Below are 55,740 nucleotides of genomic sequence, written 5' to 3' on the forward strand. Positions count from 1 at the left end.
GCTCAACCCACCCATGCTCACCAGCTTCTGGGCAAAGAACGGCGCCGCCGAGGCCCCGACGATGCCGCCCAGGTTATACGCCGCCGAAGCACCGGTATAACGCACGTGCGTGGGGAACAACTCCGGCAGCAATGCGCCCATCGGGGCAAAGGTCACCCCCATCAGGAACAGTTCGATGGCCAGGAACAGCGCCACGCCGGTGGTCGAGCCCGAGGTCAGCAGCGGCTCCATGGTAAAGCCCGAAGCCACCGCCAGCAGGCCGCCGACGATCAGCACCGGCTTGCGCCCGTAGCGGTCGCTGAGCCACGCCGACAGCGGTGTGGCCAGGGCCATGAAGACCACGGCAAAGCACAGCAGGCCGAGGAAGGTTTCGCGGCTGTAGCCCAGGGTGGTCACGCCGTAGCTCAGCGAAAACACCGTGGAAATGTAGAACAGCGCATAGCACACCACCATCGCCGCCGCGCCCAGCAGGGTCGGCATCCAGTATTTGGCGAACAAGTCCACCACCGGCATCTTCACCCGCTCGTGGCGCGCCACGGCCTTGGCGAACACCGGGCTTTCCTCGAGTTTCAGGCGCACATACAGGCCCACCAGCACCAGCGCGGCGCTGAGCAGGAACGGAATGCGCCAGCCCCAGTCGCGGAACTGCTCGTCGCTGAGCACCAGGGCCAGGGTCAGGAACAGGCCGTTGGCCGCCAGAAAACCGATCGAAGGGCCTAGCTGCGGGAACATGCCGAACCAGGCGCGCTTGCCTGCTGGCGCGTTCTCGGTGGCCAGCAACGCCGCGCCGCCCCATTCGCCTCCCAGCCCCAGGCCTTGGCCGAAACGCAGCAGGCAGAGCAGGATGGGTGCCCACACGCCGATGCTGTCATAGCCAGGCAGCACACCGATCAGGGTGGTCGACACGCCCATCAGCAGCAGTGAGGCAACCAGGGTCGACTTGCGCCCGATGCGGTCGCCGAAGTGGCCGAACAGGGCCGAGCCCAGTGGCCGGGCGAGGAAGGCGATGCCGAAGGTGAGGAAGGCCGCCAGCATCTGCGCGGTGCCTGAACCTGACGGGAAGAACACCGGGCCGATCACCAGGGCGGCGGCGGTGGCATAGACGTAGAAATCGTAGAACTCGATGGCGGTGCCGATGAAGCTGGCGTTGGCCACCCGCGCGGGCGAGTTGACCGGCGCGGCGGGCGCCTGGGCATAAGTGCTGCTGGTGGTCATTAAGTAGGTCCCTAACAGTCTGGTCGTGCTCCATGGGCTTTGCCCGCGCGTACCCAGGCAGGCACGGTGTCGCGGACGCCGGAGCGTATTGTTGTGGTCGCGCGACTGACGATAGCCCAAGGCGGGTAGGGGCGGGGGCGGGCACTGTTCGGGGTGCTGAAGCAGGACCGCGGGGCGCGTCAGTGGAGCGGACTGGCCGTGTGGCGCCGGGTGCGGGTAGCAGGCGGGACGGCGGGGCTGGGTAAGCGTGGCCCGAGTATAGCTAGCGGGTCACGGTCCACACCAGTACCTTGCTGGCGCAATTGTCCTCTGTTTCGAGGATTTCCAGGCGATAACGGCCGATCTTCAGGCAAACGGCGCTTTCCGGGATGCTTTCCAGCGCTTCGGTGACCAGCCCGTTGAGGGTTTTCGGGCCGCCGTCGCAGGGCAGGTGCCAGCCCAGGGTGCGGTTGATCTCGCGCAGCGAGGCAGTGCCTTCGATGACGAAGGTGCCGTCGGCCTGGGGGTGGACGTGGGGGTTGTCCAGGCTCTGCTCGTCCTCGAACTCGCCGACGATCTCCTCGAGGATGTCCTCCAGGGTGACGATGCCCAGCACCTCGCCGTATTCGTCCACCACCACGCCCAGGCGCCGCTGCTGCTTGTGGAAGTTCAGCAATTGCAGCTGCAGGGGCGTGCTTTCCGGGACGAAGTAGGGCTCGTAGCAGGCACCGCGCAGCGCCTGGAGGGTCAGCTCGCCCCTGGGCAGCAGGTGGCTGATGAGCTTGGTGTTGAGGATCGCTTCGACCTGGTTGATGTCGTTGTGGTAGACCGGCAGGCGCGTGTGCCGGCTGACGATGAGCTGTTCGATGATGCGCTCGATCGGCTCGTCCAGGTTGATGCCGTCGACCTCGTTGCGCGGCACCAGGATGTCGTTGACGGTGATCTTGTCCAGCGCCTGCAGGCCGTCCAGCAGGCCGTGGCGAGGCGCTTCGGGCTCGTCGTCCTGGTCGTAGTCGTCATCTTGCTGGGGGTGCAGCGCAACCGCCGTGGGTTGCACGCGCAAGGGGCGCAACAAGAGCTTGGCGCAACCATCGAGCAGGCAGGCCAGCGGTTGCAGCAGCGCCAGGAGCGGCTTGAGCAGGCTGACGCCGAGGCTGACGAACGCTTGCGGGTTACGCCGAGCCAGGCGCCGTGGCAGGTATTCGGCAAGCACCAGCAGGGCCAGGGCCGCGCCCAGGCCGGCCAGCCAGAAGCCGTGTTCGCCGTGGTGGCGCTGGCCGATCAGGCAGGCCAGGCCCAGCACCAGCAGCTTGCCCAGGCTGGCGCACAGCACCAGGGCCTGGGCCGGCAGCGGCGGCTGGCCATCTTCGCCATTGCGCAGCGAACCGTTGAGTTGCACACGGGCGGCATCCACTGCCGTGCACAGCGCCGACCACAGCAGCGCCAGTGCCAGAGTGCCGAGTAGCGGAGCGTACGGCAGGGTGTCCATGGGCGACCGTCAGATATGCAGGATGAATTCGCGGACCAGCTTGCTGCCGAAATAGGCCAGCATCAGCAGGCAGAAACCGGCCAGGGTCCAGCGGATTGCCTTGTGGCCGCGCCAGCCCAGGCGCGTGCGGCCCCACAGCAGCACGCTGAACACCACCCAGGCCACGCAGGCCAGCAGGGTTTTATGCACCAGGTGCTGGGCGAACAGGTTGTCGAGGAACAGCCAGCCGGAAATCAGCGACAGCGACAACAGGCACCAGCCTGCCCAGAGGAAGCCGAACAGCAGGCTTTCCATGGTCTGCAGCGGCGGGAAGTTGCGGATCAGCCCGGACGGGTGCTTGTTCTTCAGCTGGCGGTCCTGCAGCAGCAACAACAGCGACTGGAACACGGCGATGGTGAACAGCCCATAGGCCAGGATCGACAGCAGGATATGCGCGAGGATGCCGGGTTCTTCGTTGATCAGCGGCACCGTGCCGGGCGGGGCGAACTGCGCCAGCAGCGCGGTCACCGCGCCCAGCGGGAACAGCAGCACCAGCAGGTTTTCCACCGGGATGCGAAGGCACGCCAGCAGGGTCAGGGCGATGACCGCCACGGCGATCAGGCTGGCGGCACTGAAGAAATCGAGGCTCAGGCCCAACGGGGTGATGAGCTGGAAGAACAGCGCGCCGGCCTGGGCGAGCACGGCGAGGGCGCCAAGCAGGCCGAGCAGGCGTTTGTCGGCCTTGTTCGACTGGGCCAGGCGCGAACCTTGATAGACGGTCGCTGCTATATAAAGGCCGGCGGCGATCAGGTTGGGGATGAGGCTGGGTGAGGAGAACATAAGTCCTGGTTGGCGAGCCTTAAAGAGACGGAGTTTGGCATAGATCGTCAGTACCAAGGAAGTCTGCTGGGGCCCTATCGCCGGCAAGCCGGCTCCCACAGGGAGGGGGCGCTGCGCTTGCAGGCGCCGGCTTGGCGGCGACAGGGCCACCGAATATCCCTCCAGGGGTCAGCAAGGTGTGCGTCGCCGCCGCTCTTCGCTATAATCGCCGCCTTGCTGTGCCCAGCGCGTGTGCATTTTCACCTGGGCGCCTGACAAACCTCGGCTTTTACTGGGCCAGAAAGGATCACCATGTTCGAAAACCTGACCGACCGCCTGTCACAGACGCTGCGCCATGTCACCGGCAAGGCCAAGCTGACTGAAGACAATATCAAGGACACGTTGCGCGAAGTGCGCATGGCCCTGCTCGAGGCCGACGTTGCCCTGCCGGTGGTCAAGGATTTCGTCAACAGCGTCAAGGAACGTGCGGTCGGCACCGAAGTGTCGCGCAGCCTGACCCCGGGCCAGGCCTTCGTGAAGATCGTCCAGGCCGAGCTGGAAAGCCTGATGGGCGCGGCCAACGAAGACCTCGCGCTGAACGCGGCGCCACCTGCCGTGGTGCTGATGGCCGGCCTGCAGGGCGCCGGTAAGACCACCACCGCCGGCAAGCTCGCGCGCTTCCTCAAGGAGCGCAAGAAAAAGAGCGTGATGGTGGTGTCGGCCGACGTCTACCGCCCGGCGGCGATCAAGCAGCTGGAAACCCTGGCCAACGACATCGGCGTGACCTTCTTCCCGTCCGACATCAGCCAGAAGCCGGTCGCCATCGCCGAGGCGGCGATCCGCGAGGCCAAGCTCAAGTTCATCGACGTGGTCATCGTCGACACCGCCGGCCGCCTGCACATCGACGCCGACATGATGGACGAGATCAAGGCGCTGCATGCCGCGGTCAAGCCGATCGAGACCCTGTTCGTGGTCGACGCCATGACCGGCCAGGACGCCGCCAACACCGCCAAGGCGTTTGGCGAGGCCCTGCCGCTGACCGGCGTGGTGCTGACCAAGGTCGACGGTGACGCCCGTGGCGGTGCCGCGCTGTCGGTACGCGCCATCACCGGCAAGCCGATCAAGTTCATCGGTATGGGCGAGAAGACCGAGGCCCTCGAGCCCTTCCACCCGGACCGTGTCGCCTCGCGCATCCTCGGCATGGGCGATGTGCTCAGCCTGATCGAGCAGGCCGAGCAGACCATCGACAAGGCCAAGGCCGACAAGCTGGCCAAGAAGCTGAAGAAGGGCAAGGGCTTCGACCTCGAAGACTTCCGCGACCAGCTGCAGCAGATGAAGAACATGGGCGGCCTGGGCGGCCTGATGGACAAGCTGCCGAGCATCGGCGGGGTCAACCTGTCGCAGATGGGCAACGCCCAGGGCGCGGCCGAGAAGCAGTTCAAGCAGATGGAAGCGATCATCAACTCGATGACCCCGGCCGAGCGTCGCGACCCTGACCTGATCAGCGGTTCGCGCAAGCGCCGTATCGCCCTCGGCTCCGGCACCCAGGTGCAGGACATCGGCCGCTTGATCAAGCAGCACAAGCAGATGCAGAAGATGATGAAGAAATTCTCCGCCAAGGGCGGCATGGCCAAGATGATGCGCGGCCTGGGCGGGATGCTGCCGGGTGGCGGCATGCCGAAGCTGTAACCCTATTCCGTGGGGGCCGTTCGTCATCGAACGCTCCCTCAGAACCCCCGCTGCGGCGGGGCAACGGCCGCGAAATCGCGGCGCAACCGGCAAATCTGGACGCGAGGGCATGGCCCTGGCGAAAAAGTCATTTGCAAATGTCCGTGTATTCCCCGAGAATATGCGGCCTTTTGGGCACCCGTGTGCCTATTTGGCATTCAGATTTGCAGTACAAACTGCAACACCGACTATAGGAACGATGTTCACATGGTAACCATTCGTCTGGCCCGTGGCGGCTCGAAAAAGCGCCCATTCTACCACCTGACCGTGACCAACTCGCGTAACGCCCGTGACGGCCGTTTCGTTGAGCGCGTTGGCTTCTTCAACCCGATCGCATCGGGCGCCGAAGTCAAGCTGTCGGTCAACCAAGAGCGCGTCACCTACTGGCTGAGCCAGGGCGCACAGCCGTCTGAGCGCGTTGCTCAGCTGCTGAAGGACGCTGCCAAGGCCGCTGCCTGAACAGTATGAACGCGACGCCAGAAAAGGCTGACGACCTCATCGTTGTCGGCAAGATTTTTTCGGTTCACGGCGTTCGCGGCGAGGTGAAGGTGTATTCCTTTACCGATCCGATTGAAAACCTGTTGGATTATCCGCGCTGGACGCTTCGGCACGAAGGCAAGGTAAAGCAGGTCGAGCTGGTCAGCGGTCGTGGCTCCCAAAAGGGCCTGGTCGTGAAATTGAAAGGCCTCGATGATCGCGATGAAGCCCGTCTTCTGAGCGGCTTCGAAATCTGCATCCCGCGGAGCCTTTTGCCCAACCTGGCCGCAGACGAGTACTACTGGTACCAGCTGCAGGGCCTGAAGGTCATCAACCAGGACGAACACCTGTTCGGCAAGGTCGATCACCTGTTGGAGACCGGTGCGAACGATGTAATGGTGGTCAAACCCTGCGCAGGCAGCCTGGATGATCGCGAGCGTCTGTTGCCCTATACGGCGCAATGCGTGCTCAACGTCGACCTGGAAGCAGGCGTGATGCGGGTTGAATGGGACGCGGACTTCTAGACGATGGGTAACCTTCGCGTAGACGTCATCACGTTGTTCCCCGAGATGTTCTCGGCCATCACGGAGTACGGCATTACCAGCCGCGCGGTGAAACAGGGGTTGCTTCAAGTGACTTGCTGGAACCCGCGGGACTACACCACAGATCGTCACCACACGGTGGATGATCGGCCGTTTGGCGGTGGCCCGGGCATGGTGATGAAAATCAAGCCTCTGGAAGACGCCCTGGTTAGCGCCAGGCAAGCGACCGGAGCATCGGCAAAGGTGATCTACCTTTCGCCGCAAGGCCGCAAGCTGACCCAGCAGGCGGTCAAAGGCCTGGCAGAGCAGGAATCGTTGATCCTGATCGCCGGTCGTTATGAAGGCATCGACGAGCGCTTTATCGAGGCTCATGTCGATGAGGAGTGGTCGATTGGCGACTATGTGCTTTCCGGTGGCGAGCTGCCGGCCATGGTACTGATCGATGCGGTTACGCGGCTGCTGCCCGGAGCTTTAGGGCATGTGGACTCGGCGGAAGAAGATTCCTTCACCGACGGTCTGCTCGATTGCCCGCACTACACCCGACCTGAGGTGTATGCGGATCAGCGCGTTCCCGACGTGTTGCTAAGTGGCAACCATGCACACATCCGGCGTTGGAGAATGAAGCAGTCCCTTGGTAGGACCTTCGAACGACGCGCCGATCTTCTGGAAAGTCGCTCGCTTTCTGGAGAAGAGAAGAAGCTGCTCGAGGAATACCTCCGCGAGCGGGACGATAGTTAAACGTATCGATGGTGGATCACGTATCCATCTTAGGAGCACAGCATGACCAACAAGATCATCCAGCAGCTCGAAGCCGAGCAGATGAGCAAGGAAATCCCGACCTTCGCACCAGGCGACACCGTTGTCGTCCAGGTTAAAGTGAAGGAAGGTGAGCGTTCCCGTCTGCAGGCGTTCGAAGGCGTCGTTATCGCCAAGCGTAACCGCGGTCTGAACAGCGCCTTCACCGTGCGCAAGATCTCCAGCGGCGTTGGCGTAGAGCGTACCTTCCAGACCTACAGCCCGCAGATCGACAGCCTGGCCGTGAAACGTCGTGGTGACGTGCGTAAAGCCAAGCTGTACTACCTGCGCGACCTGTCCGGCAAAGCCGCTCGCATCAAGGAAAAACTGTCCTGAGTACAGTTTGCCTGGTGGCCTAGGCCACCTTGCGAGAAAAAAGCAGCCTTCGGGCTGCTTTTTTGCTTTTTGAACCCCATGCGATGTAACGGACATGACCGCCCGAGACCAGGAAATCCAGCGCCGCACCGAGCTGTCGGTGACGCGCGTGACCAAAGCCGTATTCCCCAATACCACCAACCACCACAACACCCTGTTCGGCGGCACCGCGCTGGCCTGGATGGACGAAGTGTCGTTCATCGCCGCCACGCGCTTCTGCCGCCTGCCGCTGGTGACCGTGTCCACCGACCGCATCGACTTCAAGCACCCGATCCCGGCGGGCTCGATCGTCGAGTTGGTCGGCACGGTGATCAAGGTCGGCAACACCAGCTTGCAGGTGCAGGTCGACGTGTTCGTCGAGAACATGTACCTGGACGGCCGCGAGCGGGCGATCCATGGCGTGTTCAGCTTCGTGGCCATCGACGAGGACAAGCGCCCGGTGCCGGTGCTGCCCGAGGCCTGATTTCACTCAGGCGCGGCAGGCTCGATCAACGCCACCAGGGTCCAGCCCGGTTGCGGCTGCAGCGGTTCGTCGGGGCTGGCGACATGTACCCAGCCGTGTTCATCGCGGGCGAACAGCAAGTGCGCCCGCTCGCCATGTAAGGCCCGATACGCCTCCCAGCCGAAGCCTTCGGTGAGCGTGGTGCTGTAGAGCTCCGCGCCCTGGTGCAGGCGGTTGGCCAGTTGCAGGTAGGTCATCGGGTTGGCGCCCAGCAAATGCCCGCGGTGCTCTTCGGCGGCCCGGTGCTTGTCGCTGCGTTGCTTCTCCAGGCCGCTGGCCAGCACGAACAGCCGCCCATGGCCGAAGTCGTGGCGAAAGCGGGCGCAGGCCAAGGCATTGATCTCGCCGGCAGGCGACAAGCCCAGCAGGTGGCCCAGGCCGACCAGGTCCAGGTGCGCATCGGCGTGCTGCGAAGCCGGGTTGCCAAAATAGGTGGGCAGCCCCTCCATGCGCGCCGCGCGAATGTTCTCCCAGCTCGAATCGGTCAGCAGCACCCGACAGCCCAGTTGCTGCAGAGCCTTGGCGATGGCTCGCGCCGGCTCGTTGGCGCCGACGATGAGAAACCCGCTGGGCGCAGGCTCCGCGACCTTGAGCAGGCGCGCCAGGGGCCTGGCCGTGGCGCTCTGGATCACCACCGTGCCGATGATCACGGCGAAGGTCAGCGGCACCAGCAGCAAGGCGCCCTGGTGGCCGGCCTCGTGCAGGCGGATGGCAAAGATCGCCGACACCGCCGCGGCCACGATGCCGCGCGGCGCGACCCAGGCGAGCAGGGCGCGCTCGCGCCAGTTCAGCGCCGAGCCCAGCGTCGACAGCAGCACATTGAGCGGCCGCGCCAGCAGCTGGATCACCAGCAGCAGCGCCAGCACCGCCGGCCCCAGGCCGATCATGGCGTGCAGGTCGAGGCGCGCGGCCAGCAGGATGAACAGGCCGGAGATCAGCAGCACGCTGAGGTTTTCCTTGAAGTGCAGGATCTGCCGCACATCGACCCCGCGCATGTTGGCCAGCCACATGCCCATCACCGTGACCGCCAGCAGCCCGGACTCGTGGACGATCTGGTTGGCGGCGATGAATATGCCCAGCACCGCCGCCAGCGAGGCCAGGTTGTGCAGGTATTCGGGCAGCCACTGCTCGCGCATGATCTGCCCGAGCAACCAGCCGCCCGCAGCGCCCAAGGCCGTGCCGCAGAAGATCACCCCGGCGAAGGTCACCAGGCTGTGGGCCAGGCCCTCGCCGGCGCCGCTGGCGATGATGAAGCTGTACACCACCACGGCCAGCAAGGCACCGATCGGGTCGATCATGATGCCTTCCCAGCGCAGGATATTGGCGATCGCCGCCTTGGGCCGCACCACCCGCAGCATGGGCACGATCACCGTGGGGCCGGTGACCAGGGTCAAGGTGCCGAACAGGATTGCCAGGGGCCAGTCGAAGTCCAGCAGCCAGTGGGTGGCCAGGGCGATCAACAGCCAGGTCGACAGCGCGCCCACGGTGACCAGCCGATGCACCACGCTGCCGATTTCGCGCCATTGCGACAGGTGCAGGGTGAGGCTGCCCTCGAACAGGATCAGCGCCACCGCCAGCGACACCAGCGGCATCAGCAGCGGGCCGAACAACGCTTGCGGGTCGAGCCAGCCAAGGATCGGGCCGGCGAGAATGCCGGCCAGCAGCAGAAACAGGATGGCGGGTAATTTCAGGCGCCAGGCCAGCCATTGGCAAGCCAGGGCGGCAGCGCCGATACCGCCGACGCTGAGAAGGATCTGCTGTTCGTTCATGCGGGCTCCCTATGCCGGCGTGGTTATGAAAGACTAAGCGCCATTTCGTCGTTTGCCACCGAGTTTTCATGCCCGCCCTCGACCACCCCCTGATCGACCAGTTCCTCGATGCCCTGTGGCTGGAAAAAGGCCTGTCGGACAACACCCGCGTTTCCTATCGCAGCGACCTGGCGCTGTTCAACGGCTGGTTGCAGGAACATGCCGTGAGCCTGCCCGATGCCGGCCGCGAGTTGATCCTCGATCACCTGGCCTGGCGCCTCGACCAGGGCTACAAGCCACGTTCCACGGCGCGCTTTCTCTCCGGGCTGCGTGGCTTCTTTCGTTATCTGCTGCGGGAAAAGCTGGTAGCCGTCGACCCGACCTTGCAGGTCGAGATGCCGCAACTGGGCAAGCCCTTGCCCAAGTCGTTGTCCGAAGCCGATGTCGAAGCCCTGTTGCAGGCCCCGGACCTCGGCGAGGCGATCGGCCAGCGCGACCGCGCCATGCTCGAAGTGCTGTACGCCTGCGGCCTGCGGGTGACCGAGCTGGTCAGCCTGACCCTCGACCAGGTTAACCTGCGCCAGGGCGTGCTGCGGGTGATGGGCAAGGGCAGCAAGGAGCGCCTGGTGCCGATGGGCGAGGAGGCGGTGCTGTGGCTGGAGCGCTACCTGCGCGATGGCCGCGCCGAGCTGCTCAACGGGCGCCCCAGCGATGTGCTGTTCCCCAGCCTGCGCGGCGAGCAGATGACCCGCCAGACCTTCTGGCACCGGATCAAGCACCATGCGCGGGTGGCCGGCATCGACAAGCCCTTGTCGCCGCATACCCTGCGCCACGCCTTCGCCACCCACTTGCTCAACCACGGCGCCGACCTGCGCGTGGTGCAGATGCTGCTGGGCCACAGCGACCTGTCGACCACGCAGATCTACACCCACGTGGCCAAGGCACGCCTGCAGCAGCTGCACGCCCAGCACCATCCACGTGGATGAATGATTTTCATGTTCCGCCCGCCGGTACCCGCAGACCCCTTCATTGGCGGTGTGATGTGGTAGTCTTGGGCGGTTTGCACCAAGGGCCGCACGGTCGCCGCGTTTTTCCCGCAGGTGACGCCCTCCGGCCCCTGTCCGCCTTCAGGAGTTCCCCATGCGCGTGACCCAGATCTTCGCCGCCGCCGCGTTGGCGCTGGCCAGTACTTTCGCCGTTGCCGCGGCGACCGATAGCAATGCCACGGCCGAACAGGCCATCCGCAAATCGCTGCAGAACCTCGAGCTGGAAGTGCCCGTGGAAAGCGTGGCCAGCAGCCCGCTGAACGGCCTCTACGAAGTCAAGCTGCAGGGCGGCCGCGTGCTTTACGCCAGCGCCGACGGCCAGTTCGTCATGCAGGGCTACCTGTTCCAGATCCAGGACGGCAAGCCGGTCAACCTGACCGAAAAGACCGAGCGCCAGGGCGTCGCCAAGCTCATCAACGGCATTCCAGCCGCCGAGATGGTGGTTTATCCTGCCAAGGGCGAAACCAAGTCGCACATCACCGTCTTCACCGACACCACCTGCCCGTACTGCCACAAGCTGCACGCCGAAGTGCCCGAACTCAACCGCCGCGGTATCGAAGTGCGCTACGTCGCCTTCCCGCGCCAGGGCCTGGGTTCGCCGGGCGATGAGCAGCTGCAGGCGGTGTGGTGCTCCAGCGACCGCCGCGCGGCGCTGGACAAGATGGTCGACGGCAAGGAAATCAAGGCTGCCAAGTGCGCCAACCCGGTGGGCAAGCAGTTCCAGCTCGGCCAGTCGATCGGGGTCAATGGCACCCCGGCCATCGTGCTGGAAAGCGGCCAGGTGATCCCGGGCTACCAGCCGGCGCCACAGGTGGCCAAGCTGGCCCTGGCGGGCCAGCAGCAGGCCGCCAAGTAATCATTCAGTACGCCGTCGTCATGGGGTGACGGCATGTTTCACGGTCGGCGCAGGTGCCGGCCGTTCAATGGGGAGTTCACAGTGAAACCGGTCAAAGTAGGCATCTGTGGGTTGGGGACCGTCGGTGGCGGTACCTTCAATGTACTTCAGCGCAACGCCGAGGAGATTGCCCGCCGTGCCGGGCGCGGTATTGAAGTGGCACAGATCGCCATGCGCTCGCCCAACCCGAACTGCCAGATTACCGGTACCCCCATTACCGCTGATGTGTTCGACGTTGCGAGCAACCCTGAGATCGACATCGTCATCGAGCTGATCGGTGGCTACACCGTGGCCCGCGACCTGGTGCTCAAGGCCATCGAAAACGGCAAGCACGTGGTCACCGCCAACAAGGCGCTGATCGCCGTGCACGGCAACGAAATCTTCGCCAAGGCCCGCGAGAAGGGCGTCATCGTTGCCTTCGAAGCCGCAGTGGCCGGTGGCATCCCGGTGATCAAGGCGATCCGCGAAGGCCTGTCGGCCAACCGCATCAACTGGCTGGCCGGCATCATCAACGGCACCGGCAACTTCATCCTCACCGAAATGCGCGAGAAAGGGCGTGCCTTCCCCGACGTGCTGGCCGAAGCCCAGGCGCTGGGTTATGCCGAAGCCGACCCGACCTTCGACGTCGAGGGCATCGATGCCGCGCACAAGCTGACCATCCTGGCCTCCATCGCCTTTGGTATTCCGCTGCAGTTCGAAAAGGCCTACACCGAGGGCATCACCCAGCTGACCACCGCTGACGTGAACTACGCCGAAGCCCTGGGCTACCGCATCAAGCACCTGGGCGTGGCCCGCAGCACCGCCGCTGGCATCGAGCTGCGCGTGCACCCGACGCTGATCCCGGCCGACCGCCTGATCGCCAACGTCAATGGCGTGATGAACGCCGTGATGGTCAACGGTGACGCTGCCGGTTCCACCCTGTACTACGGCGCCGGGGCCGGCATGGAACCGACCGCTTCGTCGGTGGTTGCCGACCTGGTGGATGTGGTCCGTGCCATGACTTCCGACCCGGAAAACCGCGTACCGCACCTGGCCTTCCAGCCCGATTCGCTGTCGGACCACCCGATCCTGCCGATCGAAGCCTGCGAAAGCGCCTACTACCTGCGCATCCAGGCCAAGGACCATCCGGGCGTACTGGCCCAGGTGGCGAGCATCCTCTCCGAGCGTGGCATCAACATCGAGTCGATCATGCAGAAGGAAGCCGAGGAACAGGACGGCCTGGTGCCGATGATCCTGCTCACCCACGGTGTGGTCGAGCAGCGCATCAACGACGCCATCGTCGCCCTGGAAGCCCTGCAGGACGTGGTCGGCAAGGTTGTGCGCATCCGCGTCGAACAGCTCAACTAAATTCCCCCACGGGCCGCGACGGCGGCCCGTGCCCAGTATCGAAGGTTAGTAGCCATGCGTTATATCAGCACCCGCGGCCAGGCACCGGCCCTGAATTTCGAAGACGTCCTGCTGGCCGGCCTTGCCAGCGATGGCGGCCTGTACGTACCCGAGAACCTGCCGCGCTTCACCCAGGAAGAGATCGCCTCCTGGGCCGGCCTGCCGTACCACGAGCTGGCCTTCCGGGTGATGCGCCCGTTCGTCACCGGCAGCATCGCCGATGCCGACTTCAAGAAGATCCTCGAGGAAACCTACGGCGCCTTCGCCCACGCTGCGGTCGCGCCGCTGCGTCAGCTGAACGGCAACGAGTGGGTCATGGAGCTGTTCCACGGCCCGACCCTAGCGTTCAAGGATTTCGCCCTGCAACTGCTCGGCCGCCTGCTCGACCACGTGCTGGCCAAGCGCGGCGAGCGCGTGGTGATCATCGGCGCCACCAGCGGTGACACCGGTTCGGCCGCCATCGAAGGCTGCCGCCGCTGCGACAACGTCGACATCTTCATCCTGCACCCGCACCAGCGTGTGTCGGAAGTTCAGCGCCGGCAGATGACCACCATCTTCGGCGAGAACATCCACAACATCGCCATCGAAGGCAACTTCGACGACTGCCAGGAGATGGTCAAGGCCAGCTTCGCCGACCAGTCCTTCCTCAAGGGCACGCGCCTGGTGGCGGTCAACTCGATCAACTGGGCGCGGATCATGGCCCAGATTGTCTACTACTTCCACGCGGCCCTGCAGCTGGGCGGCCCGGCCCGTTCGGTGGCGTTCTCGGTGCCGACCGGCAACTTCGGCGACATCTTCGCCGGCTACCTGGCGCGCAACATGGGCCTGCCGATCAGCCAGCTGGTGGTGGCCACCAACCGCAACGACATCCTGCACCGCTTCATGAGCGGCAACCAGTACGTCAAGGAAACCCTGCACGCGACCCTGTCGCCGTCGATGGACATCATGGTCTCGTCCAACTTCGAGCGCCTGCTGTTCGACCTGCACGGTCGCAATGGCGCCGCGATTGCCGAGCTGATGGCCAACTTCAAGCAGGGCGGCGGCTTCAGCGTCGACCAGGACCGCTGGACCGAAGCGCGCAAGCTGTTCGATTCGCTGGCCGTGAGCGACGAGCAGACCTGCGAGACCATCGCCGAGGTGTTCGCCAGCACCGGCGAGGTGCTTGACCCGCACACCGCGATCGGCGTCAAGGCCGCCCGCGAATGCCGCCGCAGCCTGGACACGCCGATGGTGGTGCTGGGCACTGCGCACCCGGTCAAGTTCCCGGATGCGGTGGAGAAGGCCGGCGTTGGCAAGGCGCTGGAGCTGCCTGCTCACCTGAGCGACCTGTTCGCCCGCGAAGAGCGCTGCACGGTACTGGCCAACGACCTGAAGGCGGTGCAGGCCTTCGTCAGCCAGCACGGCAACCGCGGCAAGCCGCTGTAAGCGTGTGAAGTTCAGGGCCGCAATGCGGCCCTGAACCCTTCTTTTCCGCTGTTACTTTCAGAATTGTCCTATACAAGTCGCTTGGCGACTTACCTAGAGTGACCGGTCCTTCAAACAGGAGCGGCTCATGCACCAGCCCTACGTGTTGATTCATCAGGCACGCCCTTCCCACCAGATTCTTCTGCACCAGGCCTGCAATGTGCTGGGCCTCTTCGACGTGCGCGTTACCGAGAGCCTGACCGATCTCAAGACCTGCCTGGTGCGCGATCGCGGGGCCGACCTGCTGATCCTCGACCACGGCATGCGCGATGGCCTGGCCGTGCTCGAACAGTTCAGGCGCGAGCGCCCGCCACGGGCGCTGCTGTTCGTCGGCCAGCTGGGGGATGGCCTGCCAGACCTCGCCCACGAGGCCCGGCGCCAAGGCCTGTGGGTGCTCGACGAGCTGCCCTGGCCATTGCCCATGCCGCGCTGGCACAAGGCCCTGCGACGTATTCAAACGGTCACATCGCCGACGCATGCTCACTGAACCAGCCGCAGCCGGGCGAACTTTCCGCTGCGCCTGTTGGTCAGTTGCTGTATGTCCCACTACCTGCGCGAGTGATCCGGATGGAAAGAATCTGCAGACTGCTCAACGACACCCTGGCCCCTTACCAGGCCCACCTTGACGCCGCGGATGCCAGCGGCAACCGCCAATTGACCATTTACGACAGCCTCGGTGGCACGGCGCTGCGGCGCACCGTCAGCCTGCGCCAATTGCAGGAGCAGAGCCTGCTGATCGACCTGGTGGATGGCTTGCACCGAGACCTGCAGATTGTCGAGGGGCGCTTGCAGCCCTGTGTGATTGCAGCCTTGCAACAGCGTCAGCAACCCCAGGGAACCTTTGCCTGATTGGCGTATCAGACGCAGTAGGGCAGCTAGCCTGCACACAGCTCCGGTGCAGGAGGGTTGTCACGGGAAGCCCGCATGGGCTTTCGATTGGCCCCGGGCGTCTTCCCCAGCGCTCCGGGGTTTCTTTTTAATGGGCCTCGAAAAACTGCTTGCTGTGCGCCAGGTAGTCGGCGCGCAGTTCAGGGTCGAGCCAGCGGGCATACAGCGCCGGCAGGGTATCGCGGCGTAACGCTGGCAGCAGCTGGTCGATATGCTCGATGGCCGCACGCCCCAGCGGCGAATCCGAACAGCCCACGTGCAGGAACTGGTAGCGGTTGACCCCCTGGATCGGGTGGAAGTGATACGCGTCCAGGTCGCCACCTTGCTGCTGGATCAGGTAGCGCATCTCCGGCCAATAGCCGAGCACCAGTTGCAGGCGCCCGAGCTGCTGCATCTGCAGCAGGCTGGCGGTGGCGTCGTTGCCGTAATGGCGGCTGAATGCGGTGTCGGGCAACTGGCGCAGGATGTCGTCGATCTGCGTGCTGTAGCTGCGCTCGGCGACGATGCCCAGCTTCAGCTGCGTGCTGTCGAGCAAGCCTTTCAGGTCGACCTGCTGGCCATCGAGATAGGGCGCCAACAGCGCTTCGCCTTCAGTGCGGACCATCACGCCACTGCTCATCACCGCAAGCGTTGGCATGGAGAATTTCACGTACTTGGCGCGCTCCGGCGTCCACAGCAGGGTCGGGTCACAGGTGAAGCTGCTGGCGTCTTGCAGCATCTGGATGCCGCGAGCGCGGTTGACCCGAACGATAGCGTGGTCGTACTCGGGCATCTGTTCGATCAGCAGCGGCAGCATCTGGTCGACCACCCCCTGGCCCTTTTCCGACCCCTCGAAAATGGTGAACGGCGGCAGGTCGCGAACCAGCCACAGCAAACGCTCCTTGGCCTGCAAGGGGGCAGCGGCCAGCGCGAGCAGCATGCAGCAGAGCAGGGCGCACAGGCGCATGGGCAATCTCAGACCGTGCCGGCGGTACGCAGCCGGGTGATGGCTGCGGTGTCGTATCCCAGCTTGGCCAGCAGCGCGTCGGTGTGCTCGCCCAGGGCCGGGCCGACCCACTCGGTGGAGCCTGGCGTTTCCGAAAGCTTGGGCACGATGCCGGGCATCTTGAAGGGCTTGCCGTCCGGGAGGCGGGCCTGCAGGAACATCTCCCGCGCCAGGTATTGCGGGTCGTTGAACATGTCCTCGGCCGAGTAGATGCGGCTTGCGGGTACCTCGGCGTCGTTGAGTGCGCGCATCACCTGCTCCAGCGGCAGGCCGTTGGCCCAGCGGTCGATCACCCCGTACAGCTCGTCACGCCGCGCGTCGCGGCCATCGTTGCTGGCCAGCGCGGGGTCATCGGCCAGGTCGTGGCGGCCGATGGCCTGCATGAAGCGCTTGAAGATCGCATCGCCGTTGGCGCCGATCTGCACATGCTTGCCGTCGGCCGTGGTGTGGATGGAGGAGGGGGTGATGCCCGGCATGATGTTGCCGGTACGCTCGCGAATGAAACCGAACACATCGAATTCCGGCACCATGCTTTCCATCATCGCGAAGATCGCCTCGTACAGGGCCACGTCCACCACCTGGCCCTGGCCGCCGTTGACCTCGCGGTGACGCAGTGCCATCAGCGCGCCGATCACGCCCCACAATGCGGCGATCGAATCGCCGATGGAAATGCCGGTGCGCACCGGTGGGCGGTCGTCGAAACCGGTGATGTAGCGCAGGCCGCCCATCGACTCGCCCACCGCACCGAAGCCCGGCTGGTCCTTCATCGGCCCGGTCTGACCGAAACCCGACAAACGCACCATTACCAGGCGTGGGTTCAACGCATGCAGCACATCCCAGCCCAGGCCGAGCTTTTCCAGCACGCCAGGGCGGAAGTTCTCGATCAGGATATCGGCGTCGGCCAGCAGGCGCTTGAGGATATCGCGCCCGTCCGGGTGCTTGAGGTTGAGCGTCAGCGATTGCTTGTTGCGTGCCTGGACGAACCACCACAGAGACGTGCCCTCGTACAGCTTGCGCCATTTGCGCAGCGGGTCGCCGCCGTCCGGGGACTCGACCTTGACCACCTCGGCGCCGAATTCGGCGCAGATACGCGAGGCGAACGGGCCGGCGATCAGGGTGCCGAGTTCGATGACTTTCAGGCCGGCGAGGGGTTTGCTGGGCGTAGACATGTGGCATCCGTGGCAACTGGGCAGAGCCGTGGTTTTATCATAGGTCCACGACGGCAGATACTGCTGCGGCGCAAGGTGGGGCCGGATCGGGTAGACTAGGTGCCTTTTCTCTCTGCACGAAGCCCCCTCGACCATGGCCCAGCCGTCCACCACCTACAAATTCGAACTGAACCTGACCGATCTCGATCGCGGCGTGTACGAAAACGTCCGGCAGACCATTGCCCGCCACCCTTCGGAAACCGAAGAGCGCATGGCCGTGCGGCTGCTGGCCTACGCCCTGTGGTACAACGAGAACCTGTCGTTCGGCCGTGGTCTGTCGGATGTGGATGAAGCAGCGCTGTGGGAAAAGAGCCTGGACGACCGCATCCTGCACTGGATCGAAGTCGGCCAGCCCGACGCCGATCGCCTGACCTGGTGCTCGCGCCGCACCGAGCGCACCAGCCTTCTGGCCTATGGCAGCCTGCGCGTCTGGCAGAACAAGGTGGTGGACGCCGTCAAAGGCCTGAAGAACCTGAGCATCGCCGCCGTGCCGCAGGAGGTCCTGGAAACCCTGGCCACCGACATGCCGCGCACCATCAAGTGGGACGTGATGATCAGCGAAGGCACGGTGTTTGTCACCGATGACCGCGGCCAGCACGAAGTGCAGCTCGAGTGGCTGCTCGGCGAGCGTGGCTGAGCCGACCCCCCATGCGTATCGAACCTCGCCCATTGCCGACGACCCTGCCATTTCTGGGTAACCTGCCGCCTTTGCTGACCCGCCTGTACGCCGCACGCGGCGTAGAGTGCGAAGCCGAACTGGACAAGAGCCTGGCGCGCCTGTTGCCGTACCAGCAGCTCAAGGGCATCGAGGCTGCCGTGGACCTGCTGGTCGAAGCCCTCGACCAGCGCCAGCGCATCCTCATTGTCGGCGACTTCGATGCCGATGGCGCCACGGCCAGTACCGTTGGCGTGCTGGGCCTGCGCCTGCTGGGCGCGGCCCATGTCGACTACCTGGTGCCCAACCGCTTCGAGTACGGCTATGGCCTGACCCCGGAAATCGTCGAGGTGGCGCTGCAGCGCCAGCCGCAACTGCTGATTACCGTGGACAACGGCATCTCCAGCGTTGAGGGCGTCGCGGCGGCCAAGGCGGCCGGGCTCAAGGTGCTGGTCACCGACCACCACCTGCCGGGCGAGCAACTGCCCGCGGCCGATGCCATCGTCAACCCGAACCAGCCGGGCTGCACCTTCCCCAGCAAATCGCTGGCGGGCGTGGGCGTGATCTTCTACGTGCTCATGGCCCTGCGCGCGCGTTTGCGCAGCCTGGGGCGCTACGAGGCGCAGCCCCAGCCGAACATCGGCGAGCTGCTGGACCTGGTTGCCCTGGGCAGCGTGGCCGACGTGGTGCCGCTGGATGCCAACAACCGCATCCTGGTGCACCAGGGCCTCGAACGCATTCGTGCCGGCCGTGCGCGGCCGGGCCTGAAGGCGATTCTCGAGGTGGCGCGCCGCGATCATCGGCGCATTACCTCCACCGACCTCGGCTTCATCCTCGGCCCACGGCTGAACGCCGCCGGGCGCCTGGACGACATGAGCCTGGGCATCGAATGCCTGCTGTGCGAAGACGCAGCGCTGGCCCAGGACATGGCCCAGCAGCTGGATGACCTGAACCAGGACCGCAAGTCGATCGAGCAGGGCATGCAGCGCGAGGCCCTGGCCCAGCTCAAGGACCTGCCGGTCGAGTCCATGCCCTATGGCCTGTGCCTGTTCGATGCCGACTGGCACCAGGGCGTGATCGGCATTCTTGCCTCGCGTCTGAAGGAGCGTTACCACCGCCCGACCATCGCCTTCGCCGATGCCGGCGATGGCATGCTCAAGGGCTCGGCCCGTTCGGTGCCGGGGTTCCACATTCGTGATGCGCTGGATGCCGTGGCGGCGCGCCATCCGCAGCTGATCAGTAAGTTCGGCGGCCATGCCATGGCTGCCGGTTTGTCCTTGCCCGAAGGCAACTTCCCCGCGTTCGCCGAGGCGTTCGACGAAGAAGTGCGCCGCCAGCTGCGCGAAGAAGACCTGACCGGGCGCCTGCTGTCGGACGGCAGCCTGGCCGTGGAGGAATTCCACCTCGACCTGGCCAAGGCCCTGCGCCACGCCGGCCCCTGGGGCCAGCACTTCCCTGAGCCGCTGTTCCATGGCGTGTTCCAGTTGGTGGAGCAGCGCGTGGTCGGCGAACGGCACCTGAAGGTGGTGCTCAAGAGCGAATGCGGGTCGGTGCGCCTGGATGGCATCGCCTTTGGCATCGACCGCGAGGTATGGCCGAACCCGACCGTGCGTTGGGTGGAGTTGGCGTACAAGCTGGATGTGAACGAGTTTCGGGGCAATGAAAGCGTGCAGTTGATGATTGCCCACATGGAGCCGCGCTGATTTTTGCGGGCTTGTGGAAATAGAGCGCCGCTTGAGCGGCGCTCTGTCTGTTAGACGCTGCAAGCCTACTGACGAACTCTTGGTCGCTCTGCGGTTCACTGCAGCCCAAACACCCATCCGCCGTTGGCCACTGGCGTAGCGAAGCGGGAAATGTGGCTATGTTTCGATCGTGCGCTGTAGCTTCTTATTGCGCAGGCTCTGCCAGTGAATCACTGCAGCCCCTGAAAATGAGAGTAGGCTGAGCGTGCAGACGAACATCATTCCTGTTGCAGCTTTCCGATCACTCGTTTCGTTGACACGTTGTCTGAGTGAGGGGTCGGATAATATTTCATCCTCCGTCGATAATGTCCTTACGATAGGGCCTGAAAGGGTATCTTCGACTTCTACGAATAGAGGTGTTGCTTTACTGATATTGGCGTTGTCGTAGCGGGATCTGTCCACGTATATCCATGCTTTAAGCTTTTGGCCGTTGGGCGCATTGTAGCGAACACCTATCCCGTATATGGATTTGTCGTACTCCCAAATTTCGGGTTTTGAACTCAATAACGCAGGCATGCGAACCCATGGAGCGGTAACTGGCTTAATTTTCTCTCCAAAGCCATAGAGAAAAATGGGTAGTAAACAGAGCAATGCGCAACCGTTCAAAACCAGGCACTTCACACGGTCCTGCGCAGGTAGGCTGCGCATCAGTTTGATCCAAGCTCCCCACGTTAGCATCGGTGCCTCTTTCCTAAAAGTGATGAGTGGTCAGTGATATTTATCTTGGTCTGCTGCAGCGCAACACGCATATTTATCTTGGCCTGCGCCAAAGCCAACGGTAACTGACGGCATCGGCCCCACGGGCGCCTGCCCATTTAAGCTTTCAATCCCTATAGTCAGAGTTGCATCTCCTGGGTGCTCGGGAGCAGATATTGTATCGGTTAGGTTAGTTCCGCCAATGGGAATAGGTGGAATACCTGGGTTGGATTTAAGCTCCTCAAGCATGCGGGTATCTAGCTTGATGTCGTGAGTAGTTGGGTTCCATGTGATTACCGTAATCAATCCGCCAAAATGCGAGGCTATCGAAGCTGGGTCTGTTACTGCTAGGTTTGGCGCTATGAGCGGGGTAGAAGGTTCCTGTGCAATGTCATGAGTTTTCAATAAATTTATTATGGAGTCTGTGGCGGTTGTGTGGATTTTCTCGGCGAGGTCTGAATTGTATGCCCCTATTAAACTTGCCCCCAGTGATACCGCGGTGAAAATGCCGGCGGTCACAGGTCCTCCTAGTAGTATTGCAAAACCTGCGACGACGCCGGCAACGTTACCCACAAGACTGACAACGTCACCATGGTTTAGCTTTTGATCACTTCGGTATTCGGCAACAATTTTTAAGAAAGTAACCGTCGCGGCGAGGGAGTTGGTGGCAATGTTGATGAACGGTACGGCCCCGGCCGTCATCTGGTTTACAGAAAGTACAGAAGCGATTGCGGTATCTGGTTTGAGCGCTTTGTACAACTAGTGCAAATCCCTCTTTGTCGGTATTAAACTGGTCATGTACGGCTGATGCTGCCCCAGCCTGGAATCCAGGTTTACCCACGCGGTCTACCATGGCGACAAATATTTCGACACGATTAGTCATGTGGCTTGCTTCTGATTGTTTTAAATGCAAGTGTCACTCGTAAACGATCACATTCAATTGCTGGCGATTTTGCCCTGTGTGGGATTTCGCCGTTGAACACAACAATGCGTTTAGGCTTGGGAAGCACCGCAGCGATAATGTCGTTCTTCACGTCATTGCAATACATAAGTTCGCCTCCCCAGGTCGTAGCCCAAAAGTCGTTACAGAAAATCACTGCGGTTTGGCCTGGTTCGCTGGGTAGATTGTCTCGATGTATCGGGCTGTCCTGCCCTGTCGTCTGTCCGTTTGCGTAGACGCCAATTAGTTTCGAGTTTGTAATGTGCGTTACTTTCAAACGTTGCCAAATTTTAAGCAGAAATCCCCAGCGTTTATCGTTTGCCATCTCCGCTTCGCAGCATTCGAGCGATTCGCGGCGGCTTCCTGCAACGAAGAAATGCCAGCAGGGACGTGAGAAGGGTGTCGAGTTCACCGGCCAGTCATATCTCCATAAAGCATCAGAAAATGCCTTGGTGAGCAGAAGTTGTTCGTGGTCGGTAATGGCGTTATCGAGCGTGCTTATATCTTGTGTGGAGAAAATTTTGCTCATTGTCATGATCGTCGAGTCGATGGATGTTTTCCTTGATTTACGCGGATTTTTCGCAATTCGATGGCGACAACGACGATAGTTTTTTTGTTTTTTAGCGGCGATAGGACGGAGGTGTTACTTATTGAAAAGAACTTCCTGCGCAGTCGTAGGATTATTGAAATTACTTTGTAGGCTCTTTCTAGATAGCCAAGCCTGCTGGCGTCAAATCGCGGTGAAGGGTGGTATCACCCAGGGCGTCGGAGCAGTCAGCAATCCCAGGGAACCTTCCCCCCCACCAATCTGGTCTAGTCTGATTAATGACCGATACCGGACCAGCGTCGTGCATGAGTGTCCGGGCCGGATCACCATTGGAGTCCTTGGGAGGTGCCCTCATGAGCCTGCTGCTCGAGCCTTACACCCTGCGTCAGCTAACGCTGCCCAACCGTATCGCGGTTTCGCCAATGTGCCAGTATTCCGCCGTCGATGGCCTGGCCAACGACTGGCACCTCGTTCACCTGGGCAGCCGCGCCGTGGGTGGCGCCGGGCTGGTCATCACCGAAGCGGTGGCGGTCACTGCCGATGGGCGGATCACCGCCGAAGACCTTGGCCTGTGGGACGACGCGCAAATTGCGCCACTGCAGCGCATCACCCGTTTCATCACTGCCCAAGGCGCCGTGCCGGGCATTCAACTGGCCCACGCCGGGCGCAAGGCCAGCACCCATCGCCCATGGCTGGGCAAGCAGGGCAGCGTGAAGATCGAAGACGGCGGCTGGCAGCCAGTGGGCCCGTCGAAGATTGCCTTCGACCCACAGCACACCCCACCGCGTGAGTTGACCCAGGATGAAATCCAGGGCGTGATCGCGGCCTTCGTGGCCGCGACCGAACGGGCGCTGGAGGCCGGTTTCAAGGTGGTCGAGATTCATGCCGCCCACGGCTACCTGCTGCACCAGTTCCTCTCGCCCCTGAGCAACCAGCGCCGCGACGAATATGGCAGCAGCTTCGAAAACCGCATCCGCCTGACCCTTCAGGTTACCGAAGCGGTGCGCAAGGCCTGGCCCCAGGAGTTGCCGCTGTTCGTCCGGGTGTCGGCGACCGATTGGGTGGAAGATGGCTGGAACCCGGACGAGACCGTCGAGCTGGCCCGGCGCCTGCGCGTGCTCGGTGTCGACCTGATCGATGTGTCCTCGGGCGGTACCTCGGTCAACGCCGAAATCCCCACCGGCCCCGGCTACCAGACCCGCTTCGCCGAGCGTGTGCGCAAGGAGTCGGAAATTGCCACCGGCACGGTAGGCATGATCACCGAACCGGCCCAGGCCGAGCACATCCTGCGCACCGGGCAGGCCGATGTCATCTTCCTGGCCCGTGAGCTACTGCGCGACCCGTACTGGCCCCTGCATGCCGATGATGACTTGGGCGGCAACAAGGCGACCTGGCCTGCGCAATATCAGCGCGCTACAAGCCGGGCGAACCCGATTCACGAGTCCGATTTGCGCGATTGATCGCAAGGCTCAGTTGTAGGCAGCCTGGCTGAGGATGTCGCTCACCCATTGATTGATGCTCTTGTGCGCCAGCTCGGCCTTGGTTGCCACGCTGGCGTGCAGAGCAGGTTCCAGGCGCAGGCTCAATTTCCCGGAGTAAGCCTTTTGCGGCTCTTTGCCTAGCCGCTCGCAGGTTTCGATGTAGTCGTCCACCGCCTCCTGAAACGCTTGCCGTAGTTCGCTTATCGACTCTGCATGAAAGCCGATGACGTCACGTATCCCGGCCACGTGGCCGATCAGCAGCTGGTCTTCATCGCTGTATTCGATTCGTGCGGCATAGCCGCGGTAAGTCATTACATTCATGGTGTCACTCCTGCCTGCTCAAGGAACTGGCGGGCGCCGTGCAATTGATAAGGCTTGGCATGCTTGTCTGGATGTGGCCGGTGAAACGTGGCGATCACGCCATTGAGTTCAAAGCGCACGCGCGACCCCCTCCCTTCAATGACCTTGGCTCCGATCGAAATCAGCAACGATTCCACGCGCACCCATTCCAGGGCCTTGGGCACCGGTTTTTTGAAGATGGCCAGAAGGGTCGATCTTTGATGACTGTTCCTGGTATCAGAATATGATACCAAGTCATTAGTTGGCTGTAGGGCGCTCGGCTGAGCTTTGAATGAAAGGTCGCAAAATAATGAAGCCAAATTGCCCACAGGTACCCAGCAGCATCAAGGCTTGCAGAGTACCTGTGGGAGCCGGCTTGCCGGCGATAGCGTCAGTGATGCCTCCCCAGGTTCAATGCTTGATCATCACATGCCGCACACAGGTGTAATCCTCCAGCCCATACATCGACATGTCCTTGCCATACCCCGAGTGCTTCTGCCCGCCATGGGGCATCTCGCTGACCAGCATGAAGTGGGTGTTGACCCAGGTGCAGCCATATTGCAACCGCGCCGCCAGGCGATGGGCGCGGCCGGTGTCGCGGGTCCACACCGACGAGGCCAGGCCGTATTCGGAGTCGTTGGCCCACTCCAGCGCCTGGGCTTCATCGGTGAAGCGGGTCACCGACACCACCGGGCCGAACACTTCGTTGCGCACGATCTCATCGTCCTGCAAGGCATCGGCCAGCACCGTGGGTGCGAAGAAAAAACCATCCCCAGGCAGTGCCTTGCCGCCGGTGACCAGGCGAATGTGCGGCTGGGCAATGGCGCGGTTCACCAGGCCCGCCACCTTGTCACGGTGCTGGGCGCTGATCAGCGGCCCCAGCTCGGTGTCCTCGGCGTCCTGCACGCCGGCTTTGAGGCTCGCAACCGCCTGGCCCAGGCGCTCGACAAAACGCTCGTAGATGCCGCTTTGCACATACAGGCGGCAGGCCGCCGTGCAGTCCTGGCCTGCGTTGTAGAAGCCGAAGGTGCGAATGCCCTCGATGGCGGCATCGATGTCGGCATCGTCGAACACCAGCACCGGCGCCTTGCCGCCCAGCTCCATGTGCATGCGCTTCACGCTGTCGGCCGTGGCGCCGATGATGTGCGCGCCGGTGGGGATCGAGCCGGTCAGCGACACCATGCGCACCTTGGGGTGGGTGACCAGCGGGTTGCCGACCGTTTGCCCACGGCCGAAAAGGATATTGAGCACGCCGGCAGGCAGCAGGTCCTTGGCCAGCTCGCCCACCCGCAGGGCGGTCAGCGGGGTCAGCTCGGACGGCTTGATGACCACGGTATTGCCGGCGGCCAGGGCCGGGGCGATCTTCCACGCCAGCATCATCAGCGGGTAGTTCCACGGCGCGATCGAGGCCACCACGCCCAGTGGGTCGCGGCGGATCATCGAGGTGTGCCCCGGCAGGTATTCGCCGGCCGCCGAGCCGCCCGGGCAGCGGGCGGCACCGGCAAAGTAGCGGAACACATCGACGATGGCCGGTATCTCGTCGTTCAGCGCGGCGGCGAAGGGTTTGCCGCAGTTGTGCGACTCCAGCCTGGCCAGCTCGTCGCCATGCGCCTCGATGGCGTCGGCCAGCGCCAGCAGGGCCAGCGAGCGTTCCTTGGGGCTGGTCTGCGACCAGCTGTCGAAGGCCAGGTCGGCGGCGCGCACGGCGGTATCGACCTGGGCTTCGGTGGCCTCGTTGATCTGTACCAGGGCGCTGCCCTCGGCCGGGTTGAGCACGGTCCAGGCCGGGCCTTCGCCAGCGACCAGGCGGCCATTGATCAGCATATCGGTTTGCATGGGGGCTCCTTTGAGGTCATTTGCCGCTGCCTGCGACGCCTTCGCCGCCGCGGGTCAGGTAGTAGGCGCCGAGGATCGGCAGCATGGTCACCAGCATCACCAGCATGGCGACCACGTTGGTCACCGGCACGTCGCGCGGGCGGCTGAGCTGGTTGAGCAACCAGATCGGCAGCGTGCGCTCGTGGCCGGCGGTGAACGTTGTGACGATGATTTCGTCGAAGGACAGGGCAAAGGCCAGCATGCCGCCGGCCAGCAGCGCCGAACCGAGGTTGGGCAGGATGATGTAGCGAAAGGTCTGCCAGCCATCGGCGCCCAGGTCCATCGAGGCCTCGATCAGGCTTTGCGAGGTGCGCCGCAGCCGCGCGATCACGTTGTTGTAGACGATCACCACGCAGAAGGTGGCGTGGCCGACGACGATGGTGAAAACCCCAGGCTCGATGCCCAGGCTCTTGAACGCCGACAGCAAGGCGATGCCGGTGATGATGCCGGGCAGGGCGATCGGCAGGATCAGCATCAGCGAAATGCCCTCCTTGCCGAAGAAGCTGCGCCGGTACAGCGCCGCCGACGCCAGGGTGCCGAGCACCAGGGCGATCAGCGTGGCCAGGCAGGCCACCTGCAGCGACAGCTTGATGGCCTCGAGTACGTCCGCGCGGGCGAAGGCCACGGCGAACCATTTCAGGGTAAAGCCCTGGGGCGGGAAGCTGAAGGCGGCGTCTTCGGTGTTGAAGGCGTACAGCACGATGATCAGGATCGGGAAGTGCAAGAACAGCAAGCCGCCCCACGCCGCCAGGCGCAGGCCGAGGGTGGCTTTTTCAGAGTGCATCGAAGGCTCCCAGGCGCTTGACGATGGACAGGTACAGCGCAATCAGCACGATCGGCACCAGGGTGAACGCGGCGGCCATCGGCATGTTGCCGATCGCCCCTTGCTGGGCGTAGACCATGCTGCCGATGAAGTAGCCGGGCGGGCCGATCAGCTGCGGCACGATGAAGTCGCCCAGGGTCAGCGAGAAGGTGAAGATCGAGCCGGCGGCGATGCCTGGGATCGACAGCGGCAGGATCACCTGCCAGAACGTCTGCGCAGGCCTTGCGCCGAGGTCTGCCGAGGCTTGCAGCAGCGACGGAGGCAGGCGCTCGAGCGAGGCCTGGATCGGCAGGATCATGAACGGCAGCCAGATGTACACGAACACCATGAAGCGCCCCAGGTGCGAGGTCGACAGCGTGCTGCCGCCCACGCCGGGCACGGCCAGCACGGCTTGCAGCAGCGCATCCAGGTGCAGTTGCTGGACGAACCACTGGGCCACGCCGCCCTTGGCCAGCAGCAGGGTCCAGGCATAGGTCTTGACGATATAGCTGGCCCACATCGGCAGCATCACCGCGATGTAGAAAAACGCCTTGGTCTTGCCGCTGGTGTAGCGCGCCATGTAGTAGGCGATGGGGAAGGCCAGCACCGCGCTGGCCAGCGACACCGCAACGGCCATGCTCAAGGTGCGCAGGATGATGTCGAAGTTCGAGGGGTTGAACAGGGCGGCGAAGTTGCCCAGGGTCAGGGTCGGCGTCACCGCCATGGTGAAGTCGTCGAAGGTGTAGAAGCCTTGCCACATCAGGTTGAGCAACGACCCCAGGTAGATCGCGCCGAACCAGGTCAAAGGCGCAATCAGCAGCAGTGACAGGTACAGGTTGGGGCGCCGGTACAAAAGGTTGGCAAAGCGCCGCAGCGGGCTTGCAGAGGGTTGCGCCAGGCTCATGTCAGCGGCCCTCGGCCAGCACGGTTTCCTGCAGCGCCGTCATCGCCTCGCGCGGCCAGCGCACCTGCACCCGCTGGCCGGCCTGCCAGGGTTGCGGCTGGTCTTGCCAGCGGTCGTTGGCGTGGCTCACCGCCAGCAATTGGCCGTTGTCCAGCTGCACTTCGTAGCGCGTGGCGCTGCCCTGGTACTGGATGTCGCGCAGCAGGCCGCTGAGCTGCACGTGCGGCCCGTCGCCGGGCAGGTCGCCCAGGCGGATATGTTCGGGGCGAATGGAGAACGGCGCGCGCGCCCCGCTGAGCTGCTCGGCCAGGTCGCCGCGGACCACGTTGGAGGTGCCGACGAATTCGGCGACGAAGGTGGTGGCCGGCTTCATGTAGAGCTGGCGCGGGGTGTCGACTTGCTCGATGCGCCCGCGGTTGAACACCGCCACGCGGTCGGACATCGACAGCGCCTCGGTCTGGTCGTGGGTGACGAAGATGAAGGTGATGCCCAACTGGCGCTGCAGCTTCTTCAGCTCGCCCTGCATCTGTTCGCGCAGTTTCAGGTCGAGCGCGCCCAGCGGCTCGTCGAGCAACAGCACCCGTGGCCGGTTGACCAGGGCGCGGGCCAGGGCCACACGCTGGCGCTGGCCACCGGAAAGCTGCGCCGGCTTGCGCTCGCCGTAGCCGGCCAGGGCGACCATGGCCAGGGCCTCTTCGGCCCGGGCATGGCGTTCGGCCTTGGCCACGCCCTTGACCTTCAGGCCATAGGCAATGTTGTCGCGCACGTTCATGTGCGGGAACAGTGCGTAGTCCTGGAACACCGTGTTGACGTCCCGCTGGTAGGGCGGCACGCCAGCGGCTTCGCTGCCATGGATGCGGATCGAACCGCTGTCGGGTTGTTCGAAGCCGGCGATCAGGCGCAGGCAGGTGGTCTTGCCCGAGCCTGAAGGGCCGAGCATGGAAAAGAATTCGCCGTCTTCGATGTCGATGCTGACCTGGTCGACAGCCTTGACCTCGCCGAAGGTGCGGCAAACCTGGGTGAACTGGACGGCTAGGGGCATGGGCACTACTCGGCTGTTGTGTTGGGTTGCCTGGCCCCATCGCCGGCACTTGTGGGAGCCGGCTTGCCGGCGATGGGGCCAGTACAGGCGCAATCGACCTCAGCGCCCGCCCATGATCGCGATGTAATCCTGGGTCCAGCGGCTATAGGGTACGAACTTGCCGCCCTGGGCCTGTGGCGTCTTCCAGAAGGCAATCTTGTCGAAGTTGTCGAAACCGTTGGTCTTGCACCCCTCGGCCCCCAGCAGTTCGCTGCCGGTGCACGCCGCCGGCACCGCCGGCAACGAGCCGAACCAGGCCGCCACATCGCCTTGCACCTTCGGTTGCAGCGACCAGTCCATCCACTTGTAGGCGCAGTTGGGGTGCTTGGCCTCGCTGTGCAGCATGGTGGTATCGGCCCAGCCCGTGGCGCCTTCCTTCGGAATGGTCGAGGCCACGGGCTGGTTCTCGGCCTTCAGGCCATTGACCATGTAGCCCCATGAACTGGACGCGACCACGCCCTCGTTCTTTACATCGCTCATCTGCACCGTGGCGTCGTGCCAGTAACGATGGATCAGCGGCTGCTGCTGGCGCAGCAGTTCGAGCACGGCCTTGTACTGGGCCTCGTTGAGCTCGTAGGGGTCCTGGATGCCCAGCTCCGGCTTGGCCGATTTCAGGTACAGCGCCGCGTCGGCGATGTAGATCGGCCCGTCGTAGGCCTGCACCCGGCCCTTGTTCGGCTTGCCGTCGGGCAGCTCCTGCGGCTGGAACACCACGCCCCAGCTGGTCGGCGCCTGCTTGAAGGTGTTGGTGTTGTACAGCAGCACGTTGGGGCCCCACTGGTACGGCGTGCCGTAGACTTGCTTGTCGACCACGTACCAGCCGCCGTTCTGCAGGCGTGGGTCGATGTTCTTCCAGTTGGGGATCAGCGCGGTGTTGATCGGCTGCACCTTCTTGCCGACGATCAGCCGCAGCGAGGCATCGCCGGAGGCGGTGACCAGGTCGTAGCCGCCCTTGTTCATCAGGCTGACCATTTCGTCGGAAGTGGCAGCGGTCTTGACGTTGACCTTGCAACCGGTGTCTTTCTCGAAGCCGCTGACCCAGTCATAGGCCTTGTCGCTCTCGCCGCGCTCGATGTAGCCGGGCCAGGCGACGATATCCAGCTGGCCTTCGGTGGCGCCCAGGGCCTTGGGCAGCTCGGCAGCCTGCAGGCCGGCGCTGGCCAGCAGCGCGCCGGTCACGGCGCCGAGCAATGCGGTCTTGTGCACTGACATGGTGTTCCCTCTTGTTCTTGGAAATCGGGGCAGTCATCACGCAAGCGGTGAAGCATTGGCTATAAGCGTAGTGCGCTTGCGCAGTACGTTGGCGATATCGAGTCTAGTTGGCTTTTTGCCAGCTAAAGCAACATCTGGAAGCAAATCCGGGCGTGGCCGGGCACCTGGCAAGGCTTACTCTGGCCGTTACTTTCTGAAACGTGGAGACACGCGCATGAACACCCGGGGCTTGCTCGATCAATTGCTCAAATCCGGCCAGCAACTGCTGAACAAGCAGTCGTCCGCCGGCAAACCTTCGCCAGGCGCGGGCGGGCTCGGCAGCCTGTTGTCCGGTGCTGGCGGCGGTGCCTTGGCCGCCGGGGCCATGGGCCTGCTGCTGGGGAACAAGAAGGGGCGCAAGGTGGGCGGCAAGGTGCTGACCTACGGCGGCCTGGCGGCGCTTGGTGTGCTTGCCTACAAGGCCTACGGCAACTGGCAGGCGCGCCAGGGCGCGGGGCAGGGCGCGGCGCCCCAGACCCTCGACCGGCTGCCGCCGGCCCAGGCCGAAATCCACAGCCAGGCGGTGCTGCGCGCCCTGGTGGCGGCGGCCAAGTCCGATGGCCATATCGATGAGCGCGAGCGGCAACTGATCGAAGGCGAGTTCACCCGCCTGGACAACGACGGCGAGCTGCAGCAGTGGCTGCACACCGAGCTCAACAAGCCCCTGGACCCGGCCGAAGTCGCCCGCGCGGCGCAAACCCCGGAGATGGCGGCAGAGATGTACCTGGCCAGCGTGATGATGGTCGACCAGGAAAACTTCATGGAGCGCGCCTACCTTGACGAACTGGCCCGCCAGCTGCGCCTGGACCCTGCCTTGCGCCAGGAACTGGAGAACCAGGTGCGCCTCGCCTCGGCGTAATAAGTGGCAAATGGCCTGTCCATTGGGCAAGGATGCCTGAATACCCCGCACTTCAGCCGCAAAACCGTAGGAAGCCTAGGCTATACTTCGACGATTTTTCCCGCTCGTTGTGAATTCCTGAGGGCTGAATGTGAAGAACTGGACCTTGCGCCAACGGATCCTGGCAAGTTTCGCCGTGATCATCGCCATCATGCTGCTGATGATCGTGGCCGCCTACTCGCGGCTGGTGGCGATCGAAAGTGCCGAGGAGGCGGTGGGTACCGACAGCATTCCCGGGGTCTACTACAGCTCGATGATCCGCAGCGCCTGGGTCGACAGCTACGTCACCAGCCAGCAGCTGGTGGGGTTGTCCAACCACCGCGAAATCACCCCGGCCGACATGGAGCTGTTCAAGAGCTTCGAAGAGCGCCTCAAGCAGCACATGGCCAGCTACCAGGCCACCATCCAGGACCGCGGCGACCAGGCCAGGTTCGACGACTTCGTGAAGATGGAAGAAACCTACGTCAAGATCGTTGGCGAGGTGCTCGATGCCTATCGCCAGCACAACTACGGCGAAGCCCAGCGGCTGATCAGCGACGTGCTGACCCCGGCCTGGGTCGATGGGCGCAAGCACCTCAACACGGTCATCGAGCACAACCGCGAATCGGCCGATGCCGCCACCCAGGAAATCGTCAGCGCCGTGAGCACCGCCAAGGGCAGCATGATGGTTTCGCTGTTGCTGGCGATCATTGCCGCCGGTATCTGCGGCCTGTTGCTGATGCGCGCCATCACCGCGCCGGTGCAGCGCGTGGTGCATGCCCTCGACAAGCTGCGCTCGGGCGATTTGAGCATGCGCCTGAGCCTGGACCGCAAGGATGAATTCGGCGCCATCGAAAGTGGCTTCAACGAAATGGCCGAGGCGCTGGCCAACCTGGTGTCCCAGGCCCAGCGCTCGTCGGTGCAGGTGACCACCTCGGTCACCGAGATTGCCGCCACCTCCAAGCAGCAGCAGGCCACCGCCACCGAGACCGCAGCCACCACCACCGAGATCGGCGCCACCTCCCGGGAAATCGCCGCCACCTCGCGCGACCTGGTGCGCACCATGACCGAAGTGACCAGCGCCGCCGACCAGGCCTCGAGCCTGGCAGGCTCCGGCCAGCAAGGCCTGGCGCGCATGGAAGAGACCATGCACCAGGTCATGGGGGCTGCCGACCTGGTCAACGCCAAACTGTCGATCCTCAACGAAAAGGCCAGCAACATCACCCAGATGGTGGTGACCATCGTCAAGGTCGCCGACCAGACCAACCTGCTGTCGCTCAACGCCGCCATCGAAGCGGAAAAGGCCGGCGAGTACGGCCGCGGTTTTGCCGTGGTCGCCACCGAGGTGCGGCGCCTGGCCGATCAGACGGCCGTGGCCACCTACGACATCGAGCAGATGGTGCGGGAAATCCAGTCGGCGGTATCGGCCGGGGTCATGGGCATGGACAAGTTCTCCGAAGAAGTGCGCCGCGGCATGTTCGAGGTGCAGCAGGTGGGTGAGCAACTGAGCCAGATCATCCACCAGGTGCAGGCGCTGGCGCCGCGGGTGCTGATGGTCAACGAGGGCATGCAGGCCCAGGCCACCGGGGCCGAGCAGATCAACCAGGCGCTGGCCCAGCTCAGCGACGCCAGTACCCAGACCGTGGAGTCGCTGCGCCAGGCCAGCTTTGCCATCGATGAGCTGAGCCAGGTGGCCGCCGGCCTGCGTGGCGGCGTGTCGCGTTTCAAAGTCTGACCCAGATGACCGACCTGCATCCGCATTCGGCAGCGGCGGCCCGCGCCAAGGGCACGCTGTACCTGCAGTTTCGACTCGACCAGCAGCGCTTCGCCCTGGATGTGCGCGAAGTGATCGAGGTGCTGCCGCGCCGGCCGCTCAAGCCGATCGCCCAGGCTCCGGCCTGGGTCGCCGGCATCCTCGCCCACCGCGGCGTGCTGGTGCCGGTGATCGACCTGTGCGCCCTGAGCTTTGCCCGGCCCGCCGCCGAGCGCACCAGCACGCGCCTGGTGCTGGTGCATTACCGCAAGGTGCATCAGCTGGGGCTGATCCTGGAGCAGGCCACCGACACCCTGCGCTGCCCGCCAGACGAGTTCCAGCCCTATGGCCTGGACAACGGCGAGGCGCCTTACCTGGGCCCGGTGCGCCAGGATGCCCAGGGCATCCTGCAGCGCATCGAGGTGGATGACCTGCTCAGCGACGCGGTGCGCGCGTTGCTGTTTGCCGAGCAGCCAGGCCAGCAGCAGGTGGGCTCATGAGCCATCAGCGGTTTTTCCGTTTCTTGCAGGAGCGCATCGGCCTGGATGTCGAGTCGGTGGGCATCCCCATGGTCGAACGGGCCCTGCGCCAGCGCTGTGTCGCCCTGAATGCCGCCGACCTCGACGATTACTGGCTGCGCCTGCAGCAGTCGGCAGACGAACAACAGGCGCTGATCGAGGCGGTGATCGTTCCGGAAACCTGGTTTTTCCGCTACCCCGAATCGTTCACCGCGCTGGTCGGCCTGGCCCACAAGCGCTTGGCCGAACTGGCCGGCGAGCGGCCGTTGCGCCTGCTCAGCCTGCCCTGTTCCACCGGCGAGGAGCCTTACTCGCTGGCCATGGCCCTGCTGGATTCGGGCATGCAGCCGACGGCCTTCCAGGTCGATGCCATCGATATCAGCCCCAATTCGGTGGCCAAGGCGAAAAAGGCCGTGTACGGGCGCAACTCCTTCCGTGGCCAGGCGCTGGCATTTCGCGAGCGGCATTTCCACGAAGCCGGCGACAACCATGAACTGGACGCGCGGGTGCGGCAGCAGGTGAGGTTCGAAGTGGGCAATGTGCTCGACCCGATCCTGGCCGGGCGCAATGGCCAGTACGATTTCGTGTTCTGCCGCAACCTGCTGATCTACTTCGACGTGCCGACCCAGCAGCGGGTCTTCGAGGTGCTCAAGCGCCTGGTGCACGACCAGGGTGTGCTGTTCATCGGGCCTGCCGAGGGCAGCCTGCTGGCGCGCCTGGGCATGCGCCCGCTGGGGATTGCCCAGTCGTTTGCCTACGTGCGCCAACCTGCCGAAACGCCGGTTGCCGCGCCCAAACCCCTGCACAGCGCCCCCGCCAGCGTCGCGCCGAGCGTGCCCAGCCGGCCAGCGCCTGCGCCACAGCCGCGCAGGCTGATAGCGGCCGCAGCGCCCAAGGCTGAGCCACGCGAGAGCGAAAGCGAGTTGCTGGCCAGCATCGCCCAGCAGGCCAATGCCGGCGACAGCGCCCAGGCGCGAGCGAGCTGCCAGCGCTACCTGCGCGAGTTTGCGCCCAAGGCCCAGGTGTACTACTGGCTGGGGCTGCTCAGCGACACCGAAGGCGACGCCGCGCAAGCGCTGAGCCATTACCGCAAGGCCCTGTACCTGGAGCCGCAGCATGCCGAGGCGCTGCTGCACCTGGCCACTTTGCTGGCTGCCCAAGGGGACAGCGCCGGTGCCCGTCGCCTGCAGGAACGCGCCGCGCGCGCCGGTCGGGAGTCTGAACGATGAACGTCGAACACGCCGTGGCGTTGCTCGCCGAAGACGACCAGCACATCGATGACTGCTGGAACCGCATCGGCGTGCATGGCAACAAGCAGTGCCCGCTTTTGGAACGGCACATCCACTGCCGCAATTGCGATGTCTACGCTGCAGCCGCCACGCGCCTGCTGGACCGCTACGCGCTGGTCCAGGACGAGCAGGTGCACCATGCGCAGGCCAGCGACGCCCATGCCGGGCGCTCGCTGCTGCTGTTCCGCCTGGGCGAGGAGTGGCTGGCGCTGGCCACCGCGTGCCTGGCCGAAATCGCCCCGGTGCAGCCGGTGCATTCGTTGCCGCATCAGCGCTCGCGGGTGTTGCAGGGCGTGGCCAACGTGCGCGGCGCACTGGTGCCGTGCCTGTCCCTGGGCGACCTGCTGGGGGTCGAGCAGTTGGCCGAACAACAACCGCGCAGTGGCCGGGCCATGCCCCGGCTGCTGATCCTCGCTGCGGCAGGCGGCCCGGTGGTGATGGCGGTGGATGAAATTGATGGCATCCACCGCCTGGACCTCGCGCCGGCCGCTGCCGCCGAGGAAGCGGCGCCGTTCACCGCCGCCGTGCTGCAGTGGCGCGGGCGTAGCGTGCGCGTGCTGGATGAACAACAACTACTGTCTGCCGTGCAGCGGAGCCTGTCATGACCCCTGAGCAAATGCGCGACGCATCGTTGCTCGAGCTGTTCAGCCTGGAAGCCGAAGCCCAGACCCAGGTGCTCAGCACCGGGTTGATGGCGCTGGAGCGCAACCCGACCCAGGCCGATCACCTGGAAGCCTGCATGCGCGCGGCCCACTCGCTCAAGGGCGCGGCGCGGATCGTCGGCCTCGATGCCGGGGTCAGCGTGGCCCATGTGATGGAAGACTGCCTGGTGGCCGCCCAGGAAGGCCGGCTGTTGCTGCGTGCCGAGCATATCGATGCGCTGCTGCGCGGTACCGACCTGCTGCTGCATATCGCCACCCCCGATGACCCGCAGGGTGAAGCCGCGGTGCCGGCGTTTCTGGTGCAGATGGCAGGCCTGATCGATCCGTCGGCCGCGCCTGCGCCAGTGGCCCAGGCGCCGCGGGTCGATGTGCCGGTGCCGCCACCTGCGCCAGCGCCGGCCGAGCCACCCGTGCTCGAAGCCGAGGCGGACAGCGATGCGCCCGCCCTGCGCAAGGCTGGCAAGCGCAGTGGGGAAGGCGGCGAGCGGGTTCTGCGGGTCACGGCCGACCGCCTCAACAGCTTGCTCGACCTGTCGAGCAAGTCGCTGGTCGAGACCCAGCGCCTGAAGCCCTACCTGGCCACCTTGCAGCGCCTCAAGCGCATGCACGGCCAGGGCATGCGCGCCCTCGACGGCCTCAAGGCGCAACTGGAGGACAGCGGCCAGAGCCCGGAAGTGCTCGACGCCCTGGCCCAGACCCAGCGCTTGCTGCAAGAGACCCAGCAGATCCTGCAGCAGCAGGCCGCCGACCTCGACGAATTCGGCTGGCAAGCCAGCCAGCGCGCACAGTTGCTCTACGACACCGCACTGGCCTGCCGGATGCGTCCGTTCGCCGATGTGCTCACCGGCCAGAGCCGCATGGTCCGTGACCTGGGGCGCTCGCTGGGGAAACAGGTGCGCCTGCAGATCGACGGCGAAAAGACCCAGGTCGACCGCGACGTGCTGGAAAAGCTCGACGCGCCGCTGACCCACCTGCTGCGCAATGCCGTCGACCATGGCATCGAACAGCGCGAGCAGCGCTTGCTGGCCGGCAAGCCGGAGGAGGGCGCGATACGCCTGCGCGCCTCCCACCAGGCCGGCCTGCTGATTCTCGAACTGAGCGATGACGGCGCCGGCATCGACCTTGAGCGGTTGCGCCGCAGCATCGTCGAGCGTGGCCTGTCGCCGGCGGCCACGGTGGCGCAGATGAGCGAGGCGGAGCTGCTGACCTTCCTGTTCCTGCCTGGCTTCAGCATGCGCGACAAGGTGACCGAAGTGTCTGGCCGCGGCGTCGGCCTGGACGCGGTGCAGCACATGGTCCGCGAACTGCGCGGCTCGATCGAGCTGACCCAGGTGGCCGGCCAGGGCTGTCGCTTCCACCTGGAAGTGCCGCTGACCCTGTCGGTGGTGCGCAGCCTGGTGGTGGAGGTGGGCGGCGAGGCCTACGCCTTCCCGCTGGCGCACATCGAACGCACCCTGGAGGTCAGCGCCGAGCAGATCGTGCAGATCGAAGGGCGCCAGCACTTCTGGCACGAGGGCCAGCATATCGGCCTGGTGGCGGCCAGCCAGCTGCTCAACCGGCCCAACGGCCACGGCGAGCAAAGCAGCTTGCGCGTGGTGGTGATCCGCGAACGGGAACAGCTCTACGGCGTGGCCGTGGAGCGCCTGGTCGGCGAGCGGGTGCTGGTGGTGATGCCGCTCGACCCGCGCCTGGGCAAGGTCCAGGACATCTCCGCCGGCGCGCTGTTGGACGACGGCTCGGTGGTGTTGATCGTCGACGTCGAAGACCTGCTGCGCTCGGTGGAAAAGCTGCTGAGCACCGGCCGCCTGGAACGTATCGAACGTGGCGCCCAGGCCGGGCGCGGCGCTGCGCGCAAGCGCATCCTGGTGGTCGACGATTCGCTGACCGTGCGCGAACTGCAGCGCAAGCTGTTGAGCAACCGCGGCTACGAAGTGGCCGTGGCGGTGGATGGCATGGACGGTTGGAACGCCCTGCGGGGCGAGGACTTCGACCTGCTGATCACCGACATCGACATGCCGCGCATGGACGGCATCGAGCTGGTCACCCTGGTGCGCCGCGACCAGCGGCTGCAGTCGTTGCCGGTGATGGTGGTGTCGTACAAGGACCGCGAGGAAGATCGCCGGCGTGGCCTGGATGCCGGCGCCGACTATTATTTGGCCAAGGCCAGCTTCCACGACGATGCGTTGCTGGATGCGGTGGTCGAACTGATCGGAGGTGCTCAAGGATGAAGATCGCCATCGTCAACGACATGCCCATGGCCGTGGAGGCGTTGCGCCGGGCCTTGGCCTTCGAGCCTGCGCACGAAGTGATCTGGGTCGCCGGCAATGGCGCCGAGGCCGTGGGCAAGTGCGCCGAGGCCACCCCCGACCTGATCCTCATGGACCTGATCATGCCGGTGATGGACGGCGTCGAGGCGACCCGGCGGATCATGGCCGAGACGCCGTGCGCCATCGTCATCGTCACCGTCGACCGCAAGCAGAACGTGCACCGGGTGTTCGAAGCCATGGGCCATGGCGCCCTGGATGTGGTCGACACCCCGGCGCTTGGCGCGGGCGATGCGCGCGAGGCGGCGGCGCCGCTGCTGCGCAAGATACTCAACATCAGCTGGCTGATCGGCCAGCAGCGCCCCAGCGCGACCAAGCCGGTGGCCGCGCCCATACGCGATGCCGCCCAGCGCCGGGGCCTGGTGGCGATAGGCTCCTCGGCCGGTGGGCCGGCGGCCCTCGAGGTGCTGCTCAAGGGCCTGCCCAAGGCGTTTCCGGCGTCCATCGTGCTGGTGCAGCATGTCGATCAGGTGTTCGCCGCCGGCATGGCCGAATGGCTCAGCAGCGCCTGCGGGCTGCCGGTGCGCCTGGCCCGCGAGGGCGAGCCGCCGCAGCCGGGGCAGGTGCTGCTGGCCGGCACCAACCACCATATCCGCCTGCTGCACAATGGCCAGTTGGCCTACACTGCTGAACCGGTCAACGAAATCTACCGGCCCTCGATCGATGTGTTCTTCGAGAGCGTGGCGCGCTACTGGCGCGGCGATGCGGTGGGCGTGCTGCTCACCGGCATGGGCCGCGATGGCGCCCAGGGCCTCAAACTGATGCGCCAGCAGGGCTTCCTGACCATTGCCCAGGACCAGTCCAGCAGCGCAGTCTACGGCATGCCCAAGGCCGCCGCGGCAATCGATGCGGCGGTGGAAATCCGTCCGCTGGAGCGAATTGCCGGGCGCTTGATGGAAATCTTTGCAAAATGACGATATGTATTGAATCACGCCGCCCCGGCTGCAGTGATCAGGTGAAAATGGATGACTGATTTACCGATCGACGGTTTCGCGACTACCAACGAAAACTCGGCGATGGTGCTGCTGGTCGACGATCAGGCGATGATCGGCGAAGCCGTGCGTCGTGGCCTGGCCCATGAAGAGAACATCGACTTCCACTTCTGCGCCGACCCGCACCAGGCGGTGGCCCAGGCCATGCGCATCAAGCCCACGGTGATTCTCCAGGACCTGATCATGCCCGGCCTGGACGGCCTGACCCTGGTGCGCGAATACCGCAACAACCCGGCCACCCAGGACATTCCGATCATCGTCCTGTCGACCAAGGAAGACCCGCTGGTCAAGAGCGCAGCGTTCGCCGCCGGCGCCAACGACTACCTGGTCAAGCTGCCCGACACCATCGAGCTGGTGGCGCGCATTCGCTACCACTCGCGCTCGTACCTGACGCTGTTGCAGCGGGACGAGGCCTACCGCGCCCTGCGCGTTAGCCAGCAGCAGCTGCTCGACACCAACCTGATGCTGCAGCGGCTGATGAACTCCGATGGCCTCACCGGGTTGTCCAACCGCCGCCACTTCGACGAGTACCTGGAGCTGGAATGGCGCCGGGCCATGCGTGAACAGCAGCAGTTGTCGCTGCTGATGATCGATGTGGATTTCTTCAAGGTGTTCAACGACAGCTTCGGCCATCTGGCCGGCGACGAGGCGCTGCGCCAGGTCGCCGAGGCCATCCGTGGCTCGTGCTCGCGGCCCACCGACCTGCCGGCACGCTACGGTGGCGAGGAATTTGCCCTGGTGCTGCCCAACACCTCGCCGGGCGGGGCGCGGCTGGTGGCGGAAAAGCTGCGCCAGACCGTGCATGGCCTGAACATCCCGCACATCGCCCCCGAGGCCGACTCGCGGCTGACCGTGAGCATTGGCCTGGCCACCCAGACGCCAGCGATCGGCAGCCATTGCCGGCAGCTGATCTCGGCGGCGGACAAGGGCCTGTACCTGGCCAAGGACAGCGGCCGCAACCAGGTCGGGATCGCCTGAAGCGCCTCATCGCCGGCTGGCCGGCGATGAGGCTGCTCGACTGCCCGGCGGGTCTGCCGCCAAGCCCAAGACTCGGTTATACTCCCCGGCTTTTCACCGAATTCGCGCGAGTAGCCTGCCCATGGAAATCCAACCGATCCTGAACACCATCAAGGACCTTACCGAGCGTTCCCAGTCCATTCGGGGGTATCTTTGACTACGATCACAAGCATGACCGCCTGATCGAAGTCAACCGCGAGCTGGAAGACGCGGCCGTCTGGAACAAGCCCGAGTACGCCCAGGCCCTGGGCCGCGAGCGTGCCATGCTGGCGCAGGTCGTCGAGACCCTGGACAAGATGGCCAATGGCCTGGCCGACTGCAAGGACCTGCTCGACATGGCCGTCGAGGAAGGTGACGAAAGCGCTGTCAGCGATGTCGAGACCGAACTGCAGGCCCTGGAAGAATCCCTGGCCCAGCTCGAGTTCCGTCGCATGTTCAGCGGCGAGATGGACATGAACAACGCCTACCTGGACATCCAGGCCGGCTCCGGCGGTACCGAAGCGCAAGACTGGGCCAACATCCTGCTGCGCATGTACCTGCGCTGGGCCGACAAGCGCGGTTTCGACGCCACCATCATCGAGCTCTCCGAAGGCGAAGTCGCCGGCATCAAGGGCGCTACCGTGCACATCAAGGGCGAGTACGCCTTCGGCTGGCTGCGCACCGAGATCGGCGTGCACCGCCTGGTACGCAAGAGCCCGTTCGACTCCGGTGCCCGTCGCCACACCTCGTTCTCGGCGGTGTTCGTGTCGCCCGAGATCGACGACAAGGTCGAGATCGAGATCAACCCGTCCGACCTGCGCATCGACACCTACCGCTCCTCCGGTGCCGGTGGCCAGCACGTGAACACCACCGACTCGGCGGTTCGTATCACCCACGTGCCGACCAACACCGTGGTGGCCTGCCAGAACGAACGCTCCCAGCACGCCAACAAGGACACCGCCATGAAAATGCTGCGGGCCAAGTTGTACGAACTGGAAATGCAAAAGCGCAACGCCGCCTCGCAGGCGCTGGAAGACAGCAAGTCGGACATCGGCTGGGGCCACCAGATCCGTTCCTACGTGCTGGATGACTCGCGCATCAAGGACCTTCGCACCGGCGTCGAGCGCAGTGACTGCCAGAAGGTGCTGGACGGCGACCTCGACCAGTACCTGGAAGCGAGCCTCAAGCAGGGGCTGTAAGCCGCACACCACCGCCGCGATACCTGGCCGCCGGCCGGTATCGCGCGCCCTGCCCGAAAAGGGCAACGAATACCTGATGGAAAGAATGACGACATGAGCGACCTCAAGACCGAATCGCAAGACCTGCAACAGGAAGAAAACGCCCTGATCGCCCTGCGCAAGGAAAAGCTTGCCGCCGAGCGTGCCAAGGGCAATGCCTTCCCCAACGACTTCCGTCGCGACAGCTACTGCAACGACCTGCAGAAGCAGTACGCGGACAAGACCAAGGAAGAGCTGGAAGCAGCCGCGATCCCGGTCAAGGTTGCCGGTCGCATCATGCTCAACCGTGGCTCGTTCATGGTGATCCAGGACATGACCGGCCGCATCCAGGTCTACGTCAACCGCAAGACCCTGCCCGAAGAGACCCTGGCCGCGGTCAAGACCTGGGACTTGGGCGACATCATCAGCGCCGAAGGCACCCTGGCCCGTTCCGGCAAGGGCGACCTGTACGTCGAGATGACCAACGTGCGCCTGCTGACCAAGTCGCTGCGCCCGCTGCCCGACAAGCACCACGGCCTGACCGACACCGAGCAGCGCTACCGCCAGCGCTACGTCGACCTGATGGTCAACGAAGAAACCCGCCACACCTTCCGTGTGCGTTCGCAGGTGATCTCGCACATCCGCAAGTTCCTCATCGAGCGCGACTTCCTCGAAGTCGAGACGCCGATGCTGCAGACCATCCCTGGCGGCGCCGCGGCCAAGCCGTTCGAAACCCACCACAATGCCCTGGACATGGCCATGTTCCTGCGCATCGCGCCGGAGCTGTACCTCAAGCGCCTGGTGGTCGGTGGCTTTGAAAAAGTGTTCGAGATCAACCGCAACTTCCGTAACGAAGGCGTATCGACTCGTCACAACCCTGAATTCACCATGCTCGAGTTCTACCAGGCCTACGCCGACTACCGCGACAACATGGACCTCACCGAGGAACTGTTCCGCGAGCTGGCGCTGCTGGTACTGGGCAGCACCGACGTGCCGTATGGCGACAAGGTGTTCCACTTCGGCGAGCCGTTCGCGCGCCTGTCGGTGTTCGACTCGATCCTCAAGTACAACCCCGAGCTCACCGCCGCCGACCTGCAGGACGTCGACCGTGCCCGTGACATCGCCAAGAAGGCCGGCGCCAAGGTGCTGGGCCACGAGGGCCTGGGCAAGCTGCAAGTGATGATTTTCGAAGAGCTGGTCGAGCACAAGCTGGAGCAGCCGCACTTCATCACCGAGTACCCGTTCGAAGTCTCGCCACTGGCCCGTCGCAACGACGACAACCCGGCCGTGACCGACCGTTTCGAGCTGTTCATCGGTGGCCGCGAGATCGCCAACGCCTACTCCGAGCTCAACGATGCCGAAGACCAGGCCGAACGCTTCCTGGCCCAGGTGGCCGAGAAGGACGCCGGTGACGACGAAGCCATGCACTACGACGCCGACTTCGTGCGCGCGCTGGAGTACGGCATGCCGCCGACCGCAGGCGAAGGCATCGGTATCGACCGCCTGGTCATGCTGCTGACCAACTCGCCATCGATTCGCGATGTGATCCTGTTCCCGCACATGCGCCCACAGGCCTGAGCGAACTGAACAAGCCGCCTTTCGAGGCGGCTTTTTCATGCCTGAAGACTGTCTGTAGCAGCCCTATCGCCGGCAAGCCGGCTCCCACAGGAAGCGTTGTGGAGTTCCTGTGGGAGCCGGCTTGCCGGCGATAGGGGCCGCCGCTGACTCGAACAATGAGGTACCCAGAGTGACCCCCGCAATGGCCCAGCAAGGCGCCGCCGGCATCGCCAGCGCCGTCGCCGAAAGCGTGCAATACCAAGGCCGCAAGACCGCCCGTCAAGGCAGCGAACAGCGCCGCCAGCTGATCCTCGACGCCGCCATGCGCATCGTCGTGCGCGATGGCGTGCGCGGCGTGCGCCACCGCGCCGTGGCCGCGGAAGCGGGCGTGCCGCTGTCCGCCACCACCTACTACTTCAAAGATATCGAAGACCTGCTCACCGACACCTTCGCCCAGTACGTCGAACGCAGCGCCGCCTACATGGCCAAGCTCTGGGCCAACACCGAAGTGGTGCTGCGCCAGCTGCTCGCCCAGGGCGACGGCAGTGCGCAGTCGCGCGCGCGGCTGGCCGACGAAGTGGCACGCATGACCGCCGACTATGTGTCGCGCCAGTTGCTCAACCGCCGTGACTTCCTCATGGCCGAGCAGGCCTTCCGCCAGGAAGCGCTGCTGTGCCCGCGCCTGGCCGAGCTGGTGCGCGCCCACCAGCAGATCCTGCTGCATGGCACGCGGCAGCTGCTGCAGGTGGTGGGCTCGCGCCAACCCGAACAGGACGCCCAGATGTTGACGGCGATTATCGAGCAGATGGAATATCAGGGCCTGCTCAAGGATGCCGATGCGCAAGCCGATGGGCAGATGCTCGCTATGCTTACCCGTTACCTGCACCTGGTGCTGGCATCGGCCTGAGCCGAGAACGACCTTTCAAGGAGAACCTGATGAAAGCCTGGCGTGTGGTGCTGTTGACGTTGTCATTCCTGCTGCTGGGCGGTTGTCTGGTGACCTTCCACGAACCGCTGCCGAGCAACCAGGCGGCGCCCAAGGCGCTGCTGGGCAAGTGGCACAGCAAGGATGCCTGGGGCGAGCCGCTGCAGTTGGTGATCAGCCGCAGTGGCGCTGGCGCCTACAAGGCCGTGGCCACGGCCAAGGGCAAGAAGCCTGAGGAATATGTCTTCAGCGTGTCGCGCCATGGCAACCGCTGGTACCTCTCGGCCGGGGTGCCCAAGCGCCTGGGCGGCAACTTCCTGATCGGCGGGTTCGACATCGTCGAGGGCAAGCAACTGGTGCTCTACAACCTCGACGTCGAGCAGATCGAGCAGGCGGTGGAGAAGAAGGAACTGACCGGGCGCAGCACCCAGGTGCCGGAAGACAACGGCGCCGGGGTGCTGATCGACAGCCCGTCGGCGCGGGTGCTGGCCTACCTGGACGACCCGGCCAACTCCGACCTGTTCGTCGAGGTGGCACGCTTCCAGCGCAGCGGCAAATAGCCAGGATCTGATTTTCAAGGAGTCCCCGGTGGACGAATACCAGCAGACCATCCGCGCCCTGTCCGATCGCATCGTCACGGCGCAGACCCCGATCCGCGTGCTCGATGCGGTGAAGTGGGACGACAATATTCGCCAGGGTTTCCTCAAGGCCAGGGGCAAGGAGCCACCGGCGGTGGACCGTGCCTATTACCAGTCGCGCCCGCTGTCGTTCGACTCCAGCGCGGTGAAGGCCGAATTCCAGAGCATCGAGCGCGACATCACCCGCCAGCTGGGCCAGTTCAACCCGGTCGGGCAGATCATGCGGCGCATGTGCAAGGAGTACCGCATGGTGGTGCGCATGCTCGAAGCGCGCGGCACCGAGGATTTCGGCCTGATCTCCCAGGAGCTGTATGGCGCCGCCTCCGATGCCTTCCACGCCGGTGACCCGACCCTGGCCGACCTGGGCCTGATGCTCTCGGACTACCTCAACAACATCGATGGCCGCGGCGACCTCAAGGACGAGCCGAAGAACCTCACCGCCAAGGAGGTCGTGGACATCCTCCAGCAGCGCCTGAACAAGGTGTTCGGCGAGGCCGAGGAAACCATCCGCGTGTTCGAGTCCGACGGCATCGTCGCCGACGCCGCAGCCGGTGCCGACTACATCAAGATTCGCGCCGACGCCATGTTCAACAGCCGCGACGTGCGTGCGCTGGAAGTGCATGAAGGGCTGGTGCACGTGGGCACCACGCTCAATGGCCTGAACCAGCCGATCTGCACCTTCCTGGCCAAGGGCCCGCCCTCCTCGACGGTGACCCAGGAGGGCCTGGCGATCCTCATGGAGGTGATCGCCTTCGCCTCCTACCCCAGCCGCCTGCGCAAGCTCACCAACCGCACCCGGGCCATCCACATGGTCGAGGAGGGCGCGGACTTCCTGCAGGTGTTCGAGTTCTTCCGCGCCCAGGGTTTCGAAATGGCGCAAAGCTACAGCAACGCCAGCCGGGTGTTCCGCGGTTCGGTGCCCAATGGCCTGCCATTCACCAAGGACTTGTCCTACCTCAAGGGCTTCATCATGGTTTACAACTACATTCAGTTGGCCGTGAAGAAGGGCAAGCTCGAGCAGATTCCGCTGCTGTTCTGCGGCAAGACCACCCTGGAAGACATGCGCACCCTGCGCCAACTGGTCGAAGAGGGCCTGGTCGAGCCACCCAAGTACCTGCCCGAACAGTTCCGCGACCTCAACGCCCTGTCGGCGTGGATGTGCTTCTCCAACTTCCTCAACCACCTGAGCCTGGATCGCATTGAAGCCGATTACGCGAACATTCTCTGAGCGCTGCCGCCTGCTGGCCCTGGGCATGCTCCTGCTGGGGCTGGGCGGTTGCAGCAGCCTGCTGTTCTATCCCGAACCGGGCGAGGCGTTCACCCCCGCGCGGGCCCAGCTGCAGTACCGCGATGTCACGCTCACCACCACCGATGGCGTGCGCCTGCATGGCTGGTGGCTGCCGGCCAAGGCCGGCGTCGAGGTCAAGGGCACGGTGCTGCACCTGCATGGCAACGGCGGCAACCTGCCCGGCCACCTGGGCGCCAGCTACTGGTTGCCGGAGCAGGGCTACCAGGTGCTGATGATCGATTACCGCGGCTATGGCCTGTCCCAGGGCAAGCCCAGCTTGCCGGAGGTGTATGAGGACATCGCGGCCGCCATGGCCTGGCTCGACCAGGCGCCGCAGGTCAAGGGCAAGCCTTTGGTGCTGCTGGGCCAGAGCCTCGGAGGGGCGATGGCGATCCATTACCTGGCGCAGCATCCCGAGCAGCGTCAACGCTTCAGCGCACTGGTGTTCGATGGTGTGCCGGCCAGCTACCGCGCGGTCGGCCGTTATGCCCTGAGCACTTCATGGCTGACCTGGCCGCTGCAGGTGCCGTTGTCCTACCTGGTGCCGGACGGCGACAGCGCGATCCGCTCGATCGAGCAGCTTGCCAGCCCGCCCAAGCTGTTCTTCCACAGCATCGACGACACCCTGGTGCCGATGGACAACGGCATCCGCCTGTACCAGCACGCACCGCCACCGCGGGTATTGCAGCTGACCCGTGGCGGCCATGTGCAGACCTTCGCCGACCCGGTGTGGCGCCAGGTGATGCTCCGCTTCCTGGATGACCCCAGCCATTTCAACGGCCTGCGGCGCCTTGCCGAAGTGCCCAACTACCCTGACCAGAAGAAGAACCCGCAATGAGTGAAGAACGCAACGCCATCCCCCTGATCCTGACCGGTGTCGGCAGCATCATCGTGACGGTGGGGGCCCTCTGGTATTACGGCTACCTGCATTTCGCCAAGCCCGAGGATGCGCTGCTGTTGCAGGATTTCACCATGCTCAAGACCGTGCCGGGCGAAGACTACAAGGTCTCGCTGGAGCCTGCGGCGCAGGTGGCGCAGTGCATGGATGGCGTGCTGGTGCTGTTCGATACGCAGCAGAAGGGCTTGACCGGGGTGCTGGTGGACAACCGCAAGCGTGCGGTGCGCTGCATGGGGGAGGAGACCCCGCAGCAGGTGCAGTGATGCCATTGGCTTCCACCTGTGGGAGCCGGCTTGCCGGCGATAGGGCCGGTACAGTCAAGAAAAAGCCCCGCATCGCGCGGGGCTTTTCATTTCAGCCAAGCCAGCTTGCGCTTAGCGCTGGCTCACCGAACGCGGTGCCACCGGCTGGTTGTCGTTGGAGATGGTCACCTCCACCCGACGGTTCTGCGCACGCCCGGAGTTGCTGGCGTTGTCCGCTACCGGGTACTCCTTGCCATAACCCTGGGCGACGATGCGCGCAGGGTCGACGCCGGCACGTACCAGCGCCATGCGCACGGCGCCGGCGCGGCGCTCGGAGAGGGTCTGGTTGTAGTTGGCCGAACCCACGCTGTCGGTGTAGCCCTCGACGATCACCTTGCGCTCAGGGTTCTCCTGAAGGAACTGAGCCAGCTTGGTGACGTTGGGCAAGGCGCTGCTCTTGAGCTGGGCCTTGTTGAAGTCGAACAGCACATCGCCGAAGGTCACCAGGGTGCCGCGGTCGGTCTGCTTGGCGTTGAGGCTGTCCTGCAACTTGGCGATCTGCGCGTCGCGGGCATCGAGCTTGGCCTTGGCGCGTTCGGCCGAAGCGTTTTTCAGCTCGTTCTCGGCGGTGCGCAGGGCAATGGTCTGCTTGGCCACCTCGACGCGCTGGTTGGTCAGGTAGGCCAGCTGGTCGACCTTCTCGTTGTTTTCACGCTCCATGAAGGCCTTGTCGGCCTTGTTCAGCCAGTCCTGGGCGTCCTTGGTTTCAAGGGCCGCGACCTTGCTCGCCTGCGGGTCGCTCTGCAGCGCCGAGAAGTTGGTGCGGGCCGATTCCAGGTTCGGGTTCGGGTCGTGGGAGCAGGCAGCGAGACCGACGCTCAGGGCCAGCAGGGCGGGAATCATGACGTAATTGCGCATAGTGTTCATCCTTTGATCGATTGCGAAGGCTCAGGTTAGGGGTGCCGCGCTCACTGAGCGCTGCGCATGCCTTCCTGACGCACGTCCTGGACGCCCTGGCGGGCTTCCTGTACGGCCTTCTCGGCCTTGGCCGCCTGGGCCTTGCGTTCGGCGAGGCGAGCGTCCCACTCGGCCTGCTCGGCCAGGCGCTTGGCGTCGTCGTACTTCTTGTCGTGCATGGCGATTTCGGCTTTTTTGAACTTGTCCTGCGCGGCTTTCATTTCCACGGCGGCAAACTCGGTGCCGCCAGCGCTGACCGCGGAGTTCACGGCGGACTGGGTCACGGCGTACTGCTCGGTCGGCGGGTTGCCGGCACAGCCGGCCAGGACCAGGCTACTGCCCAGGGCCAGCGCGGCCAGCTTGAGTCCGCGCACATGGGGGGATGAGGGTTTCGCGGTGCGGGTCTTCATGGTGGTCAGCTCCATTGGATCACTCCTGATAACGACAATGTCCGTAGCAGTCCATCGCTCAATCCCTGACCTTTGTCAGCACGTTCGCTGCACGGTGCACGACAACAGGTGTGCAGGGTTTTAGCGTGATGGCTATTGGCTGTGACCGGGGGCTTTTTTGAATGGTTCACAAAATTTTCAAGTTATTTCTGACTGATTAGTCAGTTGCTGCGGCGGGGAACTTTCAAGGGAAAGCGAAGGTATTCCGGGCTGCGAATGCGCCCGGAATGCTGTGGGAAGGGTCAGTTGCCGGAGTCTTCACCGGTGTTGCTGAGCTCGCGCAAGTGGCGCCGGGAGAGGGCCAGAAAGCGCGGTGTGGAACCAATGTCCTCGTACAGCGGGTCGCCTTCTTCGTCGGTGGAAATGACGGTTTGGCCCTGCACATACGGGAAGCTGGCTTCCAGCTCTTCCAGGGCGGCGGCTACCAGTTCACCAAGCAGTTCCTCGGCGGTGCGCTTGGGGTACATGTCGATGAGCGCTGCCAGGCGTGCCTCGGACTCCAGGTCCAGGTGCAAGCTATGGCCGGTGGGGCTCAGGGTACCTGCGGCATTCTGCTCCCAGTGCTGGGCGAGTTCGCGGATTTTCATGATGACCTCTGTCGACGCCTGGATAGGCTGCATTGCATCGGACTGCTCAGCTCTCACTTTAGTTTGCTTTGGCCGATCTCGGCTTGCCATGGCGCCTCGCCTGTGGGCACTCTTGGGGACGTGCTGTTTCCTGGGCAGGGCGCGGGCCAGCCGCGCCGAAGAGAGGGCCAATGACCGATATCGATGTGCGCTTGCGTGAAGATGTCCATCTGTTGGGGGAGTTGCTCGGCGAAACCATTCGCCAGCAGCATGGTGAAGCGTTCCTGCAGAAGATCGAGGACATTCGCCACAGTGCCAAGGCCGACCGCCGCGGTCCCGGCGAGCAATTGAGCTCGACCCTCGGCGACCTAGCCGAGGACGACCTGCTGCCGGTGGCGCGGGCGTTCAACCAGTTCCTCAACCTGGCCAACATGGCCGAGCAGTACCAGCTGATTCGTCGCCGTGATGGCGAACAGCAAGAGCCCTTCGAGGCGCGGGTGCTGCCCGAGCTGCTGGCGCGCCTGAAGCAGGCCGGGCACAAGGATGATGCGCTGGCCCGGCAACTGGCCAAGCTGGATATCCAGCTGGTGCTGACCGCACACCCCACCGAAGTGGCCCGGCGCACGCTGATCCAGAAGTACGACGCCATCGCCGGCCAGCTGGCGGCGCAGGACCACCGCGACCTCACCCCCAGCGAGCGCCAGCAGGTGCGCGAGCGCCTGCGCCGGCTGATCGCCGAGGCCTGGCACACCGAGGAAATCCGCCGCACCCGGCCCACCCCGGTAGATGAAGCCAAGTGGGGCTTTGCGGTCATCGAGCATTCCCTGTGGCACGCGATTCCCAGCCACCTGCGCAAGGTCGACAAGGCGCTGTTCGACGCCACCGGCCTGCGCCTGCCGCTGGAGGCTGCGCCGATTCGCTTCGCCTCGTGGATGGGCGGCGACCGCGATGGCAACCCCAACGTCACCGCCGCGGTGACCCGCGAAGTGCTATTGCTGGCCCGCTGGATGGCGGCCGACCTGTTCCTGCGCGATATCGATGCACTGGCCGCCGAGCTGTCCATGCAGCAGGCCAGCAGCGCCCTGCGCGAGCAGGTTGGTGACAGCGCCGAGCCTTACCGAGCGGTGCTCAAGCACTTGCGCGACCGCCTGCGGGCAACCCGCGCCTGGGCCCATTCCTCTCTGGCCAGCTCGCAGCCGGCCAGCGCCGATGTGCTGGAGGACAACCGCGACCTGATCGCCCCGCTGGAGCTGTGCTACCACTCCCTGCATGAATGCGGCATGGGCGTGATCGCCGACGGCCCACTGCTCGACACCCTGCGCCGCGCGGTCACCTTCGGCCTGTTCCTCGGCCGCCTCGACGTGCGCCAGGATGCCGCCCGGCACCGTGACGCGCTGTCGGAAATCACTGACTACCTGGGCCTGGGCAACTATGGCCAATGGGATGAAGAACAGCGCATCGCCTTCCTCCAGGCCGAGCTGAAGAACCGCCGGCCATTGTTGCCTGCGCACTTCCAGCCCCAGGCAGACACCGCCGAAGTACTCGCCACCTGCCGTGAAATCGCCGCCGCGCCTGGCGCATCGCTGGGTTCCTATGTCATCTCCATGGCCGGCGCCGCCTCCGATGTGCTGGCCGTGCAACTGCTGCTCAAGGAAGCCGGGCTGACCCGGCCCATGCGCGTGGTGCCGCTGTTCGAGACCTTGGCCGACCTGGACAACGCCGGGCCGGTGATGCAGCGCCTGCTCGGGCTGCAGGGCTACCGGGCCGGCCTGCGCGGGCCGCAGGAAGTGATGATTGGCTATTCCGACTCGGCCAAGGATGCCGGCACCACCGCCGCCGCCTGGGCCCAGTACCGCGCCCAGGAAAGCCTGGTGCGCATCTGCCGCGAGCATCAGGTCGAGCTGCTGCTGTTCCATGGCCGCGGCGGTACCGTCGGCCGTGGCGGCGGCCCCGCCCACGCGGCAATCCTGTCGCAGCCACCGGGCTCGGTGGCGGGGCGTTTCCGTACGACCGAACAGGGCGAGATGATCCGCTTCAAGTTCGGCTTGCCGGGCATCGCCGAGCAAAACCTCAACCTGTACCTGGCCGCGGTGCTCGAAGCCACCTTGCTGCCACCGCCGCCGCCGCAGCCTGCCTGGCGCGAGCTGATGGACCAACTGGCCGCCGACGGCGTCAAGGCCTACCGCGGCGTGGTGCGCGACAACCCGGATTTCGTCGAGTACTTCCGCCAGTCCACGCCCGAGCAGGAGCTGGGGCGCCTGCCGCTGGGCAGCCGCCCGGCCAAGCGCCGCGCCGGCGGTATCGAGAGCCTGCGGGCGATCCCGTGGATCTTCGGCTGGACCCAGACCCGCCTGATGCTGCCCGCCTGGCTGGGCTGGGAGACGGCGCTGAGCAACGCCCTGGCGCGTGGCCAGGGCGAGCTGCTGGCGCAGATGCGTGAACAATGGCCGTTCTTCCGCACCCGCATCGACATGCTGGAAATGGTCCTGGCCAAGGCCGATGCACAGATTGCCGAGGCCTACGACCAACGTCTGGTGCAACCGGGCTTGCTTCCTTTAGGTGTGCACCTGCGCGACCTATTGTCGCAGTCCTGCCAGGTGGTGCTGGGCCTGACCGGGCAGCCGGTGCTACTGGCGCACAGCCCCGAAACGCGGGAATTCATCAGCCTGCGCAACACCTACCTGGACCCGCTGCACCGCCTGCAGGCCGAGTTGCTGGCGCGTTCGCGCAGCCGTGAAGCCGCTCTGGACAGCCCGTTGGAGCAGGCCTTGCTGGTGACCGTGGCCGGTATCGCGGCGGGCCTGCGCAACACCGGCTGAGGCGCTGCCGGGCTGCCCGAGCCCGGGGGCGCAGCCTGGGCTGAGGCAGGGCAGCAAGGGCGGTTGCGCCGGGCGCAACCACCCTTTGCCGGGGCCACCGATGGCGCATTCCTGCAACTTTGGGACGCTTGTCTGGCTGCCGAGCGCTGTGTATCTTGAGCAGCCTTCTGACCGATTTATGGTCATACCCGATTTTCCGGACTTGGCCCTGGTCGCCGAATCCATTGAATTTCATAAAAAAATTTGAGGAGCACGAGATGCGCGTAATTCTGCTGGGAGCTCCCGGGGCCGGTAAAGGTACTCAGGCAAAGTTCATCACCGAGAAGTTCGGTATTCCACAGATCTCCACCGGTGACATGCTGCGTGCCGCCGTCAAGGCCGGCACCCCACTGGGCCTGGAGCTGAAGAAAGTCATGGATGCTGGCCAGCTGGTCTCCGACGAGCTGATCATCAGCCTGGTCAAGGAGCGCATCGCCCAGCCTGACTGCGCCAATGGCTGCCTGTTCGACGGCTTCCCACGCACCATCCCGCAGGCCGAAGCCATGGTCGCGGCCGGTGTCGACATCGACGCCGTGGTCGAAATCGCCGTCGACGATGAAGAAATCGTCGGCCGCATGGCTGGCCGCCGCGTGCACCTGGCCTCGGGCCGCACTTACCACATCCAGTACAACCCGCCGAAAGTGGAAGGCAAGGACGACGTCACCGGCGAAGACCTGATCCAGCGCGACGACGACAAGGAAGAAACCGTTCGCCATCGCCTGTCGGTCTACCACAGCCAGACCAAGCCGCTGGTGGACTTCTACCACAAGCTGTCGGCTGCCAATGCCGGCAAGCCGAAGTACAGCCACATCGAAGGCGTGGGTTCGGTCGAAGCGATCACCGCCAAGGTTCTGGCAGCCCTGAGCTGATCCAGCACCGTGCGTCACAACGGCCCGCTTGCGGGCCGTTGTCGTTTATACTGCCGCTCTTTTTCACTCGCACCTGGATACCCGTTCGATGACCACCCTGCTGGCCCTGGATACCGCCACCGAAGCCTGTTCCGTCGCGCTGCTGCATGACGGCAAGGTAACCAGCCACTACGAGGTGATCCCGCGCATGCATGCGCAAAAGCTGCTGCCGATGATCAAGCAGCTGCTGGGCGATGCCGGCGTGGCGCTGAATGCCCTCGACGCCATCGCTTTCGGCCGTGGCCCGGGTGCCTTCACCGGCGTGCGCATCGCCATCGGTGTGGTCCAGGGCCTGGCCTTCGCCCTCGAGCGTCCGGTGCTGCCGGTGTCCAACCTGGCGGCGCTGGCCCAGGGCGCGCTGCGCGAGCATGGCGTGCAGCAGGTGGCAGCCGCCATCGATGCGCGCATGGACGAGGTCTACTGGGGTTGCTACCAGGCGGTGGACGGCGAAATGCGCCTGCAAGGCCAGGAAGCCGTGCTGCCCCCCGAGCGCGTGGCCTTGCCTGAAGGGAGCAGCGGCGACTGGTATGGCGCCGGTACCGGTTGGGGCTATGCCGAGCGCCTGGCCGTGCAGGCCAGCGCCAGCAACCCGGCGGCGCTGCCCAACGCGCTGGACATCCTCAGCCTGGCGCGTTTTGCCTGGGCACGCGGCGAGGCAATCGTCGCCGAGCAGGCGCAACCTGTGTACTTGCGCGATAATGTAGCTACGCCCAAAGCCCGTTAGGTGCTGTTCGTCGGTTATAGCGGTTGTCGATAAAACCTTTGGCGCGAACTGTGGTCCAGTTATCACTCGAGCATTAGCGACGGAACTCTGATGCTGCTAAATTGCCATCATTGGTCCTGAGTGCTCACTTCATGCGTATCGACGGTTTCTCATCGCAGTCCTACCCGGTCAAGCGCGCCCCGCGCAAAGCGGCAGTGCGCGATGAAGCCATCGACGATGCCGAGCTGGTCGAAGAGGGCGAAGTGGTTCAAGAGGCGGCACCACGCCGCCGCCCCGGTGGCCTGCCGGCCCGCCCGCAAGACATGGTCTTCCCCCGCGCCCGCGATCGGCGCACTGCCACGGCGCTGGCCAGCTACCTGAGCACGGCCGGCTTTACCGACTGGGACATGGAAGTCATGGGGCTCGACCTGTACATTTGAGGGATGAGTCCATCCCACCTGCCTTACTTTCTCGGTTGCCCGTCATGGAGTGAAAACGCCTGGCGCGAGTACCTGTATCCCGCTGACGCCCGCACCTCGCAATACCTTGGCCTGTACAGCCAGGTGTTCAATGCGGTCGAGGGCAACACCACCTTCTACGCCCGCCCTGCACCTGGCACCGTTGCGCGCTGGGCGCAGGCGATGCCCGCGCACTTTCGCTTCACTGCCAAGTTTCCCCGTGATGTCAGCCATGAAGGCGACCTGCGCGAGCGCCTGGAAGCGGCGTGCGAGTTCACCCGGCTGTTGGCGCCGCTGGGCCCGCGTGTTTCACCCTACTGGTTGCAGTTGCCCGCCCAGTTCGGCCCGCCGCGCCTGGCCGAACTGAGCCAGTTTCTCGATGAAGTCGGCGTGCCAGTGGCGGTCGAAGTGCGCCACCCGGCGTTCTTCGCCAAGGGGGAGGAAGAGCGGTTGCTCAACCGCCTGCTGCGCGAGCGCGGCGTGGAGCGCATCTGCCTGGACCCACGCGCCCTGTTCAGCTGCACCTCGCGCGAGGCCGCCGTGCTCGACGCGCAAGCCAAGAAACCCAAGGTGCCGCCGCGCCCTGCGGCGTTCAGCCAGCACCCGCAGGTGCGCTTCATCGGCCATCCCGAGCTCGAAGCCAACGAGCCTTTTCTCACGCCCTGGGTGGAAAAGATCGCGGGCTGGATAGAAGAAGGCCGCAGCCCCTACATCTTCCTGCACACTTCCGACAACCGCCTGGCGGCCGCGCTGGCCCAGCGCTTCCACCAGCGGCTGATGGCGCGCCTGCCTGGCCTGGCAGCATTGCCGGAATTGCCGCGCGCTCCCGAGGTCGAACAACTGGGACTACTCTGACTTTTCCCCGACCACCCGGAGGTTGTGACCATGGATGTACAAACCCTGCGTGCCGAAGCCTTCAAGGCGCTGCACGAGCGTGATGGCGCCTTCGTCATCCCCAACCCTTGGGATGCCGGCTCCGCCAAGCTCCTGGCAAGCCTGGGCTTCGAAGCGCTGGCCACGACCAGTGCCGGCCTTGCCTTCGGCCTCGGGCGGCCGGATGCCGAGGGGGCCTTGAGCCTCGATGAGACGCTCGACAATGCCGGGCATATCGTCGACGCCACGGCCCTGCCGGTGGCCGCCGACCTGGAAAACGGCTTTGGCGACCTCCCTGAAGAATGCGCCCAGACCATCCTGCGGGCCGCCGAAGCTGGCCTGGTGGGTGGCTCGATCGAAGACGCCAGCGGCCGCAGCGATGCGCCGATCTATGACTTCGGCCTGGCCGTGGAGCGCGTGCGCGCCGCCGTGCAGGCCGCGCGCGGCTTGCCTTTCCCGTTTACCGTGTGTGCCCGCGCAGAAAACCTGCTGCACGGGCGCATGGACCTGGACGACACCATCCTGCGCCTGCAGGCCTACGCCGAGGCGGGCGCCGATGTGCTGTATGCCCCAGGGCTGCGCAGCGTCGATGAAATTCGCGCGGTGGTGCAGGCCGTGGCGCCGAAGCCTGTGAACGTGCTGATGGGCCTGGCCGGGGTGCCGCTGAGCGTCAACCAGCTGCAGGACCTGGGCGTGCGCCGCATCAGCGTAGGTTCGTCGCTGGCCCGCGCGGCGCTCGGGGCGCTGCAGCGTGCGGCGCTGGAGATTCGTGATCAGGGCACGTTCAGCTATGGCGAGCAGGCGCTGCCCTTCGCCGAGCTCAACGACCTGTTCCGCCGCTGAGGTGGCGTGCGCGCACTGGCCTGGTTATGCGGCCTGCTGCTGATCGCGGCGGGCCTGGCCTGGCAGTACGGCGGGCGCCTGCCGGACCCCTGGAACCCGTGGGCAGTGCTGGACGTGCGCCAGCCGCCGAACCTGCTCACGCCCTTCAAGCTCTCACGCCTGCGCGACGACCCGGCCTTGTGCCGCCAGGCCCTGCAAACCAGCGAGCTGCGCTACAAGGCGCAGGCCGATAGCCCGGCCACCGCCAGCTGCCCACTGCGCAATGTGTGGCGTATCGAGCAAGGGCAGGCGCGGCTGAGCAGCAGCTTTCTTGCCAGCTGCCCGCTGGCGGTGGCGTATGCATTGTTCGAAGTGCATGGCCTGCAACCGGCGGCGCAGCGGGTGTTCGGCCAGCCCGTGGCGCAGGTCGAGCACCTGGGCAGTTTTGCCTGTCGCAACGTCTATCACCGCAAGCAGGGGCGCTTGAGCCAGCACGCCACGGCCAATGCCCTGGACATCAGCGGCTTTCGCCTGCAGAGCGGCGAGCGCATCCTGCTGGCGCGGGACTGGCAGGCGGGTGGGCAGAAGGCGCAGTTCCTGCGCGAAGTGCAACAGGCGGCGTGCGAAAGCTTCAGCGCGGTACTGGGCCCGGACTACAACGCTGCCCACCACAACCACTTTCACCTGGACATGGGGCGCTGGCAGGTCTGCCGCTGATTTCAGGCGTGGACGCGAACGTTGTTCAGCACTACCGGGCGTGCCCAGTGGGTGTCGAATTCCAGGTCGTTCTGCTGCTGGGCCAAGGTGGCCGGCGCATAGGGCTCGGGCGCCGGGTCCAGCAGGTTCATCTCGAATTCGGCGATCGGCAGGTGCAGCGGGCGCGGCGACGGTGCCGGGCCAGGTTGCCCGAGAGGGTGGCCCTGGCTCATCACCACAGGGCGCAGCCAGCTGTTGCTGAGGTCGAGCTGGCGCTGTTGCTGGATCATCTCGGCAGCGCTGAACGGCTCGGGGGCCGGCTCCAGCAGGTTGGCTTCGAGTTCGGCCTTGGGCAGGAACAGCGGCTCGGGCGGGGCAATGATGGTGTCCTGCACGGGGCAGGCGCGCTGGGCATCGATCAGCGCCAGGGCCTTGGCCCCG

Annotated in this window: 57 protein-coding genes (1 of these 57 only partly in view); 37 read left to right on the top strand and 20 right to left on the bottom strand. The window is 64.8% G+C overall.

The features are described from left to right. From L6D75_RS18185 to L6D75_RS18195, 3 genes are all read right to left on the bottom strand, one after another. Positions 1-1,215: MFS transporter (locus tag L6D75_RS18185; protein ID WP_236193749.1), on the bottom strand; the 1,215-nt coding region annotated here is incomplete at its 3' end. A 262-nt stretch (positions 1,216-1,477) separates the two neighbouring features. Next, entirely contained in the window at positions 1,478-2,683 is a 1,206-nt protein-coding gene (locus L6D75_RS18190) for a transporter associated domain-containing protein (RefSeq protein WP_176513679.1), read from the bottom strand. Positions 2,684-2,692: 9 nt separating this feature from the next. After that, entirely contained in the window at positions 2,693-3,502 is an 810-nt protein-coding gene (locus L6D75_RS18195) for a cytochrome C assembly family protein (protein WP_176513677.1), read from the bottom strand. 291 nt (positions 3,503-3,793) lie between these two features. On the opposite strand from L6D75_RS18195, the gene ffh reads away from it, so the two are divergent. The 6 genes from ffh to L6D75_RS18225 all read left to right on the top strand — a co-directional run bounded on the left by ffh (position 3,794) and on the right by L6D75_RS18225 (position 7,861). Beyond that, a complete protein-coding gene (gene ffh / locus L6D75_RS18200; protein WP_012270758.1) occupies positions 3,794-5,170 on the top strand; it encodes a signal recognition particle protein in 1,377 nt (458 codons plus the stop codon). A gap of 246 nt (positions 5,171-5,416) precedes the next feature. Continuing rightward, entirely contained in the window at positions 5,417-5,668 is a 252-nt protein-coding gene (gene rpsP, locus L6D75_RS18205; protein ID WP_008094480.1) for a 30S ribosomal protein S16, read from the top strand. A 5-nt stretch (positions 5,669-5,673) separates the two neighbouring features. Then, positions 5,674-6,210, top strand: a complete 537-nt coding sequence (rimM, locus tag L6D75_RS18210) for a ribosome maturation factor RimM (RefSeq protein WP_176513675.1) — start codon at positions 5,674-5,676, stop codon at positions 6,208-6,210. A gap of 3 nt (positions 6,211-6,213) precedes the next feature. Continuing rightward, on the top strand, positions 6,214-6,966 hold the full coding sequence (trmD, locus tag L6D75_RS18215) for a tRNA (guanosine(37)-N1)-methyltransferase TrmD (protein ID WP_008094486.1): 753 nt from the start codon (positions 6,214-6,216) through the stop codon (positions 6,964-6,966). A gap of 42 nt (positions 6,967-7,008) precedes the next feature. Then, positions 7,009-7,359: a 50S ribosomal protein L19 gene (gene rplS / locus L6D75_RS18220; protein WP_003252148.1), complete on the top strand. Its 351-nt coding sequence runs from the start codon at positions 7,009-7,011 to the stop codon at positions 7,357-7,359. 94 nt (positions 7,360-7,453) lie between these two features. After that, on the top strand, positions 7,454-7,861 hold the full coding sequence (locus L6D75_RS18225; protein WP_176513673.1) for an acyl-CoA thioesterase: 408 nt from the start codon (positions 7,454-7,456) through the stop codon (positions 7,859-7,861). 2 nt (positions 7,862-7,863) lie between these two features. Here the strand turns inward: L6D75_RS18225 and L6D75_RS18230 are convergent, their stop codons facing one another. Then, positions 7,864-9,669 carry a cation:proton antiporter gene (locus L6D75_RS18230; RefSeq protein WP_176513670.1) on the bottom strand — a complete coding sequence of 602 codons (1,806 nt, stop codon included), beginning with the start codon at positions 9,667-9,669 and terminating at the stop codon, positions 7,864-7,866. Positions 9,670-9,737: 68 nt separating this feature from the next. Between L6D75_RS18230 and xerD the strand changes: the two genes are divergently transcribed. The 6 genes from xerD to L6D75_RS18260 all read left to right on the top strand — a co-directional run bounded on the left by xerD (position 9,738) and on the right by L6D75_RS18260 (position 15,288). Next, positions 9,738-10,634: a site-specific tyrosine recombinase XerD gene (gene xerD / locus L6D75_RS18235; protein WP_176513669.1), complete on the top strand. Its 897-nt coding sequence runs from the start codon at positions 9,738-9,740 to the stop codon at positions 10,632-10,634. Between the two features lie 154 nt (positions 10,635-10,788). After that, positions 10,789-11,550 (top strand): thioredoxin fold domain-containing protein, encoded by a 762-nt coding sequence (locus L6D75_RS18240; protein ID WP_176513666.1) that lies wholly within the window; start codon positions 10,789-10,791, stop codon positions 11,548-11,550. Positions 11,551-11,631: 81 nt separating this feature from the next. Then, entirely contained in the window at positions 11,632-12,936 is a 1,305-nt protein-coding gene (locus L6D75_RS18245; protein WP_176513664.1) for a homoserine dehydrogenase, read from the top strand. Positions 12,937-12,990: 54 nt separating this feature from the next. Then, positions 12,991-14,400, top strand: a complete 1,410-nt coding sequence (gene thrC / locus L6D75_RS18250; RefSeq protein WP_176513660.1) for a threonine synthase — start codon at positions 12,991-12,993, stop codon at positions 14,398-14,400. 127 nt (positions 14,401-14,527) lie between these two features. Continuing rightward, complete coding sequence (locus L6D75_RS18255; protein WP_176513658.1) at positions 14,528-14,926, top strand: histidine kinase; 399 nt, start codon at positions 14,528-14,530, stop codon at positions 14,924-14,926. 80 nt (positions 14,927-15,006) lie between these two features. Next, positions 15,007-15,288, top strand: a complete 282-nt coding sequence (locus L6D75_RS18260; protein ID WP_176513655.1) for a DUF3509 domain-containing protein — start codon at positions 15,007-15,009, stop codon at positions 15,286-15,288. A gap of 127 nt (positions 15,289-15,415) precedes the next feature. Here the strand turns inward: L6D75_RS18260 and L6D75_RS18265 are convergent, their stop codons facing one another. Then, complete coding sequence (locus L6D75_RS18265; protein WP_176513653.1) at positions 15,416-16,273, bottom strand: TIGR02285 family protein; 858 nt, start codon at positions 16,271-16,273, stop codon at positions 15,416-15,418. A gap of 8 nt (positions 16,274-16,281) precedes the next feature. Next, the gene (locus L6D75_RS18270; RefSeq protein ID WP_176513650.1) at positions 16,282-17,481 is read right to left on the bottom strand and encodes a CaiB/BaiF CoA transferase family protein; all 1,200 of its coding nucleotides are present in this window, start codon (positions 17,479-17,481) and stop codon (positions 16,282-16,284) included. A 133-nt stretch (positions 17,482-17,614) separates the two neighbouring features. Between L6D75_RS18270 and L6D75_RS18275 the strand changes: the two genes are divergently transcribed. Beyond that, on the top strand, positions 17,615-18,157 hold the full coding sequence (locus tag L6D75_RS18275) for a YaeQ family protein (RefSeq protein ID WP_176513648.1): 543 nt from the start codon (positions 17,615-17,617) through the stop codon (positions 18,155-18,157). A gap of 11 nt (positions 18,158-18,168) precedes the next feature. Then, the gene (gene recJ, locus L6D75_RS18280; protein ID WP_176513645.1) at positions 18,169-19,878 is read left to right on the top strand and encodes a single-stranded-DNA-specific exonuclease RecJ; all 1,710 of its coding nucleotides are present in this window, start codon (positions 18,169-18,171) and stop codon (positions 19,876-19,878) included. Positions 19,879-20,034: 156 nt separating this feature from the next. On the opposite strand, the gene L6D75_RS18285 is transcribed toward recJ, so the two are convergent. From L6D75_RS18285 to L6D75_RS18295, 3 genes are all read right to left on the bottom strand, one after another. After that, positions 20,035-20,565: a hypothetical protein gene (locus L6D75_RS18285; protein ID WP_176513644.1), complete on the bottom strand. Its 531-nt coding sequence runs from the start codon at positions 20,563-20,565 to the stop codon at positions 20,035-20,037. Between the two features lie 60 nt (positions 20,566-20,625). Continuing rightward, positions 20,626-21,372, bottom strand: a complete 747-nt coding sequence (locus L6D75_RS18290; protein WP_176513641.1) for a hypothetical protein — start codon at positions 21,370-21,372, stop codon at positions 20,626-20,628. Between the two features lie 116 nt (positions 21,373-21,488). Continuing rightward, positions 21,489-22,082, bottom strand: a complete 594-nt coding sequence (locus L6D75_RS18295) for a 2OG-Fe(II) oxygenase (protein WP_176513638.1) — start codon at positions 22,080-22,082, stop codon at positions 21,489-21,491. A gap of 371 nt (positions 22,083-22,453) precedes the next feature. On the opposite strand from L6D75_RS18295, the gene L6D75_RS18300 reads away from it, so the two are divergent. Then, entirely contained in the window at positions 22,454-23,560 is a 1,107-nt protein-coding gene (locus L6D75_RS18300) for an NADH:flavin oxidoreductase/NADH oxidase (RefSeq protein ID WP_176513635.1), read from the top strand. 9 nt (positions 23,561-23,569) lie between these two features. Here L6D75_RS18300 and L6D75_RS18305 read toward each other — a convergent pair whose 3' ends face one another. The 7 genes from L6D75_RS18305 to ydcS form a co-directional block, all read right to left on the bottom strand. Beyond that, positions 23,570-23,902 carry a type II toxin-antitoxin system HicB family antitoxin gene (locus L6D75_RS18305; RefSeq protein WP_176513633.1) on the bottom strand — a complete coding sequence of 111 codons (333 nt, stop codon included), beginning with the start codon at positions 23,900-23,902 and terminating at the stop codon, positions 23,570-23,572. Next, positions 23,899-24,105 (bottom strand): type II toxin-antitoxin system HicA family toxin, encoded by a 207-nt coding sequence (locus tag L6D75_RS18310; RefSeq protein WP_176513631.1) that lies wholly within the window; start codon positions 24,103-24,105, stop codon positions 23,899-23,901. The genes L6D75_RS18305 and L6D75_RS18310 overlap by 4 nt, the downstream gene beginning before the upstream one ends. A 226-nt stretch (positions 24,106-24,331) precedes the next feature. Beyond that, positions 24,332-25,756 (bottom strand): gamma-aminobutyraldehyde dehydrogenase, encoded by a 1,425-nt coding sequence (locus L6D75_RS18315; RefSeq protein WP_176513629.1) that lies wholly within the window; start codon positions 25,754-25,756, stop codon positions 24,332-24,334. Between the two features lie 16 nt (positions 25,757-25,772). Then, positions 25,773-26,579, bottom strand: coding sequence for an ABC transporter permease (locus tag L6D75_RS18320; protein ID WP_176513627.1), 807 nt, complete (start codon positions 26,577-26,579; stop codon positions 25,773-25,775). Then, entirely contained in the window at positions 26,569-27,501 is a 933-nt protein-coding gene (locus L6D75_RS18325) for an ABC transporter permease (protein ID WP_176513625.1), read from the bottom strand. Before L6D75_RS18325 ends, L6D75_RS18320 begins: the two co-directional genes overlap by 11 nt. Before the next feature lies 1 nt (position 27,502). Further along, positions 27,503-28,543: an ABC transporter ATP-binding protein gene (locus tag L6D75_RS18330; RefSeq protein WP_176513623.1), complete on the bottom strand. Its 1,041-nt coding sequence runs from the start codon at positions 28,541-28,543 to the stop codon at positions 27,503-27,505. Positions 28,544-28,642: 99 nt separating this feature from the next. Next, positions 28,643-29,794, bottom strand: coding sequence for a putative ABC transporter substrate-binding protein YdcS (gene ydcS, locus L6D75_RS18335; protein ID WP_176513621.1), 1,152 nt, complete (start codon positions 29,792-29,794; stop codon positions 28,643-28,645). 214 nt (positions 29,795-30,008) lie between these two features. On the opposite strand from ydcS, the gene L6D75_RS18340 reads away from it, so the two are divergent. The 15 genes from L6D75_RS18340 to L6D75_RS18410 all read left to right on the top strand — a co-directional run bounded on the left by L6D75_RS18340 (position 30,009) and on the right by L6D75_RS18410 (position 46,030). Next, positions 30,009-30,692 (top strand): tellurite resistance TerB family protein, encoded by a 684-nt coding sequence (locus tag L6D75_RS18340; protein ID WP_176513619.1) that lies wholly within the window; start codon positions 30,009-30,011, stop codon positions 30,690-30,692. A gap of 130 nt (positions 30,693-30,822) precedes the next feature. After that, positions 30,823-32,445, top strand: a complete 1,623-nt coding sequence (locus L6D75_RS18345; RefSeq protein WP_176513617.1) for a methyl-accepting chemotaxis protein — start codon at positions 30,823-30,825, stop codon at positions 32,443-32,445. Positions 32,446-32,450: 5 nt separating this feature from the next. Continuing rightward, entirely contained in the window at positions 32,451-32,963 is a 513-nt protein-coding gene (locus tag L6D75_RS18350) for a chemotaxis protein CheW (protein WP_176513615.1), read from the top strand. Beyond that, positions 32,960-34,210 carry a CheR family methyltransferase gene (locus L6D75_RS18355; protein ID WP_176513613.1) on the top strand — a complete coding sequence of 417 codons (1,251 nt, stop codon included), beginning with the start codon at positions 32,960-32,962 and terminating at the stop codon, positions 34,208-34,210. The genes L6D75_RS18350 and L6D75_RS18355 overlap by 4 nt, the downstream gene beginning before the upstream one ends. After that, positions 34,207-34,875, top strand: a complete 669-nt coding sequence (locus L6D75_RS18360; RefSeq protein WP_176513610.1) for a chemotaxis protein CheW — start codon at positions 34,207-34,209, stop codon at positions 34,873-34,875. The genes L6D75_RS18355 and L6D75_RS18360 overlap by 4 nt, the downstream gene beginning before the upstream one ends. Then, complete coding sequence (locus tag L6D75_RS18365; RefSeq protein ID WP_176513608.1) at positions 34,872-37,160, top strand: hybrid sensor histidine kinase/response regulator; 2,289 nt, start codon at positions 34,872-34,874, stop codon at positions 37,158-37,160. The genes L6D75_RS18360 and L6D75_RS18365 overlap by 4 nt, the downstream gene beginning before the upstream one ends. Then, the gene (cheB, locus tag L6D75_RS18370) at positions 37,157-38,170 is read left to right on the top strand and encodes a chemotaxis response regulator protein-glutamate methylesterase (protein WP_176513606.1); all 1,014 of its coding nucleotides are present in this window, start codon (positions 37,157-37,159) and stop codon (positions 38,168-38,170) included. Before L6D75_RS18365 ends, cheB begins: the two co-directional genes overlap by 4 nt. Before the next feature lie 51 nt (positions 38,171-38,221). Next, positions 38,222-39,226, top strand: a complete 1,005-nt coding sequence (gene wspR, locus L6D75_RS18375; protein ID WP_176513604.1) for a Wsp signal transduction system regulator diguanylate cyclase WspR — start codon at positions 38,222-38,224, stop codon at positions 39,224-39,226. 121 nt (positions 39,227-39,347) lie between these two features. Then, positions 39,348-40,443 (top strand): peptide chain release factor 2 gene (gene prfB, locus L6D75_RS18380; protein WP_176513602.1). Its coding sequence is split into 2 segments (ribosomal slippage): positions 39,348-39,419 and positions 39,421-40,443, totalling 1,095 coding nucleotides; the frame shifts between segments, so codons are not numbered across the junction. Positions 40,444-40,536: 93 nt separating this feature from the next. Further along, on the top strand, positions 40,537-42,039 hold the full coding sequence (gene lysS / locus L6D75_RS18385) for a lysine--tRNA ligase (RefSeq protein WP_016712972.1): 1,503 nt from the start codon (positions 40,537-40,539) through the stop codon (positions 42,037-42,039). Between the two features lie 181 nt (positions 42,040-42,220). Beyond that, positions 42,221-42,925: a TetR/AcrR family transcriptional regulator gene (locus L6D75_RS18390; RefSeq protein ID WP_176513703.1), complete on the top strand. Its 705-nt coding sequence runs from the start codon at positions 42,221-42,223 to the stop codon at positions 42,923-42,925. Positions 42,926-42,954: 29 nt separating this feature from the next. Continuing rightward, entirely contained in the window at positions 42,955-43,503 is a 549-nt protein-coding gene (locus L6D75_RS18395; RefSeq protein ID WP_176513600.1) for a hypothetical protein, read from the top strand. Positions 43,504-43,531: 28 nt separating this feature from the next. Then, entirely contained in the window at positions 43,532-44,809 is a 1,278-nt protein-coding gene (locus L6D75_RS18400) for a flavohemoglobin expression-modulating QEGLA motif protein (RefSeq protein WP_176513598.1), read from the top strand. Continuing rightward, the gene (locus tag L6D75_RS18405; protein WP_176513596.1) at positions 44,781-45,707 is read left to right on the top strand and encodes an alpha/beta hydrolase; all 927 of its coding nucleotides are present in this window, start codon (positions 44,781-44,783) and stop codon (positions 45,705-45,707) included. Before L6D75_RS18400 ends, L6D75_RS18405 begins: the two co-directional genes overlap by 29 nt. Then, entirely contained in the window at positions 45,704-46,030 is a 327-nt protein-coding gene (locus L6D75_RS18410) for a PA3694 family proteiin (protein WP_176513594.1), read from the top strand. The genes L6D75_RS18405 and L6D75_RS18410 overlap by 4 nt, the downstream gene beginning before the upstream one ends. 111 nt (positions 46,031-46,141) lie before the next feature. On the opposite strand, the gene lptF is transcribed toward L6D75_RS18410, so the two are convergent. The 3 genes from lptF to L6D75_RS18425 form a co-directional block, all read right to left on the bottom strand. Next, entirely contained in the window at positions 46,142-46,927 is a 786-nt protein-coding gene (gene lptF, locus L6D75_RS18415) for a lipotoxin F family OmpA-related lipoprotein LptF (protein WP_176513592.1), read from the bottom strand. A 50-nt stretch (positions 46,928-46,977) separates the two neighbouring features. Continuing rightward, complete coding sequence (locus L6D75_RS18420) at positions 46,978-47,391, bottom strand: DUF4398 domain-containing protein (protein ID WP_176513590.1); 414 nt, start codon at positions 47,389-47,391, stop codon at positions 46,978-46,980. A 266-nt stretch (positions 47,392-47,657) separates the two neighbouring features. After that, the gene (locus L6D75_RS18425; protein WP_176513588.1) at positions 47,658-48,002 is read right to left on the bottom strand and encodes a pilin assembly protein; all 345 of its coding nucleotides are present in this window, start codon (positions 48,000-48,002) and stop codon (positions 47,658-47,660) included. 170 nt (positions 48,003-48,172) lie between these two features. Here L6D75_RS18425 and ppc point away from each other — a divergent pair, with 170 nt between their 5' ends. The 7 genes from ppc to L6D75_RS18460 all read left to right on the top strand — a co-directional run bounded on the left by ppc (position 48,173) and on the right by L6D75_RS18460 (position 55,320). Continuing rightward, positions 48,173-50,800 (top strand): phosphoenolpyruvate carboxylase, encoded by a 2,628-nt coding sequence (gene ppc / locus L6D75_RS18430; protein WP_176513587.1) that lies wholly within the window; start codon positions 48,173-48,175, stop codon positions 50,798-50,800. A 257-nt stretch (positions 50,801-51,057) separates the two neighbouring features. Further along, a complete protein-coding gene (gene adk, locus L6D75_RS18435) occupies positions 51,058-51,708 on the top strand; it encodes an adenylate kinase (protein WP_176513585.1) in 651 nt (216 codons plus the stop codon). Between the two features lie 88 nt (positions 51,709-51,796). Beyond that, a complete protein-coding gene (tsaB, locus tag L6D75_RS18440; protein WP_176513584.1) occupies positions 51,797-52,471 on the top strand; it encodes a tRNA (adenosine(37)-N6)-threonylcarbamoyltransferase complex dimerization subunit type 1 TsaB in 675 nt (224 codons plus the stop codon). 131 nt (positions 52,472-52,602) lie between these two features. Continuing rightward, on the top strand, positions 52,603-52,890 hold the full coding sequence (locus L6D75_RS18445; RefSeq protein ID WP_176513581.1) for a hypothetical protein: 288 nt from the start codon (positions 52,603-52,605) through the stop codon (positions 52,888-52,890). 3 nt (positions 52,891-52,893) lie between these two features. Next, positions 52,894-53,763, top strand: a complete 870-nt coding sequence (locus tag L6D75_RS18450) for a DUF72 domain-containing protein (RefSeq protein ID WP_176513579.1) — start codon at positions 52,894-52,896, stop codon at positions 53,761-53,763. 30 nt (positions 53,764-53,793) lie between these two features. Next, positions 53,794-54,624: an isocitrate lyase/PEP mutase family protein gene (locus L6D75_RS18455; RefSeq protein ID WP_176513577.1), complete on the top strand. Its 831-nt coding sequence runs from the start codon at positions 53,794-53,796 to the stop codon at positions 54,622-54,624. 6 nt (positions 54,625-54,630) lie between these two features. Then, positions 54,631-55,320: an extensin-like domain-containing protein gene (locus tag L6D75_RS18460; RefSeq protein ID WP_176513575.1), complete on the top strand. Its 690-nt coding sequence runs from the start codon at positions 54,631-54,633 to the stop codon at positions 55,318-55,320. Positions 55,321-55,322: 2 nt separating this feature from the next. Here the strand turns inward: L6D75_RS18460 and L6D75_RS18465 are convergent, their stop codons facing one another. Then, a protein-coding gene (locus tag L6D75_RS18465) for an energy transducer TonB (protein ID WP_176513573.1) crosses the window boundary here: on the bottom strand, positions 55,323-55,740 show its 3' portion. 203 nt of this gene lie beyond the right edge of the window; 418 of the gene's 621 nt are visible here — the last part of the coding sequence; its start codon lies beyond the right edge, outside the window; it ends in the stop codon at positions 55,323-55,325.

The organism is Pseudomonas faucium (assembly GCF_021602585.1).
Classification (GTDB): Bacteria; Pseudomonadota; Gammaproteobacteria; order Pseudomonadales; family Pseudomonadaceae; genus Aquipseudomonas; species Aquipseudomonas faucium.

What these genes read in the sequence shown, in the direction of transcription:
- L6D75_RS18455 (WP_176513577.1), top strand. Translation starts at nt 53,794, where the DNA reads ATGGATGTACAAACCCTGCGTGCCGAAGCCTTCAAGGCGCTGCACGAG.
- L6D75_RS18445 (WP_176513581.1), top strand. Translation starts at nt 52,603, where the DNA reads ATGCGTATCGACGGTTTCTCATCGCAGTCCTACCCGGTCAAGCGCGCC.
- L6D75_RS18315 (WP_176513629.1), bottom strand. Translation starts at nt 25,756, where the DNA reads ATGCAAACCGATATGCTGATCAATGGCCGCCTGGTCGCTGGCGAAGGC.
- ffh (WP_012270758.1), top strand. Translation starts at nt 3,794, where the DNA reads ATGTTCGAAAACCTGACCGACCGCCTGTCACAGACGCTGCGCCATGTC.
- L6D75_RS18305 (WP_176513633.1), bottom strand. Translation starts at nt 23,902, where the DNA reads ATGAATGTAATGACTTACCGCGGCTATGCCGCACGAATCGAATACAGC.
- L6D75_RS18425 (WP_176513588.1), bottom strand. Translation starts at nt 48,002, where the DNA reads ATGAAAATCCGCGAACTCGCCCAGCACTGGGAGCAGAATGCCGCAGGT.
- lptF (WP_176513592.1), bottom strand. Translation starts at nt 46,927, where the DNA reads ATGCGCAATTACGTCATGATTCCCGCCCTGCTGGCCCTGAGCGTCGGT.
- trmD (WP_008094486.1), top strand. Translation starts at nt 6,214, where the DNA reads ATGGGTAACCTTCGCGTAGACGTCATCACGTTGTTCCCCGAGATGTTC.
- L6D75_RS18450 (WP_176513579.1), top strand. Translation starts at nt 52,894, where the DNA reads ATGAGTCCATCCCACCTGCCTTACTTTCTCGGTTGCCCGTCATGGAGT.
- L6D75_RS18325 (WP_176513625.1), bottom strand. Translation starts at nt 27,501, where the DNA reads ATGAGCCTGGCGCAACCCTCTGCAAGCCCGCTGCGGCGCTTTGCCAAC.
- L6D75_RS18285 (WP_176513644.1), bottom strand. Translation starts at nt 20,565, where the DNA reads ATGCGCAGCCTACCTGCGCAGGACCGTGTGAAGTGCCTGGTTTTGAAC.
- L6D75_RS18195 (WP_176513677.1), bottom strand. Translation starts at nt 3,502, where the DNA reads ATGTTCTCCTCACCCAGCCTCATCCCCAACCTGATCGCCGCCGGCCTT.
- adk (WP_176513585.1), top strand. Translation starts at nt 51,058, where the DNA reads ATGCGCGTAATTCTGCTGGGAGCTCCCGGGGCCGGTAAAGGTACTCAG.
- L6D75_RS18265 (WP_176513653.1), bottom strand. Translation starts at nt 16,273, where the DNA reads ATGCGCCTGTGCGCCCTGCTCTGCTGCATGCTGCTCGCGCTGGCCGCT.
- L6D75_RS18300 (WP_176513635.1), top strand. Translation starts at nt 22,454, where the DNA reads ATGAGCCTGCTGCTCGAGCCTTACACCCTGCGTCAGCTAACGCTGCCC.
- L6D75_RS18330 (WP_176513623.1), bottom strand. Translation starts at nt 28,543, where the DNA reads ATGCCCCTAGCCGTCCAGTTCACCCAGGTTTGCCGCACCTTCGGCGAG.
- L6D75_RS18295 (WP_176513638.1), bottom strand. Translation starts at nt 22,082, where the DNA reads ATGAGCAAAATTTTCTCCACACAAGATATAAGCACGCTCGATAACGCC.
- xerD (WP_176513669.1), top strand. Translation starts at nt 9,738, where the DNA reads ATGCCCGCCCTCGACCACCCCCTGATCGACCAGTTCCTCGATGCCCTG.
- L6D75_RS18190 (WP_176513679.1), bottom strand. Translation starts at nt 2,683, where the DNA reads ATGGACACCCTGCCGTACGCTCCGCTACTCGGCACTCTGGCACTGGCG.
- L6D75_RS18410 (WP_176513594.1), top strand. Translation starts at nt 45,704, where the DNA reads ATGAGTGAAGAACGCAACGCCATCCCCCTGATCCTGACCGGTGTCGGC.
- L6D75_RS18350 (WP_176513615.1), top strand. Translation starts at nt 32,451, where the DNA reads ATGACCGACCTGCATCCGCATTCGGCAGCGGCGGCCCGCGCCAAGGGC.
- L6D75_RS18260 (WP_176513655.1), top strand. Translation starts at nt 15,007, where the DNA reads ATGGAAAGAATCTGCAGACTGCTCAACGACACCCTGGCCCCTTACCAG.
- rplS (WP_003252148.1), top strand. Translation starts at nt 7,009, where the DNA reads ATGACCAACAAGATCATCCAGCAGCTCGAAGCCGAGCAGATGAGCAAG.
- wspR (WP_176513604.1), top strand. Translation starts at nt 38,222, where the DNA reads ATGACTGATTTACCGATCGACGGTTTCGCGACTACCAACGAAAACTCG.
- rpsP (WP_008094480.1), top strand. Translation starts at nt 5,417, where the DNA reads ATGGTAACCATTCGTCTGGCCCGTGGCGGCTCGAAAAAGCGCCCATTC.
- L6D75_RS18395 (WP_176513600.1), top strand. Translation starts at nt 42,955, where the DNA reads ATGAAAGCCTGGCGTGTGGTGCTGTTGACGTTGTCATTCCTGCTGCTG.
- ydcS (WP_176513621.1), bottom strand. Translation starts at nt 29,794, where the DNA reads ATGTCAGTGCACAAGACCGCATTGCTCGGCGCCGTGACCGGCGCGCTG.
- L6D75_RS18320 (WP_176513627.1), bottom strand. Translation starts at nt 26,579, where the DNA reads ATGCACTCTGAAAAAGCCACCCTCGGCCTGCGCCTGGCGGCGTGGGGC.
- thrC (WP_176513660.1), top strand. Translation starts at nt 12,991, where the DNA reads ATGCGTTATATCAGCACCCGCGGCCAGGCACCGGCCCTGAATTTCGAA.
- L6D75_RS18340 (WP_176513619.1), top strand. Translation starts at nt 30,009, where the DNA reads ATGAACACCCGGGGCTTGCTCGATCAATTGCTCAAATCCGGCCAGCAA.
- L6D75_RS18225 (WP_176513673.1), top strand. Translation starts at nt 7,454, where the DNA reads ATGACCGCCCGAGACCAGGAAATCCAGCGCCGCACCGAGCTGTCGGTG.
- ppc (WP_176513587.1), top strand. Translation starts at nt 48,173, where the DNA reads ATGACCGATATCGATGTGCGCTTGCGTGAAGATGTCCATCTGTTGGGG.
- L6D75_RS18420 (WP_176513590.1), bottom strand. Translation starts at nt 47,391, where the DNA reads ATGGAGCTGACCACCATGAAGACCCGCACCGCGAAACCCTCATCCCCC.
- L6D75_RS18390 (WP_176513703.1), top strand. Translation starts at nt 42,221, where the DNA reads ATGGCCCAGCAAGGCGCCGCCGGCATCGCCAGCGCCGTCGCCGAAAGC.
- tsaB (WP_176513584.1), top strand. Translation starts at nt 51,797, where the DNA reads ATGACCACCCTGCTGGCCCTGGATACCGCCACCGAAGCCTGTTCCGTC.
- L6D75_RS18365 (WP_176513608.1), top strand. Translation starts at nt 34,872, where the DNA reads ATGACCCCTGAGCAAATGCGCGACGCATCGTTGCTCGAGCTGTTCAGC.
- rimM (WP_176513675.1), top strand. Translation starts at nt 5,674, where the DNA reads ATGAACGCGACGCCAGAAAAGGCTGACGACCTCATCGTTGTCGGCAAG.
- L6D75_RS18355 (WP_176513613.1), top strand. Translation starts at nt 32,960, where the DNA reads ATGAGCCATCAGCGGTTTTTCCGTTTCTTGCAGGAGCGCATCGGCCTG.
- lysS (WP_016712972.1), top strand. Translation starts at nt 40,537, where the DNA reads ATGAGCGACCTCAAGACCGAATCGCAAGACCTGCAACAGGAAGAAAAC.
- L6D75_RS18255 (WP_176513658.1), top strand. Translation starts at nt 14,528, where the DNA reads ATGCACCAGCCCTACGTGTTGATTCATCAGGCACGCCCTTCCCACCAG.
- L6D75_RS18360 (WP_176513610.1), top strand. Translation starts at nt 34,207, where the DNA reads ATGAACGTCGAACACGCCGTGGCGTTGCTCGCCGAAGACGACCAGCAC.
- cheB (WP_176513606.1), top strand. Translation starts at nt 37,157, where the DNA reads ATGAAGATCGCCATCGTCAACGACATGCCCATGGCCGTGGAGGCGTTG.
- L6D75_RS18275 (WP_176513648.1), top strand. Translation starts at nt 17,615, where the DNA reads ATGGCCCAGCCGTCCACCACCTACAAATTCGAACTGAACCTGACCGAT.
- L6D75_RS18240 (WP_176513666.1), top strand. Translation starts at nt 10,789, where the DNA reads ATGCGCGTGACCCAGATCTTCGCCGCCGCCGCGTTGGCGCTGGCCAGT.
- L6D75_RS18230 (WP_176513670.1), bottom strand. Translation starts at nt 9,669, where the DNA reads ATGAACGAACAGCAGATCCTTCTCAGCGTCGGCGGTATCGGCGCTGCC.
- L6D75_RS18270 (WP_176513650.1), bottom strand. Translation starts at nt 17,481, where the DNA reads ATGTCTACGCCCAGCAAACCCCTCGCCGGCCTGAAAGTCATCGAACTC.
- recJ (WP_176513645.1), top strand. Translation starts at nt 18,169, where the DNA reads ATGCGTATCGAACCTCGCCCATTGCCGACGACCCTGCCATTTCTGGGT.